Raw genomic sequence first — 48201 nt, 5'->3', positions numbered from 1 at the left:
TGTAGCAGCCCCACCCCCGGCCCCTCCCCCGCGGGGGAGGGGCCGGGGGTGGGGCTGCTACAGCGGTCGGTTGAGCCAGTAGTGAAAGCCCAGGGTACCGAGGCCGTAGGCTAGCACATCGAGCGGGTCGGCCACGGCCTGGGCCGACCACAGCGGCAGCAGGCCCTCAAACCAGCCGGCCACGACTAGCCACGCTACTACCAGCCACGCCCGCGGCAAAGTGCCCACCGGGTTGATGAGCAGCCGGTGCGCCGCCAGCGCCAGGCTTAGCATGAGCGGCAGGCTGAGCAGGTCGCCCAGGTGCGACGTAATGGCCGTAGGCAGGGGCCAGTGCAGCCAGTGCTTATTAGTATATAACCCACTGTATAACAATACTATCGCTCCGAACAATGGGTGGCGCAGCCCCGTGGCCCAGCCCACCGCTAGGCGGCCACGGCTGTGGCTATCCAGACGAGCAGGCCCAGTATCGCCATAAAAAGCAGCTGCCCGCCGCGGCCTATCCACTTGAGGAAGCGCAGCGCCGGGCCGTCTTCGGGGTTTATCCGGATGAGGCGCACCGGCGACTTTTGCTTTTGGTGGGCGGCGGCGGCCTCCTGCTGGGCCTGGTGGTGGGCCGGCGGGTCGAGCAGCTGGCCGCAGTGCGTGCAGCGGTCGCTGGGCTGCAGCTGCCACTCGGACCACTGCTGGCAAGAAGGACATTTCTTAGTGGAAACGAGCGGAGTATCGGCCATTATTCGGTTTACGGGCCGGGTGGGGGCAGCGTTACGACCTGGGCCGGGCCGTATCTTTCGGCACTGCGCCCGCTGCGCCGGGCGCTTTTACCGGTAGTTTCACCCCCTATGCACGCCCCCGTTCTTCATCGCCGCCTGGCCCTTATCGACATGGGTACCAATACCTTCCACTTGCTTATTGTGGAGGACCGGCCCGGCCAGCCGCCGCACGTGCTGGTGCGCACCAAAGTGGGCGTGCGCCTGGGCGAGGGCGGCATCAGCAAAGGCGAGATTGCGACCGAGCCCTACGCCCGCGCCCTGCAAACGGTGCGCGGCTTCAAGGAAGAAATAGAGTTGCACCAGGTAACGGAGGTGCGCGCCACGGCCACCAGCGCCATGCGCGTATCGCGCAACGGCCCCGATTTGGTACGCGATATTCTCACCACCACCGGCATTCAGGTGGAAGTAATTGCCGGCAGCCGCGAGGCCGAGCTCATTGCCAAAGGCATTCGGCAGGCCGTGCCGCTGGGCCAGGCCAAGCACTTGCTCATGGACATCGGTGGCGGCTCAGTCGAGTTTATCATCGCCAACGAGGACACCATTTTCTGGAAGCATAGCTTCGAAATCGGCGCGCAGCGGCTGCTGGACAAGTTTTTCACGGAGCCCAGCGGCGTTTTTCCCCGCGAACAAATGGCGGCCGAGCTGGAATACCTGGCCGACGTCCTAGCCCCGCTCACGAAGGCCGTGGCGGCGCACGCGCCCCTGGCCGGGCTGGTGGGCAGCTCGGGCAGCTTCGACACGCTGGCCGACCTGACCGTGGGCCAGGTGCGCCTGGAGGCCGACCTGCCGCCCAGTACTGCGCTGCCGGTAGCCGACTTTGAGCGGCACTTCGCGCAGCTGTTGCTGCTCGACCACGCCGGGCGCGTGGCCATGCCGGGCATGTTTCCGATGCGGGCCGATATGCTGGTGGTGGCCAGCGTCATCATCAAGTACGTGCTGGCTACCTACGGGTTAACCCAGATTATGACCTCAGCATTCGCGCTGAAGGAGGGACTTTTGGCCGAGCTGCTGGCGCAGTAGCACAAACGCCGGCCGAACGCCAGCTTAGCGCCCGTCCGGCCAGGCGGTGGCAGACTAAGCACGATACTATAGGTAGCTGCTTATCAGATAGCTACTTATTTTTCTTCTTTAAACATCACCGGCACCGTAAAGCTCACGGCCACGGCTTTGCCCGACTGCTGGCCCGGCACAAAGCGCGGCAGCTGCCGGATGGCGGCTACCACGGCTGCGTCGTAGGCCGGCGCGAGGCCTTTTACCACTTTAGTATCGGCCACGCCGCCATCGGCCGCCACGGTGAAGCTGACAAATACTTTCCCATCCTGGTGCGCCCCGGCCGGGTACACCACGTTGCGCTGAATCTGCTCCACAATGGCGCCCATGCCACCACCACCGGGCAGCGCCGGCATTTGCTCCACGTAGGTGTAGATGCGGGTCGCCTCATTTGACTGCGCAGCTAATTCGCTCGTCGTTAGGGGAGTTAGCGGTGGCGGGGCAGTAGGCTGATGCGTAATGGTGACCTTGCCATCTTTGTCCACATTCATATTCAGTACACTGCGCTCGTCGCGCCACCCTTTGCCACCATTAGCTAACGAATCCTGGCGCATAGCTTCCTTCACTTTGGCCATGAAAATACCCTTGCGAACCTCTTTAGCTACCGTGGGCTGCACCGCATCCGGGCTGGTTTTCTGGCAAGCCACTAGCGATAATCCGCCCAGCACGGGCAAGACCAGCCACTGCTTCCAGCGGCGCACGGGGTTTTGGGTCTGCAACATGGCAATGCGGGTTAAGGTGAAGTAAAAGTTAAACGACTGAATTAAAGCTGAATAGCCCAGCCGCGGCGACTGGCCCAGGGCCAGCCGGGCCAGTAGCGTAGCGTAGGGCTGCGCCGCTACCGCCGGGCTGGCGGCCTGGTCAGCCAGTAGCTCGTGGGTGAGGCGCAGGGCCGGCAGCAGCAGGTGGGCAAACGGATTGGGCCACAGCACAAGGCGCCACATTTCGAGCCAGAGCACGTCGTAGCTGTGGCCCTGGCGCACGTGGGCCAGCTCGTGGTCGAGCACCGCCGTAGCCTCGGCGGGCGTGAGGGCCGCGGTTTCATCCCAAAAAACGGTGCGGCCGAAGGAGCTGGTGGGCAGCCGCCCGCCGGTGTAGGCCAGCGCGTAGCCGGGCCGCGCTTCGCGCGGCAGCCGGCGCGTGGCGCGGCGCAGCTGCCAGCCGCGGTAAGCCAGCCGGGCCAGCCCCACCCCTACCCCGGCGGCATAAAGCCAAACCAGCCAACCCCAGCTTACCCCGGTAGCGGCCGGGGCCGGCGCCGCGCTTTGCAGGGCGGGCAGCACCACGGCCAGCACCACGCCGGGCGCGCGGCTGGTGGCCAGCCAGCCGGGCAGCGCCACCTGCGGCAGCAGCGGCAGCCCCGCCGCCAGCACTGGGGCTAGCAGTAGTAGTACACGGTTGTAGCCGAAGCACTGCTCGCCGCGCAGTGCTACCCGAAACAGCAGCCACAGGCCGCCCAGCGGCAGCAGCGTGCCCGCCAGCCAGGGCAAAAGAGAGAACGCATTCATACGCAATCGGCTTGAAGGGTGAAATCAGTAGTGGCTATTTAACTATTTGTCAGTTGTTTACTGCTTTTTAATCGGGTAACGGGTACTTACGTGCTTACCCAGTTCATAAAGCTGCACGCTGTCGAGGGTGCCGGCCGGCGAGTAGTGCTGCCACTCGCCCAGCCAGAAAAAGTGCGCGCCACTGGGCTCGTCTACCACCCGCGCCCGGCCCTGGCGCGCCACTTGCCCGCCGGGGTAGTAGTAGGCAATGTCGCTGAAGCCGTGGCGGCGGTAGCGCTCCTGGCGTTGCAGCTCGCCGGCCAGCGCGTAGTAGCGCCAGCGCCCCACCGGGCGGCCGTGCCGGTAGCGGCCCCGCGTGAGCAGCTGCGTGCGGGCATCGTCGTAGTAGGCCAGGTGGCGACCTTGGCGCTGCCCCTGGCGGTCGAGGCGCTCGGCGGACCGCGCGGCGGCGCAGGCCGCCACGGTTGAAGCTAAAATAATTATTAACAAGGCGTTACGCATACCTCACACGCGGTTACTAAACTGGGGGCTGGCTTTCGTCGGCAGCACTTTCATCGGAGGGCTCCTCGGCCTGGGCGTGGCGCAGCAGGGCATCGAGCTGGGCGGCATCGAGGTTTTCGTCCTGGGCAAAGAAGGAAACCAGTTGGCCAAACGAGCCGCCGAAGTAGCCCCGCAGCAGCTTGCGCAGCGAGAAGCGCCGGTAGTCGTCCTGCGCCACCAGGGCGTGGTACTGGTAGCCGCGGCCCACCGGCTCGTAGCCTACGAAGCCCTTTTGCTCCAGAATGCGCACGATGGTACTCACCGTGGTAAGCGCCGGCAGCGGGGTGGGCAGCGCCTCGCGCAGGTCCTTCACGTAGCTGGGGCCGCGCTGCCACAGCAGCTGCATCAACTGCTCTTCGGCGCGGGTGAGCTCGGGAAATGATGGCTGCATAACTAGCTGGCTGAGTTGATGATGCGAAGTACGCTACTTTTCAACGTAAATCTTAGTTATAAACTAAAATTTACGTTGAAAGTAAGTAAATCATTGGCAATGAGTATTAAAATTTAGTAGTCGAGTGCGAGTAGCGCGAAGCTTCCGCTTCGTGCTACTTGCAGCCGTAGGTTTGTGGCCGAGCCACTCCTCTATCGCCATGACGTTCTCCTACCAACAGCTTTTTGCGTTCGCCGAGCAGGTATTCCTGGCCATCGGCTGCCCGCCCGCCGATGCCGTTCTGGCCACCGAAACCCTACTTTCGGCCGATTTGCGGGGCGTGGATTCGCACGGCGTGGCGCGGCTCTCGGGCTACGTGCGCCTCTGGGAGGCGGGCCGCATCAACGCCCGGCCCCGCGTGGGCGTCACCTACGAAACGCCCAGCACCGCCGTGGTCGATGGCGACGGTGGCCTGGGCCTGGTGGTGGGCCCGCAGGCCATGCGCATTGCCATGCAGAAGGCCGCGCTGGTGGGCACCGGCTGGGTGTCGGTGCGCAACTCCAACCACTTCGGTATTGCCGGCTACCACGCCATGCTGCCCCTGGCTCAGGACATGATTGGCATCGCCATGACCAACGCCTCGCCGCTGGTAGCGCCCACTTTTTCACTCGATAGACTGCTGGGTACCAACCCTATAGCCGTGGCCGTGCCCGCCGGCGAGCAGCCCGATTTTGTACTCGACATGGCCACCACCACGGCCGCCAACGGTAAGCTCGAAATTGCGCAGCGTAAGAACCTGCCCATCCCCGAGGGCTGGGCGCAGGACGCCGAAGGCCACGCCAGCACCGACGCCAACGCCGTAAAAAACGGGGGCGCGTTGCAGCCGCTGGGCGGGGCCACTGGCTCGCACAAGGGCTACGGGCTGGGCGCGGTGGTCGATATCTTTTCGGCCGTGCTCAGCGGGGCCAATTATGGGCCGTGGGTGCCGCCGTTCGTAGCGTTTTTGCAGCCGCCGGCCGACCCGGTGGGCCAGGGCATCGGGCACTTCTTCGGGGCCATGCGCGTAGATGCCTTCCGGCCCGCCGACGAGTTTAAAGCGCACATGGACAACTGGATAACTACCTTTCGCAACGCCAAGGCGGTAGAGGGCAAGCAGGTGCTCATCCCCGGCGACCCCGAGCGCCACATGGCCGCCCACCGCCTCCTCGAAGGCCTACCCCTGCTCGACGCCGTGGTGCAGGACCTTGCAACAACCGGGGCCAAATTCGGCGTGAAGCTCTAGTCGCTGGGCTACTTAGGGGAAGAAGACGGCTGCGCAAACACCAGCCAGTTGGACTGCCGGGCCGTTTCGGTGCGGCGGTGACCCAGCTCGACTACCTGGCCGCCGCGCTTGTACCAGCCGGCGTCCCAGTCGCCCATGTCGAGGTAGAGCGCATTTTTGGCCCCCAGCTCCACCAGGTCGTTGCCAAACTGCTGCATCTCCGTGGTATCCGCCGCGCTCTCCACCACGGCAAAGCGGTGGTCGGCAAAATCGACCAGGGCCCGGCGCTGGAACCGGCTACCACCAGCGGGCTGCTGGTTTTTGCCATCCAACACCAGCAGTTCCTGCAAGAGCAAGGTACCGTGCTGGCTTTGCACGCGCGCCAGCTGCGCGCTAGGAGGCGACTGGCCTTTGGCAATCTTGTTGATGGTGAGCCTGTTATCAATAATAGTCAATACGCCATCCAAGAAGCCTACCGTGGCCTTTGCTTGCCGCAGGCGGCCACTGGCTACCAGCAGGCCGAGCGGCTGGTTGGTTTCCAAATCGGTGTAAGCCGCCGCCACGCTTAGAGCGCACTTTTCGTCCTCAGCGTTGGGGCGAATAGTTACTACTTGAATAGCCAGGTCTTGGGGATAAAAAACCGAATACAGCGCGCCTTTTTGGGTTGTTCGCTCTTCTACCAGAACTTGCTGCGTGGCATTTTGGGTGCAGGCCACCAGGCTCAGCAGCAACCCCAGCAACAGGCTGTTATTCAGAATTTTCATTGAAAACTAAGCTAAGAAGCTAAGGTGTTGGCTTGGGACTGCGGCGAGGTAGAGGCTGCGGCCAGCAGCTGCACCAGCAGCACCCAGCCCACGGCGGCCCCCCAGCCAGCCAGCACATCGGAGGGGTAGTGCACGCCCAGATACAGACGCGCCCAGCCCACGGCCAGCGCGAATAGTGGGGCCAGCGCCCAGGCCCGGCGGTGGCGCGGCAGCACAAAAAACAGCGCCGCCGCCAGCGCCGCCGTGTCCATGGCGTGGCCGCTGGGGAAGCTGAACGTGTGCTCGGGCCGCAGGCTGAGCCACAGGCTGGGCCGGGGCCGGGTCGCGAAAAACTTGATGGCCTGGGTGAGCAGCATCGAGCCCCCGAGGCCGGCTACGAACAGCCGGGAATCGCGGCGGCGGCCCACCCAGCCCAGCGCGGCGGCGGTGAGCACCCCGGCCGTTATCATTGGCCCGGTATTGCCCACGATGGTAAAGAAAATGGCCAGCCCATCGAGCGCCGGGGTGGCGTGGCGGTGCAGGGCCAGCAGCAAGGGGTTGTCGAACGGTGCCCGGCCGGAGCGGGCCACCAGCGCGCCCATGGTACCAAATACGCCCCAGGCCAGCGCGGCCGGCAGCCACAAGCGGCGCACACCAAACGAAACAGCTGTCATAAGCACTAAAAGCAAGATTGCAGGCCCAAATACGGCAAAGCCGGGCGCGGGGTGCCCCGTGCCTAGCTTCGCCCTTCGTAATTCAGCCGTTCCTATGCTCCCTTTTACTACCGACCGCCTACTGCTGCGCCCCCTGCGGGCCGACGACGCGCATGGCTTATTTGAGCTGGATAGCGACTCTGCCGTGCAGCGCTATCTAGGCGGCATTGGCGGCCCGCGCCCGGCTAACCTATCTGACAGTGAGGCGACTATCATGCGAATTGAGGCACACTATGCGGCGGCCGGTGGCCTGGGGCGCTGGGCGGTGGTGCTGCGGGCCACCGGCGAGTTTATGGGCTGGGCTGGGCTGAAGCTGGTAGCCGAGACAATCAACGGCCAGCGCAATTTCTACGACATCGGCTACCGCTTTTTGCCGCGCTACTGGGGGCAGGGCTACGGCTACGAGGCCGCCCAGGCGTGGCTGACTTACGGCTTTGCCACGCTGGGCCTGCCCCGCATCTGCGCCTACGCCGACGTGGAAAATGCGGGCTCGCGCCGTATTCTGGAGAAAATTGGGCTGGTACCGGGGGCCACATTTGAGGAAAACGGCACGGCCTGCGTGTGGTACGAAGTAGCTGCGCCGTAGCTTCTTACCTTGTTTTAGGCGGTAATAAAAAAGGACTGTTTGGCTACCCAAGGGTAGCCAAACAGTCCTTTTTACTGGTCGCGGGCTTTTAGGCCCGTGGCCCTGGCTTGTCAAAGCCTGAAATAAACTACCAGCTTATTGCTGGCAACTTATTACTGACTAGCCTTTTAGCTGGCTAGCGGCCGAGCTAAGCGCCTGGCCAAGCTTCATGAGCTTGTCCTTGCTGTCGGCGGTGGCCGACGAGGCAGCTTTGGTGGTGTGCTCGCCCAGGGTTTGCAGGCTGCTGCTGATGGTGCTAGCGTCGCCGCTGCCGATGGCATCGTTCAGCTTCTTCAGCTCCGAGCTGATGCCGGCCAGCTGCTGGTTTCCCTGCAGCGTCGTAATCCAGCCCTGAATGTTGGAGCCGGCCGCGCCAGCGGCGTTAGTGAGACCGCCCTGCAAAGCCTGGAGGGTAGCGTCGAGTTGACTGGTTGCGTCTGCCATTGTGAGTAAGGAAAAAATGAGGTGAGAATGAGCCTTGATAACCCCCTACCCCAGCGCTTGTTAGCGAATAATAGTGTAAGATTTCGGCTTTATTGCTAAATCGTTTTATAATAGCCGAGCTTACTTTCGTTAAAAACTGCCCCAGCGTGTTCCCACCTGGCAGTAAGGGCCGTGTCGGCAACGCGTTAGCCATAAGACTTGTTCCCGAATAAAAAACGTCTGAAAATCTCAGTTGCTTTCGGGCGCTGGACAACCATTCTTGCCAGATTAAGCTCCTCTCCGTTGATTTTTTGAGAAGCCACTGTTTCTAGCTTCAAATACCGCCTAGAAATCCACTGATTTCTTATTGAGGAACAAGTCTATACTATACCCAGGCTTTCGGCGGGGGTACCCACGGGCCGGCGATGCTAGAGCTGCGCCAGCTCGGTGCGCAGCTGCTCCAGTGTGACGGCGTGGAAACTCAACGCGGGCTGCCCAGCCAGACTCAAGCTTACGCCGCTGGTGGCCAGGTAGGTAACTCCGTTTTCGCGGCGCAGCGCTACCACGGTGGCCGCCTGGCCAGCGGGCACCTGCTCAAAAATGGCGGCGCTGCCCTCGGTGCGCGAGCTGGCCAGAATGCTGCGCTGGCCCTTGAACACCAGCGACACCACCGTGGCCGGGTCGGGCGTGCCCACCGTGTAGAGGATGCGCGGGCCGGGCTTCAGCAGGCGGTCGCAGTTTATCCAACCCAGGCCGCCGGCCACCAGCTCGTAGTAAAGGCCCCCGTCTAGGGTAAGCGGGGTGCTGGCGCGGCCGAACTGCTTGGCAAATACCGCGCGGCGTCGTTGCGCCTCCTGGGCTATTTCTTCCCGCAGCTGCTTGTCCATGAAGTACCAGTTGAAGCCCACCAATTGCTTGCCCGAGCGGGTGTAGAGCACCGAAAACTCACCCTGCGCCTGGCTGGCGGTGCGGTGGCCGTGCGGCAGGGCACTGATAAAGCTGGCCGGCCGCTGGGTGGGCAGCTGCCGCACAAAAGCCAGCACCTTGGCCCCCAGCACCGAGTCTCCCTGCGTCAGGGTTGCCGCTTGCAGCACCCCGGCGCTGTCTACCACCACCTGCACCACCACCGCGTGCCGGATGGCCACGTGGTTGAGGCGACTCAGCTCCTTCAGCTGCTGCTGCTCGTCCTTGTCAACGGTGCGCTTGCGCCGCAGGCGCGCCTGGTCGGCCTTCGTGTTGGGCAGCGCGCGGGCGTACTCTTTGAGCAGCTGCTTGCTTTTCTCGAAGTAGGGCCACCGGGGGCTTTTGGGCGGGTGCAGCTTCACCCACTCGCCGAGGGCCGCGCGGCTGGCGAGGGGGTTGGCCGCCCCAAGCCCACGGCCGCTCGCTCGGGTGCTGGTGTCGGGCAACTGCCACTCGGGGGCGTGGCTGAAATCAATACTTTTGCCTTCGTAGAGCCGCATGCCCGGCAACTGCTGCTGGGTGGGCAGCTGCACCAGTAGCTGCATACCGGGGCGCAGGTGTACCGTCTGCCCCCCGGCCACTGCCGAGAGGTGCAGCATGCCGCCGGTTTCGAGCAAGCCGGTGGCCGTGCGCGTGCCCAAGCCCGCCAGCACAATATCAGCAATGGTATAAAACTCGCGCATCGACAGGGCTACCGGGCCGCTGCCGAGGGGCACGTCGAAGGCATTGGCTGGCACTACCAGCCGAGTACCCTGCTGGCCCAGTAGCACCGTGTCGCGCCCCGGCTGCACCTGAAACACCTCGCTTTGGGGCGCGGCCCGAACGCAAAAAGCGGACAGGTCATTATCGGGCGGCGGCCCCACTTCATCGGGGGGCAGGGGCGGGTATTGGGTGAGCCGGCTAGCCGTTTCGGCCGCACTTTCGGGCAAAGCCGCCCGCAACGCCAGGCTTTTGGCGGCCGGGGCCGGGCGCCTGACCCACTGCGCTGGGTGGGCGGCTGGGGCCGGCCGGGGCGCACGCGCGGCCCGCCAGGCGGCGGCCGGCGGCACTTCGGCAGAATGGGCCGGCGGGGCCGGCGGGGCGGTCGGCGCAGATACCTGGCTATACTGCGCCGGCTGGTCGGTGGAGCAGGCGGCCAGGCCGCCCGCCAGCAGCGCGATGCTAAAAAGGGGGTAAAAAGTAACTTTCATAGAACGGGGTAAAGCGGGAAATCAACCAATCGCTAAGCAGATGCTGGTCCGCATCAAAATGCGCACGAACACCAGCAATCAAGTACTTTATCGGCCCAATATACTGGCCTTTCGCCCTGGTCCGCTCCCTGGCACGGGCGCTAACTTGCGGCATGTTTCTTTTCTTCTGCCAATCGCCCGCGGCCCGGGTTGCGGCCCTGAGCCTGCTCGGGCTGGCCGCCTGCGCTACGCCCGACCAACCCACCCAGCCGGTTGCCATTGCGGCCGCGTGCCGCCCGCCCGCGCCGTTCACCGTGCAGCATCCGGCCTGGGCCACCAACGCCAGCCTCTACCAGGTAAACGTGCGCCAATACACGCCCGAGGGCACCTTCAAGGCATTTGAGAAGCACCTGCCGCGCCTGCAAAAAATGGGCGTGAGCGTGCTGTGGCTGATGCCGGTGCAGCCCATTGGCGTGGCTAAGCGCAAGGGCACGCTGGGCAGCCAGTACTCGGTGCGCGACTACCGCGGCGTGAACGCCGAGTTTGGCTCATTGGCTGATTTGCAGCACCTTATTAATGAGGCGCACCGGCTGGGTATGCACGTTATCCTCGACTGGGTGGCCAACCACACCAGCTGGGACAGCAACCTGAGCAAGCAGCACCCCGACTGGTTTACCAAGAATGCGCAGGGCGGTTTTCAGCCCCCCGTGGCCGATTGGCAGGATGTGATTGACCTCGACTACACCAAGCCCGGCCTGCGCCAGCACATGACCGCGAGCATGGCCTACTGGGTGCAGGAAGTGGGTTTCGACGGCTTCCGCTGCGACGTGGCGGGCCTGGTGCCCACCGATTTCTGGAACGACACGCGGGCCGCGCTGGAGAAAATCAAGCCCGTGTTTATGCTCGCCGAGTGGGACGAGCTGCACCACCCGCCCTTCCTCAAAAAGGGCGAATTCACCCCCAACACCCACCTGCTCGAAAAGGCGTTTGACGCTACCTACGCCCTCAAGCTGCACTACCTCCTTGATAGCGTGGCGCAGGGCAAGCGCCCCGTGGCGGCGCTGCCGGGCTACTTCGCCGCCGAGCGCCGGATGTATCCGGCCGGCGTGTACCTGATGAATTTTACCAGCAGCCACGACGTCAATAGCTGGGACAACCCCGAGGGCGTGCGCCTCGGGGCCAACGCCCAGGCCCTGGCTGTGCTCACGACGCTGCTCCCCGGTATCCCACTGGTTTACAGCGGCCAGGAGGCGGCTTCTACCAAAAAGCTGCGCTTCTTTGACAAGGATACCATTCAGTGGAACGGCTACCCACTGAACGCTTTTTACGCCGCCCTGCTGCACCTCAAGCAGCACAGCCCGGCCCTGCGCAACGGCGATGCCTGCGCCAAATTCAACATTCTGCCCGCACCGGCCGACTGCTTCGTGTTTGAGCGCGCCAGCGGCGACGACAAAGCCAAAACCTGGGTGGCCATCAACCTGGGCACCCGGCCCCAAACCCTGGCCCACCCCCTCGAAACCGTCACTGATGCCTTCGCCGACGTGGGCGCGCCCGTAACCGATACGCTGGTAACCGTGTCCGCCCACGGCTGGCGCGTGCTCAGCACCCAGAAGCCGTAATACCGTATTCCTAGTAGCGTGAAGCTTCCGCTTCGCGCTACATTCTACATTCCCCTATGTCTGACCAGTTTACCGTGCGCCACCCCGAGTGGGCCGCCAACGCCACTATTTACGAGGTAAATGTGCGCAACTACACGCCCGAGGGCACCTTCCGGGCGTTTGAGGCGCACCTGCCGCGCCTGGCCAAAATGGGCGTCGTCATCGTGTGGCTGATGCCCGTGCACCCCATCGGCACGGTGGGCCGCAAGGGCTCGCTAGGCTCGCCCTACGCCGTGCAGGACTACTTCGCGGTGAATGAGGAGTTTGGCACGCTCGACGACCTGCGTCACCTCGTGCAAACCGCCCACGAGCTGGGCCTCAAGGTGTTGCTCGATTGGGTGGCCAACCACACCAGCCGCGACAACGCCCTCATTACCCAGCACCCCGCCTGGTACCAGTACGATGCCCAGGGCCAGCTGGTGCCCCCCGTGGCCGACTGGACCGACGTGGTGGCCCTCGACTACACCAACCCCGAGCTGCGCGCCTACATGCTGGAAGCCCTCCGCTACTGGGTGCGCGAGGCCGACATCGACGGCTACCGCTGCGACGTGGCCGGCCTGGTGCCCACCGACTTCTGGGACGAAGCCCGGCCGGCGCTGGAGGCGATAAAGCCCGTGTTTATGCTGGCCGAATGGGATGAGCTGTACCCCTCGGGCGGCCTCACCTGGGAGGAGTTCAACGCCGACACGCACCTGCTCGAAAAGGCGTTCGACATGAGCTTTGGCCTGCGCCTGCACTACCTGCTCGACCGCATTGCCGAAGGCCAGGCCGCCCTGGCCGACATCGACACCTACCTGGCCGCCGAGCGCGCGAAGTACCCGCCCAGCGTGTACCTCATGCACTTCACCAGCAACCACGACGTGAACAGCTGGGACGGCACCGAAACGGAGCGCCTCGGCCCGCTGACCCAGCCCTTCGCCGTGCTCACGGCCCTGCTGCCGGGCATGCCCATGCTCTACAGCGGCCAGGAAGCCGGCCTCAACCGCCGCCTCGCCTTCTTCGACCGCGACCCGATTGACTGGGCCGCGCTGCCGCTGCAAGACTTCTACACCAAGCTGTTGCAGCTCAAAAAGCGCCACCCCGCGCTGCGCAACGGCGATGCGGCCAGCAACTTCCAGCGCCTCACCACGCCGGATGGCCTCTACGGTTTTGTGCGCGAGAAAAACGGCTCGGCGGTAATCGTGGTGATAAATGCCACCGCCGAGCCGCTGGAGCTGCCAGGGCAAAAAATGCTGGTATCGCCCCAAAAAGGCTTGTTCGACGTGTTCAGCGGCGAGGCCCTGACCCTGGCGCAGGCCAAGGCGCGGCAGGTGCCCGCCCACGGCTGGCGCGTGCTGCGCACCCGCGACTAAGGCGTTGGTAGCGTGGACGCTGCGAGTCTGCGCGTGAGCGTAGCGAGCATCTGGCGCTAGTGGTCGTTGGGCTGTTCCTAAGTTACTTCCTCCAAATTGCTCAAGCACCAGTTGTTCGCTCCGCTCACGCGCGGACTCGCAGCGTCCACGCTACACCCTCCTCCATCCTTATGCCTTATCTATTTCTGTTCCTGGCCATTATCAGTGAGGTAATTGGCACCACGGCGCTCACGGCCTCCAATCAATTTTCTAAGCTGATACCCAGCCTGATAACCGTGGCTGGCTATGGGCTAGCGTTCTACTTTTTCAGCTTCTCGCTCAAGGCCATTCCGGTGGGAGTGGCCTACGCCATTTGGGGCGGCGTGGGCATTGTGCTGGTCACGCTCATCGGCTTTTTCTACTTCAAGCAGCGGCTCGATTTGCCGGCGCTGGCGGGCATCGCCCTCATCGTGCTTGGCGTGCTGGTAATGCAGCTTTTCTCCAAAACCGTGACGCATTGAGTAGCTGCTTGCGGCGGGTGCTTCTTGAAAACTGATGCGCTCCTGACTTCTAACTCCTCCGGCCCGATGCGGGCCAAAACCCAGGGCTGGGCGGGTGGTTTCACTAGCCGGCGGCCGGGCTACGGCAGGCCGCTTTTTGGGAGCAGTAGCAGCCAGGCGGAATTAACCTAACGCCCCATTGCTGATAACTCCTTGTTAATCAAAACGAAAGCTGCTAGCTAAACACTAGCAGCTCACTACTTTAATGGCTGCTGACTTTCTTATTACCCCGCCGGCTACTGCGCCGGTTGTCATTGTGGGGGCGGGCCTATCGGGCCTCGTAGCAGCGCAGGCGCTGCACGCGGCGGGCCGGCCGGTGCTGGTGCTGGAGGCCCGCGACCGCGTGGGTGGCCGCACCCTGGCCGTGCCCGCCCTGCCCGGCAGCCCCGAGGCCGAGTGGCTCGACCTGGGGGCCACCTGGGGCTGGGCCCACCACCCCTACCTCACGCGCCTGCTGGCCCAGCTCAACGTGACACCTTTCACGCAGCCCAGCACCGGGGCCACCGCCTACGAAACGCCGCAGGGCGTGCACCGCCTGCCCCACCCCGCCGGCTCGGCGGGCTACCTGCGGCTGGCCGGCGGAGCCGCTACCCTGTGCCGCACGCTGGCCGCGCAACTGCCCACCGGCAGCCTGCGCCTGAACACCCAGGTAACGCATCTGCGCCAACTACCTGACTTGCAAGGCATTATCCTTACGGTGGAGCAGGCGGGCCAGGCGCACACGCTCGTGGCCCCGGCCGTGGTGCTGGCCCTACCCCCGCGCCTGGTGGCGCACCGCATCGGCTTCGAGCCGACGTTGCCCGCGCCGGTGCGGCAAGCGCAATTAGCCACCCCCACCTGGATGAGCCACGCCATGAAGAGCGTAGTGGTGTACGAAACGCCGTTTTGGCGGGCGCAGGGCTGGTCGGGCTACGCCGTGAGCCAGCTGGGGCCGCTGGGCGAAATCCACGATGCCTCGCCCGCGAGCGGCCGGCCGGGGGCGTTGTTCGGTTTTTTTGCCGCGGACCCACTGCGGGCGGCCGCGCCGGCCGCCCGCCGGGCGGCGGTGCTGGCCCAGCTGGCGCGGCTGTTTGGCCCCGCCGCCCTCACGCCCCTGGCCTACCACGAGCTGGACTGGACGCAGCAGCCCCACACCAGCGCCCCCGGCGACGAGCACCCGCCCCAGCAAGTGCCGCTGCAAGGGCCCACAGTGCTGCGCCAGTCGCTGTGGCACAATACCTTACACTGGGCCGGGGCCGAAACGTCCAGTAGCGAGTGGGGCCGGCTCGATGGGGCCATAGAGGCGGGCCAGCGGGCGGCCGGGCAGGTATTGGAGCGGCAATAGCGCGCAAAAGGTGGGCATCGCACTTATGTGTTCACTGTTGCGGGGGTGCTGGTGAAGCAGCTTTCCTCCGAAACGATAGCTTACTGGGCACAGGGTAGTATCATTGCCGTAAGTAGCCAAGCTACAATCACTTTATAGTTCTTACTATGCTGAAACGAGTATTCGAAATTACTGGCAATAAAATAGCGTCGCTACTCATTGGTGAAACGTCGCTGATGATTTCCAGCCAAGACTTTAGCTCCGCTGAGGAGTTTCAGACTGCCTGGGATAAAAAACTGTCGTTGGCTACTAAAGTAGAAGTCAAATACAGCGCTATCAAGTCAATACGAAAAGACGATGACGACGCAGATATCGTGATTAAACACAAAGCAGCGTTAGGTATTCCAACTTACTGTGAGTTTTCATTTGATGACGCAAGTGCTTACCCCGTATTCTTCTCCTTCTTACAAAAGGAGCAATATTTTACCAGGCAGGAAGTGAAATTAACGCCGTTGAAATCAATTGGTAACTACTTGATTGGCATAGTAGCAACACTTGCGTTTACCGCTTTTTGCTATTTCGAAGCCTTGAAAATTGCGAACGGTACCGTTGCGAGAACTACCAGCGGCAAACAGGAATTATTTAATAGTGCGGTAGGCGCGCTGGGCGATAAAGGAGTGCTGGCCGCTGGGGGCTTAGCTGTTTGCTATTTGCTGTATAAAGCATGGACCAGGTTTTCTAATCCACCGACGCGCCTCCTCTTTTTACCACCAACTACCTAGCAGTCGCGATTATACAACCAAAAGCCAAAAGGGCCCTTCACATTGCTATGAAGGGCCCTTTCGATGTTCACTAGAAGGCAGTTTACCCTACTCCGGCAGCTTCATGGCCCGCCAGGTGTTGTTGGAGCGGTTCACGTCGGGCAAGATGTTGGTGGGGTTCAGCACGACCGTGGTGAGCGGTGAGCTGGTGGCGGCCCGGAACGTCCAGGTGCCGCCGCGCTGCCAGATTTCGACGGGCAGGTGCACGGTAGTTTTCTGGCCGTTGCTTTCCGTGATTTCGGCGGTCACGGGCATGGCGGCCTGGCCCTTGTTTTCGATGGTGATGAGCGCGCCCTTGCTGGCGTCCTGGTTCACGTAGGCCACGCTGTTCACGGCCTGGTCGAGCAGCCAGTTCTCGAAAAACCACTGGTGCCAGAACCACGTCAGGTCTTCGCCGCCCACCTCGTTCATGGTGCGGAAGAAGTCGCGCGGGGTGGGGTGCTTAAAGGCCCAGCGCTTGATGTAGCTGCGGAAAGCGTAGTCGAAGCGCTCGGGGCCCAGAATTTCCTCGCGCAGTAAATACAGGCCGTAGCCGGCTTTAGAATACGCCGCGAAGCCCAGGTTGCGGGCCTGCGTCACGTCGGGCACGGTGTAGAGCACGTCGGCGTTGGGGTCCTGCATGGCCCGCACCACGCCGGGTGCCATGCGGCCCTCCACATCGGCCAGCGCCTTGTACTCCCCATTATTAAAGTCCTTGGTAGCCAGAATATTGATGAAGGTATTGAATCCCTCGTCCATCCACGGGTATTTGCGCTCGTTGGAGCCCACAATCATCGGAAACCAGTTGTGGCCAAACTCGTGGTCGGCCACGCCCCAGAGGCCACCTTTTTTGGCCTTGGCGCCGCAAAACACGATGCCCGGGTACTCCATGCCACCCACTACGCCGGCCACGTTGGTGGCCACCGGGTAGCTGTACTCATACCACTGCTTGGAGTTGAATTCGATGCTCTTTTTCACGTACTCGGTGCTGCGGTTCCAGGCCGTATCCTGGGCCGACTCCGTGGGATAGAGCGACATGGCCAGCGACTTGCGGCCGCTGGGCAGGTTCATCTTGGCGGCGTCCCAGACGAAGGCGGCCGAGGCGGCCCAGGCCACGTCGCGGGCCTGCTGGCACTTGAAGTGCCAGGTGAGGCGGCCGTTGCGGCCGGCCGGGCGCGAGCTGGCCTGCGTCACCTCGGCGGGCGTGCGCACGAGCACGGTTTGGTTGGAGCCGGCGGCCTGCGCCAGGCGCTTTTGCTGGCTGGCCGTGAGCACTTCGGCCCCATTCACCAGCTCGCCCGAGCCACCCACGATGAAGTTGGCAGGCACATTGATGGTGTAGTCGAAGTTGCCGTAGTCGAGGTAAAACTCGGCCGACATGTAGGGCAGCGTGTTCCAGCCCTCCACGTCGTCGTACACGGCCATGCGCGGGTACCACTGCGCCACCTCGAATATTTCGCCGTTCTGGGTTTTGAGGCGGCCCAGGCGGTCGGCCCCGTACTCGGGGATGTTGAAGGCGTAGGCAACGCTGATTTTGAGCTTGTCGCCCTTGGGCTTCATCGGCTCGGGCAGAATAATCTGCATCCGCGTATCGTACACGCGGTAAGCGGCTTTCAGCTTCTTACCGTGCAGCTCAATCGTCACGGTTTGCAGCGAGTCGCCGCCCAGGAAGCCGCGCGCCCCGTTGCCGAAGCGGCTGCCCGCCAGCGGCGTGGCCGCCGCCCCGCGCGAGTCGGCCCGAAACAGGTTTTGGTCGAGCTGCAGCCACACGAAGGGCAGCTCATCGGGGCTGTTGTTGGTGTAAGTTATGGTTACGTTGGACGTTACCCGGGCGGCCTTATCATCGAGCGAGGCGGCAATCTGGTAGTCGGCCGCGTTTTGCCAGTAGGTGGCGCCGGGCTTGCCGCCGGCCGTGCGGGTGGCCGGCCCCACCTGGTTGAGGTAGTCGGGGTTGAACAGGGCCCGGGCGTTGTAGGGCGGCAGGTTGGCCGGGGGCTGCGGGGCGTTGGGCTGGGCCTGGGCGGCGCTGGCCAGCAGCAGGCCCGCACCCGCCAGCAGCGTGGCAAGAGAGAATTTATTCATGAAAAAAGGATGGGCGTTTTCACCAAAAATAGGCAGCTATGCCAAAGGTTGGGTGAATAAATTGCGTTTTGGTGGTTGTAGCGTGGGCGCATGGCCTGTAAAACGGCGTGGCACGCCGTTTTACAGGCCCGGGCACTACTTCCGCGCCCGGGTGCTACCTCCCGCCAAAAAGGCGTGCCACGCCGCTTTACATTCCTTTCCATGCCCCTCGACCCCCAGCAATTCAACGAGCTTATTCGCACCCGCCGCAGCGTGTTTGTGCCGCAGTTTGAGCCCGGCAAAATCATCCCCGACGACATTATCTGGCAGCTGCTTGAAAACGCCAACTGGGCCCCCACCCACAAGCGCACCGAGCCCTGGCGCTTCACGGTGTTTACGGGCGCGGGCCTGCACAAGCTGGCTGATTTTCAAGCTACTCTGTATAAAGAAACCGCCGGCTTCAAGTTCAACGAAAGCAAGTACGAGAAGCTGCGTGCCCTGCCGCCGCAGTGCTCGCACATCATCGCCCTGGGCATGGCGCGCAGCCCCGGCGGCCCGCCCGAAATCGAAGAAGTGGAAGCCGTGGCCTGCGCCGTGCAAAACCTGGCGCTCTCGGCCCACGCCTACGGCCTGGGCGGCTTCTGGAGCAGCGGCGGCGTCACGTACACCGAGGCGGCCAAGGCGTTTTTTGGCCTCGGGCCGGAGGATAAGTTGCTGGGCTTCTTCAACCTGGGCTACGTGCGCACGCCGGGCTCGGCAGGCAAGCGCGGCCCCGTGCAGGCCAAAACCCGCTGGGTAGCCGAGTAACGTAGCGTAAAGCTTGCGCTACATTCGCGTCATGGCTATTTCTCTGCTGGGCGTGCACCACATCGCCATTATCTGTACCGACTACGCCGCCTCGAAGGCGTTTTATACCGAGGTGCTGGGGCTGGAAATCATTCGGGAGGTGCACCGCGCCGAGCGCGCATCCTACAAGCTCGACCTGGCCATTGGCAACCAGTACGTTATCGAGCTATTTTCCTTCCCCAGCCCGCCGCCCCGCGCCAGCCGGCCCGAGGCGGCGGGCCTGCGCCACCTGGCCTTTGCGGTGCCCGACGTGGCGGCGGCCATCCGGCACCTCGAAGCGCAGCGGGTAGCGTGCGAACCCATTCGCACTGACGAGTTTACGGGCCGGCGCTTCACCTTTTTCAGCGACCCCGACGGCCTGCCGCTGGAGCTTTACGAAGGGTAATCTATGCGCAAAGGCTCCGTTGGTTTTTTAGTACTGCTGGCCCTGGCTGGCTGCGCTGGCAGCCGGCCGGCCCCACGCCTGCTGGCGGCGGCCGGCTACTGCGACCCGCCCCTACCCTACCGCTACAACCCGGCCTACACGCCCAAGGCCGACTTTGAGGCGGCCCTCACACCGGCGCTGCTGGCGCGCTACCCGCGCCGCAACCTGCTCACGGCCAACGCGGCCGGCATTTTGCCCGCGCTGCAAACCCTGCTGGCCCTGGAGGCCCAGGCCCGCCAGCAGCCCGGCCCGGGCCCCGAGGTAGCCGTGCTGCGCCAGCGCCAACAACTACTGGCGCAGGTGGCGCTGGTGAGCACCACCGTGGCCAGCGTAGCCGCCGAGCTCGACTGCGAGGGCGAGCGCGCCGACCAGGTGGCGGGCTACCTCAAAGAGCAGGACGACCGCCGCATCCAACAGCTCAACGTACTGTCTATCAGCGTGGGGGCGGCCAGCGGCATCGGCACTACGGTTATCGGCAGTACGCCAGGCCAGTATGCCTTTGGCATCGGGGGCGGGCTGCTGGCGGCGGGGCTGGGCCTGCTCACGCTCACGGGCGGCCACACCGCCGAGTTTGACCATCCGCGCAACCTGCTGGCCGAGGTGTGGGGCGAGCAGCCGACCTCCGCCGTGTTTCCGCCCAGCGTGTGGTACTTGCTCACCGAGCCGGCCTTCAGCAACCAGGGCCAAACGGCGCTGGCCCACAACACGCGCTAGCGCTGGACGCACTACGGCCAACTCGACCAGCCCGATTCTCCCAAGGGTAAAGCGCTGGCCGGCTTGCTGTTTGGCCCCGGCGGCCGGTACTCGGCCAACCAGCTCACGGTGCGCGCCAACATGCTCAACGAGCTGCAATCGGCGGTGCGCCTGCTTAACCAGGAGCTGCAAGGCCTGCTGCTGGTGCTGACGGAGTAGGAACGCGGGTTTTAGGGAAATTGAACATGAAGACCGGGCTTACTTTTAATTCTTCATTTTTAATTCCAACCCGGAAGCCGCCGGCATCTGGCGCAAATGGCGCAGGTAGAGCAGGCCGATGAGCAAGGCCAGCACGCCCTCGGCCAGCACGGTGGCCCGCACGCCGAAGCGCCCGGCGGCCGCCCCCACCACCAGGCTGCCCAGCGGCAGCGCGGTGGTGTACACCAGCACGTAGAGGCTGATGACGCGACCGCGCATGGCCGGCAGCACCGTGGTTTGCAGCAGCGTCACGTTGAGGGTAATCTGGGCCATCATACCAAAGGCGCCCCCCACCAGGAAGGCCAGCGCCAGCCAGTACCACGGCGTGTAGGCAAACAGCAGCAGCCCCGCGCCCAGCACAAATGTGTTGACGGTCATTACCTTATGCAAATCGGCGCTCGGCGGCAGCGACGTCAGGTAGAGCGCCGCCCCCAGGCCGCCCAGCCCAATGGCGCCGTCGAGCACGCCGAAGGTGGTGGCGGTGCCCCGAAAGATATCCTTCGCATACACCGGCATGAGGGCGGTGAAGGGTAGCACCAGCAGCGCCATCAGGCCCAGCGTGCTGATAATGAAGCGGATATCGGGCGTATCGCGCACGTAGCGGAAGCCGTCGGCCAGCTCGGCCAGCAGGGCCTGGGTGCGCGGCTTGGCTACGTAGGCGGGCAGCCGCAGCGCCAGCAGCGACCCGATAACGGCCACGAAGCTAACCGCATTCAGCCCGAAGCAGGCGGCCGCCCCCAGCCGCTCGATGGCCAGGCCCGCCACGGCCGGCCCCAGCAGCTTGCTCAGGTTGAGCATGGTTGAGTTGAGGGCCACCGCGTTGGGCACGTCCTCCTTATCGTCCACCAGGTCGTAGACCAGCGACTGCCGGGCCGGCACGTCGAAGGCGTTGATGATGCCCAGCACCGCGCTCAGGGCAATGATGGCCACCACCCCATCGTGCTGCCACACCACGGCCAGCGTCAGCAGCACGGCCTGCACCATCGAGAGCACCTGCGTGGCCAGCAGCACCCGGTAGCGCGAGTAGCGGTCGGACACGACGCCCCCCAGCAGCGAAAACACGGCCGACGGGAAGAGCGTAGCAAACACGCTCACGCCCAGCATAAACTTGGACTGCGTTTGGGCATAGACCACCCAGCTCACCGCCGTTTTCTGCATCCAGGTGCCCAGCAGCGACAAAGACTGCCCGGCAAAAAACAAGCAGAAATTGCGGCTGCGAAACGCGCGAAAAGCCTCACTCATAGGGCAGTGCAAAAACGATGGCCTGGATGCGGCCGGCCAACCCGTGGCAACGCCGGGCGGGGTAGAACGACGTACCCCGTTAAGAACCATACGTTTTTGCCGCGGCCAGGCACGATAAAAGCGTCAAGTAGCTACTCGCCAGCCCGCGCACCGGCGGGCGGCCACCCGCCCCAGGAGGCAACCCAAACCGCGCCGGGGAGTTATACACTACCGCGGCCGCCGTGCGCGGCGGCCCTTTCCAACTCCTCCTTTTCCATAAGATAATGACTGCTCACCGTGAACTCGGCCACTCGGGCCTGCACATCGCCCCGCTCGTGCTGGGCGGCAACGTATTTGGCTGGACGGCCGACGAAAAGACTTCCTTTGCCGTGCTCGATGCCTTTGTGGCGGGCGGCGGCAACGCCATTGACACCGCCGACGTGTACTCGGCCTGGGTGCCCGGCCACGAAGGCGGCGGGCAGTCGGAAACCGTACTGGGCAAGTGGCTGGCCCAGCGCGGCCGCCGCGACGATGTGCTGATTTTCAGCAAAGTGGGCATGGAACTGGGCCCCGATAAAAAAGGCCTCTCGAAAGCCCGCATCAAGCAGGCTATTGAGGACTCCTTACGCCGCCTCCAAACCGACTATATTGACCTTTACCAGAGCCACCAGGACGACGAAAGCCTGCCCGTAACCGAGCCGCTCGAAGCCTACGCCGAGCTGCTGAAGGAAGGAAAAATCCGGGCCATCGGGGCCAGCAACTTCAAGCCCGCCCGCCTGCAAGCGGCCCTCGACGCGGGCGGCAAAAACGGCCTGCCGCGTTACGAAAGCCTCCAGCCCGAGTATAACCTCTACGCGCACGAAACCTTTGAGCACGACGACCTGCCCATTGTGCAGGCCAGCGGCATTGGCGTAATTCCGTATTTCGGGCTGGCCTCGGGCTTTCTCACCGGCAAGTACCGCAGCGAAGCCGACCTCAAGAAAAGCCAGCGCGGCGACGGCATTGGTAAGAAGTATCTGAACAACAAAGGCTTCCAGATTCTAAAAGCCCTCGACGCCGTGGCCGACCGCCACGGCGTGAACCAGGCGCAGGTAGCGCTGGCCTGGCTCATGCAGGCGCCCGGCATCACGGCCCCCATCGCCAGCGGCACCAGCCCCGAGCAGGTGCAGGAGCTGACCAAGGCCATGGACGTGCGGCTGAGTGCCGCCGACGTGGCCGAGCTGCAAGCGCCCACCAACGCCGCGTAACCGCGCAGCCAGCCCACTACCAAAGAGGCCGCCCCAACCAGGGCGGCCTCTTTCTATGCGTTTGAAACTTATGCAAAAGACCCTTTTTTAGCGGGCGAGCGGGTTAGAGCAGTTTCGGAGTTGGTATACAGCGGCAGAAGTAGCGCGGACTTTCAGTCCGTGAGTAAAATAGCCCGTTTACTCGCGGACTGAAAGTCCGCGCTACTATTCACCAACTCCGAAATCGCCCTAAACCCTCGCGTGGCCGGGCCGGGCCTACTTCGCGGTTACGTCCTCGAAGGTGTAGGTGCGCGCCACTTCCAGCGGCTGGCCGTCGGCCTCGGCGTAGGGATACACGAAGTAGTTGAGGGGCGGGCCGGCCTGCTTGGGCGTGAGGGTGAGGTCGCGGCCGCGGGTGAACTCGACGCGGTTTTCGTCGTGCGCGCCGAAGAAGTAGTTGCGCTTATCGGGGTTTTTGGCGGCCTCGGAGGCATCGACGGGCACCCAGCCGGTTTGCTTGGTGAAGAATTCGGCCCAGCAGTGGTAGCCCTTTATTTCGCCCTTGCCGCGCTCGGTGGGCAGCGGCAGCCCAATGCTGAAGCGCGCCGGAATGCCCAGCGCCCGGCAATAGCCAATCACAATGGCGTGAAAATCAGTGCAGTTACCACGCCGCGCATCGCAGGCGTAGTAGATATCGCCGCGGCCCCAGCCCTGGCCGGTTTTGTCGTAGGTCACGGTGCTCACCACGTGCTCGTAGATGGCACGGGCCTTTTGCAGGTCGGTTTTGGCCCCGGCCTTGTTCACCACTTCCTGGGCCTGGGCCTTTATTTTGAAATCGAGGGGCACGAGGCGGTCGGGGGCCAGCCAGCGGGCCAGGTTGGGGTCGCGGGCTTCGGTTTCGGCGGGGGCGTGGTCGTCGGTGGCGCGTAGGTTGAGGTGCTCGCGGCGCGTGATGCGGGCCGTGAGCGTGACCACCAGCGGCACCGTGGGCACGGCGGCCGGCTTGAGGTGCAGCACCTGGTTGCCGTACTGGTCAGTTTCGACGGTGTAGGGCGCGCCGGCCTCTACGTGGAGGTCGCGCACGTCCTGGCTCTTATCGGAGTGGGGCACGGGCATCCACAGCTCCACCGTTTTGGTGCCGGTGGCGGGCACGGGCACCGTGGCCCGGCACAATAATTGAAACGCGCGGCTACGCGGTGCAACCGGGGCAGTGGCCGGGGTGGCCGCCGTGAGCAGCAGCGCAATAGCGGCGAGCAGCAGGTTTTTCATAAGAAGGGCAAAAGCACTAGGAATCAACTGGCAAAGGTAAGCCGGGGAGAGAGGCCGGATTAGGCAGCAGGAGGCTTTAGCAGCCCGGCGAGCGAATGGCAGCGCTTATTTTTGCTACAGAATTCCTTCATAATGCCCTCAGACCAGCTCCCTGGCCGGCGCGGCCTACGCTATCCTCCCCCCTGTTTACTAGCCCGCTAAACTGGCTTTATGTGCCTCTTACTTGTGCTTATGTTTTTTATTACGCCTTATGCTTTTTTTTCACCGCGCGTTCTACTAGCTGCTTTACTCCTGATTGCTACCCAGGCCGTAGCCCAAACAGCGGCCTCCGCCGACAGCATTACGGTGGCCATTGAGCCCACCTACAATGAGGTATCGAAGGTGCACCGGCGCTTGTTTGGCGAGAGCTACCGGGCGCTGTGGGCGGCCCCGGTCAGGCTGCCGGTGTTTCGCCTGGCCACCGAAAAGGGCGGGCTCACCATTGTGCAGCGCGGCGGCGGCCTGCAAACCAAGTCGCTGCGTATGCAGGATGCCAGCGGCCAGCAGTGGGTGCTGCGCACCATTCAGAAGTACCCCGAGCGGGGCCTGCCGCTTGCCCTGCGGCCCACCATCGCCAAGGATATTTTGCAGGACCAGGTGTCGACCTCGCACCCCTACGCCGCGCTGGCCGTGCCGCCGCTGGCCCAGGCGCTGGGCATTCCGCACGCCAACCCCCAGGTGGTGTACGTGCCCGACGACCCCGCGCTGGGCGAGTACCGCCAGGACTTTGCCAACCAGGTGTTTCTGTTTGAGGAGCGCGAGCCGCTGGACGCCGACAAAACCGACAACACGGAGAAGGCCCAGAACCGGCTCCAGAAGGACAACGACAACCGCGTGAACCAGGCAACCGTGCTGCGCGCCCGCCTGCTCGACATGCTGCTCGGCGACTACGACCGCCACGAGGACCAGTGGCGCTGGGAGCGTACCAAGGGCCCCAAGGGCAGCCTGTATGAGCCCGTGCCGCGCGACCGCGACCACGTGTTTTACAAGCCGTCGGGCCTTTTTCCGTGGGTTTTGTCGCGCCACTTGCTCATGGCCAACGTGCAGGGCTACGGCCCCCGCATCCGGTCCATCAACCGCTGGAACACCAAGGCGCGGTACTTTGACCGCTACTTCCTCAACGAGCTGAGCGAGGCCGACTGGCGCACCCAGATTGCCTACGTGCAGCAGCACCTGCCCGACAGCCTCCTGGCCCGCGCGCTGGCCCGCATGCCGCGCAACATCTACCAGCTTAGCGGCCCCGAGCTGGCCCACAACCTGCGCGCCCGCCGCGATTGCCTGGGCCCGCAGGCCCTGAAATACTACCGCTTTCTGGCCAAAACGGTGGACATCCCGGCCTCCGATAAGCGCGAGGATGTGGCCGTGGTGCACCAGCCCGGGGGGCGCATCGAGGTCACCATCAGCAAGCGCAAAAAGGATGGCAGCGCGGGCGACGTGCGCTACCAGCGCACCTTCGACCCGGCCGACACCGACGAGCTGCGCCTCTACGGGCTGGGTGGGGCCGATAGCTTTACGGTAGCGGGTGCGGCGCGTTCGGCCATTCGGGTGCGCCTGATTGGGGGCGATGGCAACGATACCTTCACCGTAGCCCCCGAGGTGGCGCCGCGCCGCAAGCTCACGGTGTATGACCGCTCGGATGAGCCCAACCAGCTGCCCGCCGCCCGCCAGGCGCGCCTGCGCACCTCCCGCGATACCACCGTTAACCAGCTCAACAAAACCAGCTTCCGCTACAGCTACCTGCAACCGCTGCTGCTGGCCGGCTACAGCCGCGACTATGGCTTTCAGCTCATTGGCAATTTCATCTATGTCAAGCAGGGCTTCCGCAAAGAGCCCTACGCCGCCCGCCAGAGCCTACTGGTGAACTATGGCTTTGGCAACAACTCGCTGCTGCTCAACTACACCGGCGACTTTAAGCGCGCCTTGGCGGGCAATGATTTACTGGTCAATGTATTATCGAAAGGCCCTAACTATAACAACAACTTCTTCGGGGTGGGCAACCAAACCGAGTTTGCCAACTCCGGCGCCCGGCGCATTCGCTACTACCGGGGCGTGTACAACCTGCTGAGCGCCGACGTGCGCCTGGCCCACACCTACCAGCAGTGGCGGGTGAGCGCCGGCGGGGTGGCCCAGTACTACACCGCCTCCGACGAGAAAAACGAGCAGCGCTACCTGGGCCTCTACGCCCAGCAGCACCCCGCGGAGGCCGTATTCAGCCGCCAGGCCTACGCCGGCCTGGTGGCCAGCGCCACCCTCGACACCCGCGACAAGGAGCTGGTATCGCACCGCGGCGTGTACTGGGCCACCACCGTCACCGGCCTCCACCGCCTCGATGCCGACCGCCACACCTTCGGGCAGGCCCTCACCGAATTTACCTTCTACGCCAACCCTCTGCGCGACTCCAGCCTCGTGCTTGCCAACCGCACCGGCGGCGGCACCACGCTGGGCGATGCCACCTACTTTCAGCAGCTCAAGCTGGGCGGGGCCCAAAACCTGCGCGGCTACTACCGCTGGCGCTTCACGGGTAAAAGCATGGCCTTCAACAACTTAGAGCTGCGTCTGAAGCTGCTCGACTTTACGTCCTACCTGCTGCCGGGCACGCTGGGCGTGGTGGCTTTTCACGACATTGGCCGGGTGTGGTCGCCCGAGGAGCAGTCGCAGAAGTGGCACAACGGCTACGGCGGCGGCCTCTACTTTTTGCCCGCCCAGCTGCTGCTGGTGCAGGCCGTGGTGGGCTTTTCGGAGGAAGGCGCGTACCCCTACATCTCGGCCGGTTTCCGGTTTTAGCGGGCGGCTGGGCGGCCAGGTTAGGCGCGGGGTGCGGCCGGCTTTCCTATCAACCTCAACCATTGGCTAATTTATTGACTTACTAGTAGTTAGTTATAGAAACAGTTTCGGCAGCAGCTCCCGTTCTGCCGTACTGAAAGCACGGGGCGCAGCCGGCGGGCCAGGTGGCCCGGGCCGCCCCGTATTCGTAACTGCTCCTTTATGTCAACTTCCCCCTCTGCTGCCAAGCGCGTGCTCGTAACCGGCGGCACCGGCAAGCTGGGCCAGGCCTGCGTGGCCGACCTGCAAGCCCACGGCTACGACGTGTTCGTGGTCGATATCGTGGCCCCCGAAAAAGGCATTCCGCACATCATCGCCGACTTGTCCGACTTTGGCCAGACGCTGGATGCGCTCTCCTCCAAGGGCATTGAGATTCATGCGGGCGTAGGCCCGCAGGCCTTCGATGCCATTGTGCACCTGGCGGCCTTCCCCACCCCGCGCCAGTACCCCGATGCCCATTTGTTTCAAAACAACCTCATGGGCACCTACAACATCTTCGAGGCCGCCCGCCGGCTGGGCATTCACAACGTTGTCTGGGCCAGCAGCGAAACCACGCTGGGCGAGCCCTTTGAGAACGACGCGCCCTACGCGCCCGTGGACGAAGACTACCCGCTGCGCGCCAAAAGCGCCTACGCCCTGGCCAAGGTGCTGATGGAGGACATGGCCCGCCAGTTCTGCTACCAAACCCCGGCCCTCAAGCTCGTGGGCCTGCGCTTCTCGAACGTGATGCAACCCGCCGACTACGCCAAATTCCCGGCCTACAACGACGACCCCGAGGAGCGCAAGTGGAATATGTGGGCCTACATCGACGCCCGCGACGGCGCGCAGGCCATCCGCAAGGCCATCGAGTGGGAGGCCACTGGCATGCACCCCTTCATCATCGCCAACGCCGACACCGTGATGACGACTTCCTCTACTGAGCTGATGGCCAAGACGTTCCCCAGCGTACCGGTGAAAAAAGAGTTGGGCGAGCACGAAACCCTGCTCTCCATCGAAAAGGCGCGTCGCGTGCTGGGCTACGAGCCCGAGTTCAGCTGGCGCGAGGCAAAGTCGCTGTAAGCCGGCCGCGCAGCCGCCAAAAAGCCTTCCGCCCAAAGGGGCTGCTACCAGTTGGTAGCAGCCCTTTTGGGCGGAAGGCTTTTATAAGTATAACTAGCTAACTATAAAATAATTATAACAACTATGCGGCAATGGTCACACTGTCGAGGCCTTTCTGCACGGCATTGTCCTGCACGCCGGGGATGGCCAGGCCTTCGGCCCGCACCACGGTCACGTCGGTCATGCCCAGGAAGCCCAGTACGGCTTTCAGGTAAGGGGCTACGAAGTCGTAGCCGGCCGACGGGCCTTCGGAGTAAATGCCGCCGCTGGCCATAGCCACGTACACTTTTTTGCCGGCAACGAGGCCCTCGGGACCGTTGGCGGTGTACTGGAACGTAATGCCGGCGCGGGCAATGTGGTCAATCCAGGCCTTCAGCGTCGAGGGAATGCCGAAGTTGTAGAGCGGCGCGCCAATCACGATAACGTCGGCATCCATAATCTCCCGGATGGCGTCGTCCGAGTGCTTGGCGGCGGCGTGCTGCTCGGGTGTGCGGGCTTCGGCCGGCGTGAAGAGGGCATTCAGCTTGGCCTCCTCCAGGTGGGGGAAGGGGTTGGTAGCCAGGTCACGCACCACTACGCTGCTGCCGGGGTGGGCCGCTTGCAGCTTGTCGATGATGCCGTCGGCGAGCTTAATGCTGGCCGAAGCCTCCTTGCGGGGGCTCGAAATGATGTTGAGAATGTTCATCGTAAAAATGGGGGTGGCCACGGGGCCGGTGAAATGCAGGTAGTGTTGGAGGGGCTCAGCTACTTACTAGCTGGCGCGCTACAAATGTACATACATTTCATGTACCCACATTGTTTAATTTATTGAAAGTCGTATTTTTACTGTAGTATCAGTGGCGGGACGTATCCGCACCCGTTAACTCTTTTATGATAACCGTAAATTTTGGGGAGCCAGCACGTGGCTGGCTCCCGATTACGTTTCGCGCCGGCACCTTCGAACTAGTACTCGATGCTGCCGATGTACCTGTGAACCCACTGGAATCACTTTGCGAGGCGCTGGCAGTGGTTTCGGCCGAAGGCAACGCGCAGGTTTTTTGGCACTTAGAGCCTGCCGAGTGCCGGTTTGATTTTAAAAATCAAGCCGCAGAAATAACATTGACCCTTGCGGAGCGGCCAACCCGCACTCGCCCGTTCACCCAAATATTTCAAGTAACTGGTACTAGCAAGGAAATGCTTATGCCGTTCTACCGGGCGCTTGCGCAGTTTGCTTCGCACTCCTACAGTGAGGCCCACTGGCCCACGCTCAGTAAGCACAAGCTGGTTCAATTAGGCTCGTCGTTAAAAAAATCGCGCTAGCCAACAAGGTCACTCAAGATACTACCCGCCCCATCTTTGCGCCCATGCCTGACCACGCCGCTCCCCTGCCCTACCTCGTTTTCGACTTCGACTCCACCTTCACGCAGGTCGAAGGCCTCGATGAGCTCGCCGACATTGCCCTGCAAGGCCAGCCCGACCGCGCCGCGCGCGTGGCGGAAATAAAAGCCCTCACCGACCGCGGCATGGCCGGCGAAATCGGCTTCCAGGAGTCATTAAGTAAGCGGCTGGCGCTGCTGGGGGCCAACCGCCGGCACCTGGCCCCGCTGGTGGCCCACCTGCAAACCAAAGTGAGCGCCAGCATCCGGCGCAACGGCGACTTTTTTCGGCAGCACGCCGACCGCATCTACGTGGTCAGCAGCGGCTTCCGCGAGTTTATTGAGCCCGTGGTGGCCGAGTTCGGCATTGCGGCCAGCCACGTGCTGGCCAACACGTTCACCTTCGACGCCGAGGGCAACATTACGGGCTGCGACCCGGCCAACGTGCTGAGCCGCGACGGCGGCAAGATTCAGCAGCTGCGCGACTTGCAGCTCGACGGCCCGGTGTACGTGCTCGGCGATGGCTACACCGACTACCAGATTCGGGAGGCCGGCCTGGCCAAGCGCTTCTACGCCTACACCGAAAACGTGAGCCGCCCCAGCGTGGTGGCCCACGCCGACGAGGTGCTGCCCACTTTCGACGAGTTTTTATACCAATTGAAACTACCCATGACGCTGAGCTACCCCAAAAACCGCATCAAGGTGCTGCTGCTTGAAAACCCCGACGCCCGCGCCGCCGAGCTATTTCGCCACGAGGGCTACCAGGTAGAGGAAGTGAAGGGCGGCCTCGACGAGGACGAGCTCATGGCCCGCATCGAAGGCGTGAGCATCCTGGGCATCCGGTCGAAAACGCAGGTGACCCAGCGCGTGCTCGACGCCGCCAACCGCCTCATCGGCATCGGCGCGTTTTGCATCGGCACCAACCAGATTGACCTGCCGGCGGCCATGCGCAAGGGCGTGGCCGTGTTCAACGCGCCCTTCAGCAACACGCGCTCGGTGGTGGAGCTGGCGCTGGGCGAAATCATTATGCTGGCCCGCCGCATTCCGGAGAAAAACCCCAAGATGCACGCCGGCGAGTGGGATAAATCGGCCGGCGGCTCGTTCGAGATTCGGGGTAAGACGCTGGGTATCATTGGCTACGGCAACATCGGCTCGCAGCTCTCGGTAGTGGCCGAGGCCGTGGGCATGAAGGTGGTGTACTACGACGTGGCCGAAAAGCTGCAACTCGGCAACGCCGTGAAGTGCAAAACGCTGGAGGAAATGCTGCCCCAGGCCGACGTAGTGACGCTGCACATCGACGGCCGCCCCGACAACCAGGATTTCTTTGGCACCAAGGAATTTGCACTCATGAAAAAGGGCGCCCTGTTCCTCAACAACGCCCGCGGCCACGTGGTGGATGTGCCGGCCCTGGCCACCGCCCTGCGCAGCGGCCAGCTCGGCGGCGCGGCCGTGGATGTGTTTCCGCACGAACCTAAAACGAACAGCGAAAGCTTCGAAAACGAGCTGCGCGGCCTGCCCAACGTGCTGCTCACGCCCCACATTGGCGGCAGCACCGCCGAGGCCCAGCGCAACATTGCCGAGTTTGTGCCCGAGCGCATTATGGAGTACATCAACACCGGCAACACCCAGCAGAGCGTCAACTTCCCCAACATTCAGCTGCCGTTGCAGCAGGCGCACCGCCTCATTCACATTCACGCCAACGTGCCCGGCGTGCTGGCCAACATCAACAACGTGCTGGCCCAGCACCACGTCAACATCCTGGGGCAATACCTAAAGACCAATGAGCTAATTGGTTACGTAATCACGGACATCAACCGCGAGTACGACCAGGAAGTGATTCAGGCCCTGCGTGAAGTGGAGCACACGATTAAGTTTCGGGTGCTGTATTAGGCGGTTGGGCAGTTGCGTAGGCAGTGCACCGGGCAGGTGTGCACTGCCTACGCAACTGCTACAAGCACTAAACTACTTCGCAGCCGCTACCGTTATCTTCCCGTTGCCTTTATCTTCCACGCCATGTCTCAGCTCACCATCAACCTCGATGACAACCTCTTGCAAGCCGCGCGGGCGTACGCCCGCCAGCATGGACAGGAGCTGGATGCGCTGGTGGCTGAGTTGCTAAAAGCAGCCGTGCAGCCGGCCGCGGCAACCGCTCTGCCGCCTGCGCGGCCTTTGTCACCGCGCATCCAACGTCTATTTGGGGCGGTGCAGGTACCTGCTGATTTTGACTACCGCAAAGTTTTGGACGAGGCCATGCAGGCGCGCTACGGAGTATGAGCCGCTTCTTCGTGGATACCAATGTGCTGCTAGATTTTATAATGCGGCGCCCGCCTTTCGCTATTTCAGCAGCAGAATTATTTCAGCTAGCCGAAGACCGGAAATTAGTGCTCTACTGTAGCAGTCTGTCCTTTAGCCAAGCCCATTACATACTTCGCAAAGTGGTGGGGTCGGCTAAAGCGCAGGATTTGCTGCTGGATACGGCCGACCTCGTGACTATCGTTGCCGTCGATTCGCGCAGTGTTCATGACGCGCTACGCTCCTCATTCAGCGATTTTGAGGATGCTTTGCAATATTTCGCAGCTACTTCCCAGGTTTCCCCCGCTATCGAAGCCATCGTTACCCGCGACCCGAAAGGGTTTGCGGCCGGCGCGCTGCCCTTCCTCACCCCGCCAGAAGCCCTGGCCCGGCTGGGCAGCTAGCCGGCAGCGCTACTCAGCCGCCGCTGGCTGCTGGGCAGCCGCTAATTCGGGCGATAAAGCCAGGGAATGGGTAAACGGCACCCGCCGCAGCTCGGGCACCGAAACGCTCATTTTCAGCTCGTTCTGCAACTCGCCCAGTAGTTGCAGCGCCTGGGCCATCGAGCACCGAAACTTACGCATGATGTAGCCCGTGCCCAAGCCCGCCCACTGGTCGATGCTGTACTGAATGAATTGCAGCTCGGCATCGGGGGCTTCGCGCAGCTGCGGCTGTTGGGCCAGGCGGTCGGCTTCTTCCAGCTGCAACCGAATGGAGTTCATGGCCAGGTCAAAAAGCGTTTTGTCGCGGCGCAGCTGGCGCGGGCGGGGGGTAGCCATAGAAGCTCGAATAGGTGGTAAAGCCGCTAAGGTAGAAGCTGGGCACGCACAGGGCCCACCCCGGAAACAACGTAGCTTTGAAGCCCTTATGTATCCATTTGAGATTCACCTCACTACGGCCGTGCTCACCCCCGCCGGGCTGACCGGGTTTGTGGCGGCGTGCGGCCAGCTGCAAGCCAAGCCCCTGGTAATTGAGCTGGCGCGCGGGGCCTGCCCCACGCAGCCCATGCTGGGCAAAGTGGTGCAGGCCCCCTGCCTGGCTGCCGCGCTGGCCCTAGCGGCGGCCGATGCCGACTACCTGCGCCGGCAGGGGCTGCCCACCACGCGCACTAAAATCGAAACCGACGCCCGCTACCCGCAGCTGGCCACGCCGGCGGCCGGGCCGGGCTTCGGGCCCTACTTTGAGTGGCACGGCAAGGTGCCCCACCACGCGCCGGCCGCGCTGCGGGCGCTTTGTGAGCAGCACGGGGCGCACCTGTCGGCCAATGCGTTGCGGGGCGAGTCGGCCACCCGGTTTGTCACGCTGCGCGAGTTTGGCCCGGCGGCCACCTTTCGGGCCCGCGTGGCCCAGGTAGTGGCCGCTTTGCAACCCCAATGGCCTTTGCTGAAGCAAGAATCGGAATGCTGCCTCTATGATAGCAACCAGGCCCTGGATGCGGGCTGGCTTTTACCCTGACAACCCATGCTTGACAACCCGCATCTGCGCCGCAACGCATTGGCCTACGAGGCCTTTATTCGCCGGGCCGCCGAGCTCGACCAGCCTTTTATGCTCAAAGGCAGCTACGTAACCCGGCAATATTTTGCGCACCCAACCGACCGCGTTGCCGACGATTTGGACTGGGTTTACCTAGAGCCGGTTGCGGACGTAGCGACTGCCCGCGCCTTATTTGACGAGTGGGTAACCAAAATCACGGAGCTGCGCCTACCCGACGGGGTCGTGTTTCGCAGCTTTCGGGAGAACGCCTTTTGGCGCTCCATCGACTACGCCATGGGCGATGATTTTCCCACCGTGAGCACGGATGTGGAATGCTGGATAGACGGGGAGCATGTCAACGGCCTCTGGCTTGACATCTCATTCAACCTACCCATCGACCTCCCCAGCCAACTGCTGGAATACCGCCCGCTGCAAGGCGACACCTTTTTGATAGCCCACACCACGCCGCTGGCCCTGCAAGTAGCCTGGAAGCTGCACCAAACGCTGGTGCGCCCCCGCTTCAAAGACCTTTTCGACCTGCTGCACCTGTTGCGGCACCCCGACTTCACCCCCACCGCCCAGCAACAGGCCCTGCAAGCACTGCGCCAAGAATGCCGCGCCGATGGCACCGACCCGAGCCGCCTGCGCTGGCTGCTGGCCGGTGACCTGGCCCCCTTATTTGGCAAAGAAGATGTGGCTGCCGTGTGGCAGTGGTGGCGGTACGGCCCACCCACCGACCGCGGCTACCTGCTAGGCACTACCGACGATGCGGCCCACATCACGGATGCCACACAGCTGCCCACCACCCTGAACGAGTTTCAGGAGCTGCTCCGGGCGGCGTTTCAGCAGAGCGGCTTAGCGGCGGCCAGCAGTTGGTTGCTAACTACCACTGGGCCGCCCACCACACGCAAGGAGCCTTCGGCCGAGAAGCGCGGCTTCCTGGATGGCTTGCGGGAGCTTTTCAACTGAGCAGGCTACTTGCCTAATAGCCAGGCCGGCACGCCAAGCAGGCTTTCCGTTTATTTATAACAAACGGATTATCAATAATTTATAACCTATCCCGCACTTCGCTCAATATCCACTGCATGCTGTTACGGGTGCGCTGGTCGTCGCCCGGAATGCCGTTGTTGAAAAACGTAACGGCCACCAGCCGGCCGCTTTTGCAGCGCACGTAGCCCGCCAGGTTGCAGGTGTGCGTGAGCGTGCCGGTTTTGCCCCAAAACCACGTCACCTTGGGCGGGCCGGGCTCGAAGTAGCGCTTGCGCAGCGTGCCCTGGCCCCCGCCGGCCGCCAGCAAACTCAGCAGGCGCGCCTCGGGCACCTGCTGGTGCAGGCGCACCAGCAGCGCCGTGAGGGTGCGCGGCGTGAGCAGGTTGAGGCGCGACAGGCCCGAGCCATCGACCCAGTCGGGGCGGTCGGGCAGGCCTTTCAGCTGGTTCTTAAGTAGGTAGCGAATAGCGCGGCCGCTGCTCAGCGAGTCGCGGTAGCCCACGCGGCTGCTGGCCATGAGCAGCAGCTGCTCGGCCAGGAAGTTATCGCTCATGCGCAGCATGCGGCGGTAGAGCGAGTCGGCGCGCAGCCCGCGCAGGGTGCGAATGCTATCCTGGGCCGGGCGCGGGTGCCAGGCGGTGCCCACAATGGCGCGGCGCAGCGTGTCGCCGAGCAGGCGCAGCAGCAGCGGGCGGCTGGTGCGGTAAGGCACCTCGTCAATCCACTTTTTGGGGCCGGGCACGTAGGTAAAGCGGTTGTCGAGCGGGGCGCGGTACACGTGCATCTCGTCGTCCTGGTCGGGCGAGAGCTTGAAATCGGCCGCGGCCCGCTCGGTGAGCGGCGCAAACTGGCGCGGAAACACCCGCACCCGCTGCGGCAGCACCCGCACCGCCGCGCCCGCGCCACCGCGCAGCACCAGCGGCGCGGCCGCATAAAAGCGCACCGTGTTGCCATACACCGGAAACGCCGTGCGCTCGGGCTGAAAGTAGTAGCCAAAATCGTCCCACGACCAACTCGGCCCGTAGGCCGGCACGCTGGCTATCTCGCAGTAGGCCAGCACTTTCTCGGGCCGGGTGGCCAAAAAGGCGTAGGCCCGCCGCGAGGGCACGTCGCCGTGCAAAAAGGTGGGGTCGCCGGTGCCCTGAAAGAACAGCGTATCGCCCCGCGAGAAGTAGCGCAGGCTGGGCAGCGAGTCGCCGAGCAGGGCCAGGCCGCCGGCCAGGCTCAGCAGCTTCATGGTGCTGGCGGGGGTAAAGTACCGCGCCTCGTTGTAGCCAAACAGCGGCTCGCCGGTAACGGCATCGGCCAGAGCCACGCCCACCTGCTGGCGGCGCAGGGCGGCGCTGCTGTCGAGGCGCTGGCGCAGCCAGGGCATGTCGATTTTGCCGGTGGCCGAATCTACCACAATGGCTGGGGGCGCGGGCGGCGTGGTGGTGGTTTGCCCGCAGGCGGTGGTAAGCGAGAGCAGGGCCAGCGAGAGCAAAGCCGCATAGCGCCGCGCCCGGCAATGAATAGCAGAAACAGGTAACGTAGGCACAGACGCAACTTAAGCACAAATGCCGCAGTCGTTGGCGCATTCGAGGGCTCAGCCGCATTTTTTACTTTTACTATTGCTGCTGGTCAGCACCTTTTAGCGCAAGCGACCATTTGGCAAATTCATCAACTCATTCATCTTGAACATCCTCCGCATGCATCGCAATTGGCTTCGATTAGGTCTGGGATTCTTCTTGCTTGTGGTAGTTGGTGTTGCGGGCATAGCCACCGCGCAGCTAATCAGTTGGCGTCGTTTTATGGAGAAACCCGCCCCCAGTTCCACAGCGGCCTACCAGGGCGGCACGCAGTTGGTGGTACTTGGCACCACGCACGCACCGCACGCCAACCTGAAACCCGATAGCTTGTACGCGGCGCTGGAAATCCTAAAGCCAGATGTCATTCTCTTTGAGAGAGATAGCGCCTATATACCGCAGCTGCGTCGCTCGCCAGGCTTGCCGCAAGCTTTGCAAGTGGCCCTGGGTGGCTCGGCCCCTGAAAACGAGGGCCAGGCAATACGAAAATATGTGCGCTGGCACCCAGCTACGGTATGGCAGCCCTTTGAGTGGAACCGCCGCAATGCTTACCACCGGCAATACGGCATCCTGACTAAGCCCGATGAGGTCATGCAACGGCTACGCCAATTACGCGCTACCCAGCAACTGGCCCCCTGGCAGCTTCGCAGCCTGCATACGTATGATAGCCTGAGTACCCACCTGAATATGCTGGCTCAACTACCGCTCGACTCGCTCAATACCACCGCTGCCGACTCGCTGGCGGCCCATCGGCAGCACGCTCAATACCAGCTACTTGGCAAAATAGTGGCGGCTCACCCCGCGCTTTCGGAGTTTCGGGCTTTTTACCAGATAAATGAAGCTTACTGGGGCATCCGCAACCGGGCAATGGCGCGCAATATTGCCGCCTGGCTGGTTCGCTATCCTCACAAGCGGCTGGTGGTACTCACGGGATTCAACCACCGCTACTACCTGTTGCATGAGCTACGTCCCAGGCAGAAAGCTCTGCATTTTACGCTGGTAGAATACGCTACGCTAAAGCCTTTGCCAGCTCATTAACTAGTTCATTTTTAACATTTTCAGCTTTCGGCGTTATCTGTGGCTCAAGAGGCGGCACCGGGCCACCTGGCCCATGCGCCAGTTGCTCGCTGCGCTCGCGCACGAAGCAGAGCTTCGCGCTACTGGCTACTTCATGCCCAGAAACTTCTGCTGCATTACGTCCTGCACCGAGCGGCCCGAAATTTTGCTTTCGAGCCACGAGATGATGTCGAAATATAGGAAAGGCCGGCGCTCGAAGGGTTGCACGGCAATCTCTTCCAGCTTGATTTTCAGGCTGATAAACTCTTCGCGGAGCTGGCTGGGCTCGATGTGGCCCACGCGCCTGAGAAACCGGAACACTGCCACTTGCATGGGCTGCTGGTCGTTCATTTTGCCCAAAAACTGGTACACCGAGCGCACCTGGTACTCCAGCTCGGCATCCTGGCCGGCCTCGAAGTGCGCCACCAGGTTGAGAATGCGCGCAAAGCACTGCAAGTCTTCGCGCAGGCTCAATTCCTTGTGGTCGATGATGCGGTTTAAGTACTTGATAGCCTGCTTATACTGCCCGCTGCCGAAGTAGAGGCAGGCGATTTTGTAGTAGAATACCAGCGTGCGGTGCAGGTCAAGCTGCGCCTTGTACTGGCCCAGCTGCTCCAACAATTCGGGGATGATTTCGACGCCCTCGGTGAAGCGCGCCTCTAGAAAGCAGGCGTTAATGCGGTTGGTCCAGATGTACTGAAACAGCAGCATCTCGGTGTTGGGCGTGGCGCGGCGCGTTTGGTTGGCCCCAAAGTCTTCCAGCTTGCGCAGCACCTCGCTGAACTTGCTGTAATACTGCATATTAAAGAGCGCCGCCAGCAAGTTGTGCAGGCCCTTGATGTAGAGCATCGTCTGGCTTTCCTGCAAATCGGGCTGGTTCTCAAACAGCTCGACCCACTTTTGCGCATAGCGGTAGCACGACTTAAAATCTTGGTTGATAGTATGATACCACACATTGGCCTGGTAAAAATACAGCTTCTCCCAAAACCCGCTGCCCCGCCCGATGCTGGCCGGCACATGCGCTCGGAAATAGGCCGTAAACTGCTCGTGGTCAGCCTGGTTGCGGGCGTGCCCGGCTTGCAGATACAGCCCATACAGCCGCAGCGAGGCATTGGACAAAGCGTGCTGCTGGCTGAGGTGCGCGGCCGTGGCCGTGGCCTCGGCTGCCAAAGATTCGGCCCGGCCCTGCAAGCTGCGCGTGATGTACTGCGACTCGATAAGCTTCTCAAAATCAATGGTTAGCAGGGCCACGTGCGGCAGCTCGGCCTGTTGGGCAGCCAGCTTCACCTTGGCCAGCATGCGCAGGGCCTGCTGGTAGAAGCCCTTGTTGTAGAGCACGCGGGCGTAGTCGAGCTGCTCGTGCAGCTGAATGTCCAGGTTTTGGCCGGCGTGGTAGAGGCGCAGGCTAGCCAGTAACTGCTTGTACAAGTTGGCCTTGAGGTTGGCCAGCTGGGCGCGCTTAAGGGTGGGCACCTGGGTCAGCACGCGCTCCTCGTCGGGCTGGTCCTGGGCGTCGAATGCGTCGAACAGTTGCAGAAATTTCAGGCCCTCGGTGGAGCCCTGCCGGTTGGTGAAAAGGCGAAAATGCCGCTTTTCGGACTGCGTCAGCGACTTTAAGAGCTGAAAAACAGGGTCGCTGAGCTTATTAGGCATTGTAGATTATTGGGCTATAACTTATTGATTAGTAAGTTTTTACGTAAAATTATAGTTAACCTGGAAATAATAGAAAACACCAAAGAATGTTTTACATCCTTCGCAGCGCGCTGGTACTTGCGAGCCATTAATAAAGCTGGCCCCGCACCGACGAGTTTTCTACTTCTTATGGCGACGCAAAAAATTCAGATTTTCGATACCACGCTCCGCGACGGCGAACAGGTGCCGGGCTGCAAGCTAAACCAGCAGGAGAAGCTAATCATTGCGCGGCAGCTCGAAGCCCTGGGCGTCGACGTGATTGAGGCCGGCTTCCCGGTGTCGAGCCCCGGCGACTTTGCCGCCGTGGCCGCCATTGCCGCCCAAACCCGCGAGGCCACCGTGTGCGGCCTCACCCGCGCCGTCGAAAACGATATTCGGGTGGCCGCCGAGGCCCTGCGCGGGGCGCGCCGGCCGCGCATCCACACCGGCATCGGCACCTCCGATTTGCACGTGCAGCAGAAGCTGCGCACCACCCGCGAAGACGTGGTGCAGCGCGCCATTGCCGCCGTGAAGCTCGCCAAGAGCTTCGTGGAGGACGTGGAATTTTACGCCGAAGATGCCGGCCGCACCGATAATGAGTTTCTGGCGCGGGTGTGTGAGGCGGCCATCGCGGCCGGGGCCACGGTGCTCAACATCCCCGACACCACCGGCTACTGCCTGCCCCACGAGTACGGCGCCAAGATTAAGTACCTCTACGAGAACGTGAAAGGCATTCACCGCGCCATTCTCTCGACGCACTGCCACAACGACCTGGGCCTGGCCACCGCCAACTCCATCGCGGGCGTGAGCAACGGCGCCCGCCAGATTGAGTGCACCATCAACGGCGTGGGCGAGCGCGCCGGCAACACGGCCCTGGAGGAAGTGGTGATGATACTGCGCCAACACGCTGACCTCAACCTCACTACGGGCATCAACACGCGCCTGCTGGCCGAAACCTCAGCCATGGTATCGCACCTCATGAGCATGCCCGTGCAGGCCAACAAAGCCATTGTGGGGGCCAACGCCTTTGCGCACAGCAGCGGCATCCACCAGGATGGCGTAATCAAGTGCCGCGAAACCTACGAAATCATTGACCCTAAGGAAGTTGGCGTCGCCGATTCGAGCATCGTGCTCACCGCCCGCTCGGGCCGCGCCGCCCTCGCCTACCGCCTCCAGAAGCTGGGGTACGACCTGGAGCGCCCGGCGCTCAACACAGCCTACGCCAGCTTCCTGCAAATGGCCGATAGCCAGCGCGAAGTATTTGATAATGACTTACATATCCTAATCGAACAAGAAAAATTAGTAGTCGTCGGCTAAAGGGCTAAGGAAGCGGGGCGGCAGGCGCTGCCAGTGGGTGGGAGCAGGGAGGTCAGGGGGTCGGGTTAAGCCCCCATAAACGCCATTCTTTCACACTATTAACCCGACCAAAACTTCCCCCTGCTGCTTCACTTCCTTAGCCTTTTGGCTGATTGCTACTAAAAATTTATTAACTGAAAAAGCAAAAAATAACGTCATGCTGAGCTTGCCGAAGCATCTCTACCGCTGCACTAACTCAATCGTTAAATAAGGCGACCAAGATGCTTCACTGCGTTCAGCATAACGTTCTTATTCATTCAGTTACGCTATTCTATCCCTACCATACCCCATGTCCCGCACGCTATTCGATAAAATCTGGGATGCCCACACCGTTCGCTCTGTTGAGGGACTGGACGTGGTGTACATCGACCGGCACCTAATTCACGAAGTCACTAGCCCCCAGGCGTTTGACGAGCTGGCGGCGCGCAACCTGCCGCTGTTTCGCCCGAGCCAGATACTAGCCACGGCCGACCACAACGTACCCACCCTGCACCAGGACCAGCCCATCCGGGAGCCGCTTTCGCGCTTGCAGGTGGAGAAACTGACGGAGAACTGCGAGAAATACGGGATTGAATTGTACGGCCTGGGCCACGCGCGCCAGGGCATCGTGCACGTTATCGGGCCGGAGCTGGGCCTGACCCAGCCGGGCATGACCATCGTGTGCGGCGACAGCCACACCAGCACCCACGGCGCGTTTGGCGCGGTGGCGTTCGGCATCGGCACTAGCCAGGTGGCGCAGGTGATGGCCTCGCAGTGCCTGCTGCTGAGCCGCCCCCAGCGCATGCGCATTTCGGTAGAAGGCGAGCTGCGGCCGGGCGTCACGGCTAAGGACCTGATTCTCTACGTTATCGCGCAGCTCGGCACGGGCGGGGCCACCGGCCACTTCGTGGAATACGCGGGCAGCGCCGTGCGCAGCCTCAGCATGGAAGGCCGCATGACCATCTGCAACATGAGCATCGAGATGGGCGCCCGCGGTGGCCTCATCGCCCCCGATGCCACCACGTTTGCCTACGTCGAGGGCCGGCCGTTTGCCCCCAAAGGCGCGGCCTGGCACGACGCCGTAGCCTACTGGGAAACGCTGTATTCGGATGCCGACGCCACGTTTGAAACCGAGTACACCTACCAGGCGGCCGACATCACGCCGATGATTACTTACGGCACCAACCCCGGCATGGGCATCCCGCTCACCGGCCACGTGCCCAGCGAAGTACCCGCTAACGAGGCCGAGAGCTTCGATAAGTCGCTGAAATACATGGGTTTCGAGCGCGGCGAGTCGCTGCTCGGCAAGCAGATTGACTACGTATTCATCGGCAGCTGCACCAACTCGCGCATCGAAGACCTGCGCGCCGTGGCCGCCTACGTGCAAGGCAAGCAGAAGGCCGGGCACGTAGAAGCCATCATCGTGCCCGGCTCCAAACAGGTTGAGCAGCAGGCTATTGCCGAGGGCATCGACAAGATTTTTGCCGCCGCCGGCTTCGAGCTACGCGAGCCCGGTTGCAGCGCTTGCCTCGCCATGAACGAGGACAAGATTCCGGCCGGCGCGTATTGCGTGGCTACCTCCAACCGCAACTTTGAGGGGCGGCAGGGGCCCGGCTCGCGCACGCTGCTGGCCTCGCCGCTGGTGGCGGCCATCACGGCCGTGCAGGGCCGCATCGTGGACATTACGCAGTATTTGAATTAGCAGCCCCACCCCCAGCCCCTCCCCTGCGGGGGAGGGGAGCCAGTCGTCAGCCAACTATCTCGATAAGTGACTCATTCATAAGTACCACCCCTTGTTATCGTCCGGCTCCCCCTCCCCCGCAGGGGAGGGGGCCGGGGGGTGGGGCTGCACCAATGGAGAAATTTCAAACCCTGCGCACCACCGGCCGCCCGCTGCCGCTGGAAAACATTGATACCGACCAGATTATCCCGGCCCGGTTTCTGAAGGCGACCACGCGCGAAGGCTTCGGCGAAAACCTGTTTTGCGACTGGCGCTACAACGCCGACGGCTCGCCCAAGCCCGAGTTCGTGCTTAATGACCCGCGCTACACCGGCTCCGTGCTGGTGGCGGGTAAAAACTTTGGGTGCGGCAGCAGCCGCGAGCACGCCGCCTGGGCGCTGTACGACGCTGGTTTTCGGGCGGTTATCTCCAGCTACTTCGCCGATATTTTTCGGGGCAACGCGCTGAATACCGGCCTGTTACCCCTGCAAGTGAGCGACGAGGTGCTGGCCCGCCTGCTGGCCGCCATCGAAGCCGACCCGCAGTTGGAATTAGCCGTCGATTTGCCTTCCCAGACGCTGGCCGTGCCGGCCTGGAGCGAAACGTTCAGCTTCGCCATCGACGGCTACAAAAAGGAGTGCCTGATTAACGGCTACGACGATATTGACTTTTTAGTAAATCAAAAATCGGCCATTGAGGCCTTTGAAAAACAACGCGCATGGACCTGGTAACCAAGAAAATAGCTTTACTGCCCGGCGATGGCATCGGGCCGGAAGTCTGTCGGCAGGCCGTGAAAGTGCTCGACGCCGTAGCCGAGCGCTTCGGCCACCGCTTTGAGTTTACCTCGCACCTCGTGGGCGCCTGCGCCATCGACGCCACCGGCAACCCGCTGCCCGACGAAACCCTGGCCGCCTGCCGCGCCGCCGACGCGGTGCTGTTCGGGGCCATCGGCGACCCCAAGTACGACAACGACCCCACCGCCAAAGTGCGCCCCGAGCAGGGCCTGCTGCGCATGCGCAGGGAACTGGGCTTGTTTGCCAATATTCGGCCAGTCACGGCCTACAACGCGCTGCTGAAGCATTCGCCCCTGAAATCGGACCGCATCGAGGGCACCGACCTGGTGATTTTTCGGGAGCTGACGGGCGGCATCTACTTCGGCGAGAAGGGCCGTACGGCCGACGGCGCGGCCTACGATAACTGCACCTACTCGCGCCCCGAGATTGAGCGCATCGCGCACCTGGCGTTTCAGTCGGCCACCGGCCGCCGCCAGCACCTCACGCTGGTTGATAAAGCTAACGTATTGGAAACCTCGCGCTTGTGGCGCGAAGTAGTACGCGAAATCGCCCACCAATACCCGGAGGTGACGGTCGATTACCTGTTCGTGGACAATGCCGCGATGCAGATTATCACCAACCCCCGGCAGTTCGACGTGATACTCACCGAGAACATGTTCGGCGACATTATTTCGGACGAAGCCTCGGTTATTGCCGGCTCGATGGGCCTGCTGCCTTCGGCCTCGGTGGGCGCGGCGGTAGCGGTGTTCGAGCCCATTCACGGCTCCTACCCGCAGGCCAAGGGCAAGGGCATTGCTAATCCGCTAGCCGCCATTCTATCGGCCGCGATGCTGCTTGAGCACCTGGGCCTCCCGGCCGAAGCCGACTTGGTGCGCGAAGCCGTGGATGAAGCGTTGACTAACAACATCTTGACGCCGGAGCTGAACCCTACCGCGCCCTATACCACTGAGCAGGTAGGTAGCTACGTGGCGTTCTGGATTACCGACTCGAACGAGCAGCAGTGGAACGCGCATAACATTGCGGTGGGCGTGAGCACGATTATTTAAGTGTAGCGCGGACTTTTAGTCCGCGAATATCAAGCGTCACCACTCGCGGACTAAAAGTCCGCGCTACTGCCCGCCATGCCCCTGCTACCCGTCATTTCCGTGGTCATTATTCCTACCCTCGCGGGCTAGCAGGTACTTCTTACCCCAAAGAAAACCTTCCTGGCCCGCGGCTCAGGAAGGTTTTTTTAGGGCCAAACTGAATTTCTTTGCCGAATTAACTCCATGATACTCAATAAATTCAGCCGCATCTACACCCAGGACGACAGCTTGCCCGCCTCGCAGGCCATGCTCATCGGCGCGGGCCTGTCGGATGCGGATTTGCGCAAGCCGTTCGTGGGCATCTGCTCCACGGGCTTCGAGGGCAACACCTGCAACATGCACCTCAACGGCCTGGCCGACGAGGTGAAGCGCGGCGTGGCCGCCCAGGGCTTAGTGGGGCTGCGCTTCAACACCATCGGCGTGAGCGACGGCATCACCAACGGCAACGCGGGCATGCGCTACTCACTGGTGTCGAGGGAGATAATCGCCGACTCGATTGAGGCAATGGCGGGCGCGCACTACTACGACGCCATTGCCACGGTGGTGGGCTGCGACAAGAACATGCCGGGCGCGCTCATCGCCATGGCGCGGCTCAACCGGCCCTCGCTGATGGTGTATGGCGGCACCATCAAGGGCGGCGAGTTTAAGGGGCAGCAGCTCAACATTGTGTCATGCTTTGAGGCTTACGGTAAGAAAGTTAACGGCGATATTTCGGAGGAAGACTACCAGGGCATTATCCACAACGCCTGCCCTGGCCCCGGCGCGTGCGGCGGCATGTACACGGCCAATACCATGGCCGCGGCCATCGAAACGCTGGGCATGAGCGTGCCCGCCTCGTCGTCGCTACCCGCCGAAAGCGCCGCCAAGGTGCAGGAGTGCCTCGATGCCGGCAGCTACCTGCGCAATTTGCTGGAGCTCGACCTTAAGCCGCGCGATATCCTTACCCGTGAGGCGTTTGAGAACGCCATGGTGATGATAACCGTGCTCGGTGGCTCCACCAATGCCGTGCTGCACCTCATCGCCATTGCCCACGCGGCCGGCGTGAAGCTGACGATGGAGGACTTCCAGGCCGTGAGCAACCGCACGCCGGTGCTGGCCGACCTCAAGCCCAGCGGCCGCTACCTCATGGAAGATTTGTCGAAAATCGGCGGCGTGCCCGCCGTGCAGCGCACGTTGCTCGACCTAGGCATGCTCAACGGCGACCTCCTGACCGTGACCGGCCGCACGCTGGCCGAGAACCTGGCCGACGTGCAACCCCTTGGCCCTGAGCAGGATTTGCTGCGCCCGCTTAGTAACCCCATCAAGGCCGACGGGCACATTCAGATGCTGTACGGCAACCTCGCCACCAGGGGCAGCGTGGCCAAAATCAGCGGCAAGGAAGGGCTGCGGTTTGAGGGCCCGGCGATAGTATTCAACTCGGAAGAAGAACTGAACCAGGGCATTATCGACCACAAAATCGAGGCCGGGCAGGTAGTCGTGATTCGCTACGTGGGGCCGAAAGGCGGGCCGGGCATGCCCGAAATGCTCAAGCCCACCTCGGCCATTATGGGTGCCGGGCTGGGCGATAAAGTGGCCCTGATAACCGACGGCCGCTTTTCGGGCGGCACGCACGGCTTCGTTATCGGCCACATCTGCCCCGAGGCGTTCGACGGCGGCGGCCTGGCCCTGGTGCAGAACGGCGACTGGATTATCCTGGATGCCAGCGCCAACACCATCGACGTGCAGCTCAGCGACGAGGAGCTGACCGACCGCCGCGCCACCTGGCAGCGCCCGCCGCTGCCCGCCACGCAGGGCGTGTTGCTCAAGTACATCCGAACCGTGAGCGACGCCAGCCACGGGTGCATAACTGACTTATTAGAAGAAGATTATGTCGCCGCAAACCTTAGCCCCGCCCGCCGCTAGCGCGGCCCCCGCCCTCGCCACCACGCCCATCACGGGCGCGGTAGCCACGCTGCAAGCCCTGGTGGCCGAGGGCGTGGACACGATTTTTGGCTACCCCGGCGGGGCCATCATCCCGATTTACGATGCGCTCTACGACTTCAAGGAGCAGCTCAACCACGTGCTGGTGCGCCACGAGCAGGGCGGCATTCACGCGGCGCAGGGCTATGCGCGCAGTTCGGGCCGGGTGGGAGTGGCGCTGGCCACCAGCGGGCCGGGCGCGACCAACCTCGTAACCGGGCTGGCCGATGCGCTCATTGACAGCACGCCGCTGGTTTGCATTACGGGGCAGGTGTTCGCGCATTTGCTGGGCACCGATGCGTTTCAGGAAACGGACATCATCAACATCACGACGCCCGTTACGAAGTGGAACTACCAGGTAACCAGGGCCGAAGAAATACCGGAGGCGCTGGCCAGGGCCTTCTACATTGCGCGTAGCGGCCGCCCGGGCCCCGTGCTGGTCGACATCACCAAGAACGCGCAGATGCAGCTGTTCGACGCGCCGGCCTACGCGCCGTGCACGCACATCCGCAGCTACCGGCCCGCGCCGGTGGTGCGCAACGAGTACATTGAGCAGGCGGCGGCGCTCATTAACAGCGCCAAACAGCCGTTTATCCTCTGGGGCCAGGGCGTGGTGCTGGGCCGGGCCGAGCGCGAATTCCAGGAATTTGTGGAGAAATCGGGTATCCCGGCGGCCTGGACCATTCTGGGCGTGGGCGTGCTGGCCACTGGCCACCCGCTCAACGTGGGGATGCTGGGCATGCACGGCAATTACGGCCCCAACGTGCTCACCAACGAGTGCGACGTGCTGATTGCCATTGGCATGCGCTTCGACGACCGCGTAACCGGCCGCCTCGATAAGTACGCCAGGCAGGCCCAAATCGTCCACCTCGACATCGACCCTACCGAAATCGGCAAAAACGTGCCCACCGCCGTGCCTGTCTGGGGCGATTGCAAGGAAACCCTGCCCCTGCTCACGGCGCTGGTCGAGCGCAAGGAGCACGCCGCCTGGCTGGCCCGCTTCAACGGCTACGCGGCGCAGGAAGTGGACGCCGTGATTCGGGAGGAATTGTTTCCATCCTCGGAAGAATTGACGATGGGCGAGGTGATGCAGCAGCTCAATGAAATAACTGGGGGTGAGGCCGTTATCGTGTCCGATGTGGGGCAGCACCAGATGGTGGCCTGCCGCTACGCGCGGCAAAACCAGTCGCGCAGCCACGTCACGAGCGGCGGCCTGGGCACCATGGGCTTCGCGCTGCCGGCAGCCATTGGGGCCAAGTTTGGGGCCCCGCACCGGCCGGTAGTGGCCGTCATTGGCGACGGTGGTTTTCAGATGACCATTCAGGAGATGGGCACCATTATGCAGACGGGCGTGGACGTGAAAATCATCATCCTCAACAACCAGTTTTTGGGCATGGTGCGGCAGTGGCAGGAGCTATTTCACCAGCGCCGCTACTCGTTCGTGGATATCCAAAGCCCTGATTTTGTGGCCGTAGCGGCCGGCTACCGCATCGCCGGCCAGCGCGTAGATGCCCGCGCCGACCTGCGCCCGGCGCTGGAGCGGATGCTGGCGCACCCAGGGTCGTTTTTACTGGAAGTGATGGTGACGAAGGAGAACAACATCTTCCCGATGGTGCCGCAGGGGTGCAGCGTGGCGGAAATCCGGCTGCGCTAGGCTGTGCGGTAAGCTTTAGCTTGCCGTAACTCCTTTCAAATTAATTACTTACGGCAAGCTAAAGCTTACCGCACACGCTATGGACCGCCAGGAATACAACATCACCGCGTACACCGAAAACCAGGTGGGCCTGCTCAACCGCATTGCCATCATCTTTTCGCGCCGCAAAATCAATATCGAGAGCCTCAACGTGTCGCCTTCCGAGATTGAGGGCATCCACCGCTTCAACATCGTGATTGTGGAAACGGAGGAGGTGGTGGAGAAGCTCGCCAAGCAAATCGAGAAGCAGGTGGAGGTACTCAAAGTGTACTTCAACACCAACGCCGACGTGATTTGGCAGGAGATGGCGCTGTATAAAGTGCCCACCGACATCATTGCCGAGAAAGTGCTCGTAGAGCGCCTGCTGCGCGAAAACGGGGCCCGCGCCGTGGTCATTCGCAAGGACTACACGGTGTTTGAAACCACCGGCCACCGCGAGGAAACCGACAATTTGATTAAGGCTTTGCAACCCTACGGGCTGATTGAGTTTGTGCGCTCGGCGCGTATTGCCATTATCAAGGCCAGTGATGGCTTTCACCACAAGCTCAAGGAGTTCGAGCGCCGCGAGCCGGGCGAGGAAGTGGCCGAGAACGAGTTTTTGAACGACCGCGAGCAGGTCTTTACCATGTAGCGCGGACTTTCAGTCCGCGAACCAGACGATTTTAATACGACACCTTTCTCAACCAACTCGCGGACTGAAAGTCCGCGCTACATCCCTACCCCCATGGCTACTATCAACTTCGGCGGCGTACCCGAAACCGTGATTACCCGCGACGAATTTCCGCTCGCCAAGGCCCTCGACTTCCTGAAAGACGACACCATTGCCATAATCGGCTACGGCGTGCAGGGGCCCGGCCAGGCGCTGAACATGCGCGACAACGGCTTCCATGTCATTGTGGGTCAGCGCGAAGGCACGCCTTCGTGGGAGCGCGCCCTCAAGGATGGCTGGGTGCCGGGCGAGTCGCTGTTTTCGATTGAGGAAGCCGCCGACAAGGGCACCATCATCTGCAACCTGCTGAGCGATGCGGGGCAGATTGCCCTGTGGCCCACGCTTGAGAAGTACCTCACGCCGGGCAAAACGCTGTACTTTTCGCACGGCTTCGGCATCACGTTTAATGAGCAGACCCACATCATCCCGGCCAAGGATATCGACGTGATTCTGGTGGCGCCTAAAGGCAGCGGCACCAGCCTGCGCCGCTTGTTTGTGGCCGGCGGCGGGTTGAACTCGTCGTTCGCGGTGTTCCAGGATGCGACGGGTAAGGCTTGGGAGAAGGCCATTGCCATGGGCATCGGCGTGGGCTCGGGCTACTTGTTCGAAACCGACTTCAAAAAGGAAGTATACTCCGACCTCACCGGCGAGCGCGGCGTGCTGATGGGCGCCCTGGCCGGCATCATCGAAGCCCAGTACCAGGTGCTGCGCCAGCGCGGCCACTCGCCCTCCGAGGCCTTTAACGAAACCGTGGAGGAA

46 protein-coding genes (1 of these 46 running past the window's edge) are annotated in these 48201 nt (G+C 62.7%); 30 read left to right on the top strand and 16 right to left on the bottom strand.

Annotated features, from left to right (window positions below):
• Positions 1–57 precede the first annotated feature (57 nt).
• Complete coding sequence (locus tag QMK33_RS14850) at positions 58–372, bottom strand: hypothetical protein (RefSeq protein WP_283565389.1); 315 nt, start codon at positions 370–372, stop codon at positions 58–60.
• A gap of 50 nt (positions 373–422) precedes the next feature.
• The gene (locus tag QMK33_RS14845) at positions 423–731 is read right to left on the bottom strand and encodes a hypothetical protein (protein WP_283565388.1); all 309 of its coding nucleotides are present in this window, start codon (positions 729–731) and stop codon (positions 423–425) included.
• A 108-nt stretch (positions 732–839) separates the two neighbouring features.
• Between QMK33_RS14845 and QMK33_RS14840 the strand changes: the two genes are divergently transcribed.
• Positions 840–1790 (top strand): Ppx/GppA phosphatase family protein, encoded by a 951-nt coding sequence (locus QMK33_RS14840; RefSeq protein WP_283565387.1) that lies wholly within the window; start codon positions 840–842, stop codon positions 1788–1790.
• 95 nt (positions 1791–1885) lie between these two features.
• On the opposite strand, the gene QMK33_RS14835 is transcribed toward QMK33_RS14840, so the two are convergent.
• From QMK33_RS14835 to QMK33_RS14825, 3 genes are read right to left on the bottom strand one after another with little or no spacing between them, the layout of a single operon-like run.
• Positions 1886–3328, bottom strand: a complete 1443-nt coding sequence (locus QMK33_RS14835; RefSeq protein ID WP_283565386.1) for a TonB family protein — start codon at positions 3326–3328, stop codon at positions 1886–1888.
• Positions 3329–3385: 57 nt separating this feature from the next.
• A complete protein-coding gene (locus QMK33_RS14830) occupies positions 3386–3829 on the bottom strand; it encodes a toxin-antitoxin system YwqK family antitoxin (RefSeq protein WP_283565385.1) in 444 nt (147 codons plus the stop codon).
• 16 nt (positions 3830–3845) lie between these two features.
• The gene (locus QMK33_RS14825; protein ID WP_283565384.1) at positions 3846–4259 is read right to left on the bottom strand and encodes a BlaI/MecI/CopY family transcriptional regulator; all 414 of its coding nucleotides are present in this window, start codon (positions 4257–4259) and stop codon (positions 3846–3848) included.
• A 199-nt stretch (positions 4260–4458) separates the two neighbouring features.
• On the opposite strand from QMK33_RS14825, the gene QMK33_RS14820 reads away from it, so the two are divergent.
• Entirely contained in the window at positions 4459–5520 is a 1062-nt protein-coding gene (locus QMK33_RS14820) for an Ldh family oxidoreductase (protein ID WP_283565383.1), read from the top strand.
• An 8-nt stretch (positions 5521–5528) separates the two neighbouring features.
• On the opposite strand, the gene QMK33_RS14815 is transcribed toward QMK33_RS14820, so the two are convergent.
• Together QMK33_RS14815 and QMK33_RS14810 are read right to left on the bottom strand one after the other, a co-directional pair.
• Positions 5529–6263 carry a hypothetical protein gene (locus QMK33_RS14815; RefSeq protein WP_283565382.1) on the bottom strand — a complete coding sequence of 245 codons (735 nt, stop codon included), beginning with the start codon at positions 6261–6263 and terminating at the stop codon, positions 5529–5531.
• 11 nt (positions 6264–6274) lie between these two features.
• Positions 6275–6916: a phosphatase PAP2 family protein gene (locus QMK33_RS14810; RefSeq protein ID WP_283565381.1), complete on the bottom strand. Its 642-nt coding sequence runs from the start codon at positions 6914–6916 to the stop codon at positions 6275–6277.
• 94 nt (positions 6917–7010) lie between these two features.
• Here QMK33_RS14810 and QMK33_RS14805 point away from each other — a divergent pair, with 94 nt between their 5' ends.
• The gene (locus QMK33_RS14805) at positions 7011–7541 is read left to right on the top strand and encodes a GNAT family N-acetyltransferase (protein ID WP_283565380.1); all 531 of its coding nucleotides are present in this window, start codon (positions 7011–7013) and stop codon (positions 7539–7541) included.
• A gap of 159 nt (positions 7542–7700) precedes the next feature.
• On the opposite strand, the gene QMK33_RS14800 is transcribed toward QMK33_RS14805, so the two are convergent.
• A complete protein-coding gene (locus QMK33_RS14800; RefSeq protein ID WP_283565379.1) occupies positions 7701–8024 on the bottom strand; it encodes a hypothetical protein in 324 nt (107 codons plus the stop codon).
• A gap of 407 nt (positions 8025–8431) precedes the next feature.
• A complete protein-coding gene (locus tag QMK33_RS14795; RefSeq protein WP_283565378.1) occupies positions 8432–10156 on the bottom strand; it encodes a ribosome biogenesis regulatory protein in 1725 nt (574 codons plus the stop codon).
• A 152-nt stretch (positions 10157–10308) separates the two neighbouring features.
• Here QMK33_RS14795 and QMK33_RS14790 point away from each other — a divergent pair, with 152 nt between their 5' ends.
• The 5 genes from QMK33_RS14790 to QMK33_RS14770 all read left to right on the top strand — a co-directional run bounded on the left by QMK33_RS14790 (position 10309) and on the right by QMK33_RS14770 (position 15769).
• A complete protein-coding gene (locus QMK33_RS14790) occupies positions 10309–11754 on the top strand; it encodes an alpha-amylase family glycosyl hydrolase (protein ID WP_283565377.1) in 1446 nt (481 codons plus the stop codon).
• A gap of 56 nt (positions 11755–11810) precedes the next feature.
• The gene (locus tag QMK33_RS14785) at positions 11811–13145 is read left to right on the top strand and encodes an alpha-amylase family glycosyl hydrolase (RefSeq protein WP_283565376.1); all 1335 of its coding nucleotides are present in this window, start codon (positions 11811–11813) and stop codon (positions 13143–13145) included.
• A 170-nt stretch (positions 13146–13315) separates the two neighbouring features.
• The gene (locus tag QMK33_RS14780; RefSeq protein ID WP_283565375.1) at positions 13316–13645 is read left to right on the top strand and encodes a DMT family transporter; all 330 of its coding nucleotides are present in this window, start codon (positions 13316–13318) and stop codon (positions 13643–13645) included.
• Between the two features lie 244 nt (positions 13646–13889).
• Entirely contained in the window at positions 13890–15008 is a 1119-nt protein-coding gene (locus QMK33_RS14775) for a flavin monoamine oxidase family protein (protein ID WP_283565374.1), read from the top strand.
• A gap of 146 nt (positions 15009–15154) precedes the next feature.
• Positions 15155–15769 (top strand): hypothetical protein, encoded by a 615-nt coding sequence (locus QMK33_RS14770; RefSeq protein WP_283565373.1) that lies wholly within the window; start codon positions 15155–15157, stop codon positions 15767–15769.
• Between the two features lie 87 nt (positions 15770–15856).
• Here QMK33_RS14770 and QMK33_RS14765 read toward each other — a convergent pair whose 3' ends face one another.
• Complete coding sequence (locus QMK33_RS14765; RefSeq protein ID WP_283565372.1) at positions 15857–17869, bottom strand: M1 family metallopeptidase; 2013 nt, start codon at positions 17867–17869, stop codon at positions 15857–15859.
• A gap of 201 nt (positions 17870–18070) precedes the next feature.
• On the opposite strand from QMK33_RS14765, the gene QMK33_RS14760 reads away from it, so the two are divergent.
• The 4 genes from QMK33_RS14760 to QMK33_RS14745 all read left to right on the top strand — a co-directional run bounded on the left by QMK33_RS14760 (position 18071) and on the right by QMK33_RS14745 (position 20030).
• Positions 18071–18655: a nitroreductase family protein gene (locus tag QMK33_RS14760; RefSeq protein ID WP_283565371.1), complete on the top strand. Its 585-nt coding sequence runs from the start codon at positions 18071–18073 to the stop codon at positions 18653–18655.
• A gap of 31 nt (positions 18656–18686) precedes the next feature.
• The gene (gene gloA2, locus QMK33_RS14755) at positions 18687–19079 is read left to right on the top strand and encodes an SMU1112c/YaeR family gloxylase I-like metalloprotein (protein ID WP_283565370.1); all 393 of its coding nucleotides are present in this window, start codon (positions 18687–18689) and stop codon (positions 19077–19079) included.
• 3 nt (positions 19080–19082) lie between these two features.
• The gene (locus QMK33_RS14750) at positions 19083–19832 is read left to right on the top strand and encodes a hypothetical protein (RefSeq protein WP_283565369.1); all 750 of its coding nucleotides are present in this window, start codon (positions 19083–19085) and stop codon (positions 19830–19832) included.
• Between the two features lie 63 nt (positions 19833–19895).
• The gene (locus tag QMK33_RS14745) at positions 19896–20030 is read left to right on the top strand and encodes a hypothetical protein (RefSeq protein WP_283565368.1); all 135 of its coding nucleotides are present in this window, start codon (positions 19896–19898) and stop codon (positions 20028–20030) included.
• Between the two features lie 45 nt (positions 20031–20075).
• On the opposite strand, the gene QMK33_RS14740 is transcribed toward QMK33_RS14745, so the two are convergent.
• Positions 20076–21311 (bottom strand): MFS transporter, encoded by a 1236-nt coding sequence (locus tag QMK33_RS14740; RefSeq protein ID WP_283565367.1) that lies wholly within the window; start codon positions 21309–21311, stop codon positions 20076–20078.
• 263 nt (positions 21312–21574) lie between these two features.
• On the opposite strand from QMK33_RS14740, the gene QMK33_RS14735 reads away from it, so the two are divergent.
• Positions 21575–22537, top strand: coding sequence for an aldo/keto reductase (locus QMK33_RS14735; protein WP_283565366.1), 963 nt, complete (start codon positions 21575–21577; stop codon positions 22535–22537).
• 255 nt (positions 22538–22792) lie between these two features.
• Here QMK33_RS14735 and QMK33_RS14730 read toward each other — a convergent pair whose 3' ends face one another.
• Positions 22793–23785, bottom strand: coding sequence for a transglutaminase-like domain-containing protein (locus QMK33_RS14730; protein WP_283565365.1), 993 nt, complete (start codon positions 23783–23785; stop codon positions 22793–22795).
• A gap of 231 nt (positions 23786–24016) precedes the next feature.
• Between QMK33_RS14730 and QMK33_RS14725 the strand changes: the two genes are divergently transcribed.
• The gene (locus QMK33_RS14725; RefSeq protein WP_283565364.1) at positions 24017–26608 is read left to right on the top strand and encodes a BamA/TamA family outer membrane protein; all 2592 of its coding nucleotides are present in this window, start codon (positions 24017–24019) and stop codon (positions 26606–26608) included.
• A gap of 201 nt (positions 26609–26809) precedes the next feature.
• Positions 26810–27706, top strand: a complete 897-nt coding sequence (locus QMK33_RS14720; RefSeq protein WP_283565363.1) for an NAD-dependent epimerase/dehydratase family protein — start codon at positions 26810–26812, stop codon at positions 27704–27706.
• Positions 27707–27827: 121 nt separating this feature from the next.
• On the opposite strand, the gene QMK33_RS14715 is transcribed toward QMK33_RS14720, so the two are convergent.
• Entirely contained in the window at positions 27828–28451 is a 624-nt protein-coding gene (locus QMK33_RS14715; protein WP_283565362.1) for an FMN-dependent NADH-azoreductase, read from the bottom strand.
• 164 nt (positions 28452–28615) lie between these two features.
• On the opposite strand from QMK33_RS14715, the gene QMK33_RS14710 reads away from it, so the two are divergent.
• The 4 genes from QMK33_RS14710 to QMK33_RS14695 all read left to right on the top strand — a co-directional run bounded on the left by QMK33_RS14710 (position 28616) and on the right by QMK33_RS14695 (position 31796).
• Positions 28616–29044, top strand: a complete 429-nt coding sequence (locus QMK33_RS14710) for a hypothetical protein (protein ID WP_283565361.1) — start codon at positions 28616–28618, stop codon at positions 29042–29044.
• A 44-nt stretch (positions 29045–29088) separates the two neighbouring features.
• A complete protein-coding gene (serA, locus tag QMK33_RS14705; RefSeq protein ID WP_283565360.1) occupies positions 29089–30990 on the top strand; it encodes a phosphoglycerate dehydrogenase in 1902 nt (633 codons plus the stop codon).
• A 123-nt stretch (positions 30991–31113) separates the two neighbouring features.
• Complete coding sequence (locus QMK33_RS14700) at positions 31114–31374, top strand: DUF6364 family protein (protein ID WP_283565359.1); 261 nt, start codon at positions 31114–31116, stop codon at positions 31372–31374.
• The gene (locus tag QMK33_RS14695; RefSeq protein ID WP_283565358.1) at positions 31371–31796 is read left to right on the top strand and encodes a type II toxin-antitoxin system VapC family toxin; all 426 of its coding nucleotides are present in this window, start codon (positions 31371–31373) and stop codon (positions 31794–31796) included. Before QMK33_RS14700 ends, QMK33_RS14695 begins: the two co-directional genes overlap by 4 nt.
• A gap of 9 nt (positions 31797–31805) precedes the next feature.
• Here the strand turns inward: QMK33_RS14695 and QMK33_RS14690 are convergent, their stop codons facing one another.
• The gene (locus tag QMK33_RS14690) at positions 31806–32171 is read right to left on the bottom strand and encodes a hypothetical protein (RefSeq protein WP_283565357.1); all 366 of its coding nucleotides are present in this window, start codon (positions 32169–32171) and stop codon (positions 31806–31808) included.
• Positions 32172–32259: 88 nt separating this feature from the next.
• Here QMK33_RS14690 and QMK33_RS14685 point away from each other — a divergent pair, with 88 nt between their 5' ends.
• Complete coding sequence (locus QMK33_RS14685; protein ID WP_283565356.1) at positions 32260–32847, top strand: hypothetical protein; 588 nt, start codon at positions 32260–32262, stop codon at positions 32845–32847.
• 6 nt (positions 32848–32853) lie between these two features.
• On the top strand, positions 32854–33834 hold the full coding sequence (locus QMK33_RS14680; RefSeq protein ID WP_283565355.1) for a nucleotidyl transferase AbiEii/AbiGii toxin family protein: 981 nt from the start codon (positions 32854–32856) through the stop codon (positions 33832–33834).
• A gap of 79 nt (positions 33835–33913) precedes the next feature.
• On the opposite strand, the gene QMK33_RS14675 is transcribed toward QMK33_RS14680, so the two are convergent.
• A complete protein-coding gene (locus QMK33_RS14675; protein ID WP_283565354.1) occupies positions 33914–35392 on the bottom strand; it encodes a D-alanyl-D-alanine carboxypeptidase in 1479 nt (492 codons plus the stop codon).
• A gap of 253 nt (positions 35393–35645) precedes the next feature.
• Between QMK33_RS14675 and QMK33_RS14670 the strand changes: the two genes are divergently transcribed.
• Positions 35646–36458: a TraB/GumN family protein gene (locus tag QMK33_RS14670; protein WP_283565353.1), complete on the top strand. Its 813-nt coding sequence runs from the start codon at positions 35646–35648 to the stop codon at positions 36456–36458.
• 126 nt (positions 36459–36584) lie between these two features.
• Here QMK33_RS14670 and QMK33_RS14665 read toward each other — a convergent pair whose 3' ends face one another.
• Entirely contained in the window at positions 36585–38129 is a 1545-nt protein-coding gene (locus QMK33_RS14665) for a hypothetical protein (RefSeq protein ID WP_283565352.1), read from the bottom strand.
• 168 nt (positions 38130–38297) lie between these two features.
• On the opposite strand from QMK33_RS14665, the gene QMK33_RS14660 reads away from it, so the two are divergent.
• The 8 genes from QMK33_RS14660 to ilvC all read left to right on the top strand — a co-directional run.
• Complete coding sequence (locus QMK33_RS14660; RefSeq protein WP_283565351.1) at positions 38298–39464, top strand: 2-isopropylmalate synthase; 1167 nt, start codon at positions 38298–38300, stop codon at positions 39462–39464.
• Positions 39465–39792: 328 nt separating this feature from the next.
• Complete coding sequence (gene leuC, locus QMK33_RS14655; protein WP_283565350.1) at positions 39793–41184, top strand: 3-isopropylmalate dehydratase large subunit; 1392 nt, start codon at positions 39793–39795, stop codon at positions 41182–41184.
• Between the two features lie 152 nt (positions 41185–41336).
• Positions 41337–41933: a 3-isopropylmalate dehydratase small subunit gene (gene leuD, locus QMK33_RS14650; protein WP_283565349.1), complete on the top strand. Its 597-nt coding sequence runs from the start codon at positions 41337–41339 to the stop codon at positions 41931–41933.
• Complete coding sequence (leuB, locus tag QMK33_RS14645; protein ID WP_283565348.1) at positions 41921–43042, top strand: 3-isopropylmalate dehydrogenase; 1122 nt, start codon at positions 41921–41923, stop codon at positions 43040–43042. The genes leuD and leuB overlap by 13 nt, the downstream gene beginning before the upstream one ends.
• A gap of 222 nt (positions 43043–43264) precedes the next feature.
• Positions 43265–44983, top strand: a complete 1719-nt coding sequence (gene ilvD / locus QMK33_RS14640) for a dihydroxy-acid dehydratase (protein WP_283565347.1) — start codon at positions 43265–43267, stop codon at positions 44981–44983.
• Complete coding sequence (ilvB, locus tag QMK33_RS14635) at positions 44949–46694, top strand: biosynthetic-type acetolactate synthase large subunit (RefSeq protein ID WP_283565346.1); 1746 nt, start codon at positions 44949–44951, stop codon at positions 46692–46694. Before ilvD ends, ilvB begins: the two co-directional genes overlap by 35 nt.
• A gap of 79 nt (positions 46695–46773) precedes the next feature.
• Positions 46774–47364: an acetolactate synthase small subunit gene (gene ilvN, locus QMK33_RS14630; protein ID WP_283565345.1), complete on the top strand. Its 591-nt coding sequence runs from the start codon at positions 46774–46776 to the stop codon at positions 47362–47364.
• Positions 47365–47457: 93 nt separating this feature from the next.
• On the top strand, positions 47458–48201 hold the 5' portion of the coding sequence (gene ilvC / locus QMK33_RS14625; protein ID WP_283565344.1) for a ketol-acid reductoisomerase. Its footprint extends 318 nt past the window's final position; the window shows 744 of its 1062 coding nt (coding positions 1–744); it begins with the start codon at positions 47458–47460; its stop codon lies off the right edge, out of view.

It is taken from the genome of Hymenobacter sp. H14-R3 (genome assembly GCF_030063445.1).
GTDB lineage: Bacteria > Bacteroidota > Bacteroidia > Cytophagales > Hymenobacteraceae > Hymenobacter.
The sequence above is the reverse complement of the archived record's forward strand: the minus strand, read 5'-3'. Positions and strand labels throughout refer to the sequence as shown.

Coding starts and splice junctions, on each gene's coding strand:
- QMK33_RS14845 (WP_283565388.1), bottom strand. CDS start 731: ATGGCCGATACTCCGCTCGTTTCCACTAAGAAATGTCCTTCTTGCCAG.
- QMK33_RS14840 (WP_283565387.1), top strand. CDS start 840: ATGCACGCCCCCGTTCTTCATCGCCGCCTGGCCCTTATCGACATGGGT.
- QMK33_RS14835 (WP_283565386.1), bottom strand. CDS start 3,328: ATGAATGCGTTCTCTCTTTTGCCCTGGCTGGCGGGCACGCTGCTGCCG.
- QMK33_RS14830 (WP_283565385.1), bottom strand. CDS start 3,829: ATGCGTAACGCCTTGTTAATAATTATTTTAGCTTCAACCGTGGCGGCC.
- QMK33_RS14825 (WP_283565384.1), bottom strand. CDS start 4,259: ATGCAGCCATCATTTCCCGAGCTCACCCGCGCCGAAGAGCAGTTGATG.
- QMK33_RS14820 (WP_283565383.1), top strand. CDS start 4,459: ATGACGTTCTCCTACCAACAGCTTTTTGCGTTCGCCGAGCAGGTATTC.
- QMK33_RS14815 (WP_283565382.1), bottom strand. CDS start 6,263: ATGAAAATTCTGAATAACAGCCTGTTGCTGGGGTTGCTGCTGAGCCTG.
- QMK33_RS14810 (WP_283565381.1), bottom strand. CDS start 6,916: ATGACAGCTGTTTCGTTTGGTGTGCGCCGCTTGTGGCTGCCGGCCGCG.
- QMK33_RS14805 (WP_283565380.1), top strand. CDS start 7,011: ATGCTCCCTTTTACTACCGACCGCCTACTGCTGCGCCCCCTGCGGGCC.
- QMK33_RS14800 (WP_283565379.1), bottom strand. CDS start 8,024: ATGGCAGACGCAACCAGTCAACTCGACGCTACCCTCCAGGCTTTGCAG.
- QMK33_RS14795 (WP_283565378.1), bottom strand. CDS start 10,156: ATGAAAGTTACTTTTTACCCCCTTTTTAGCATCGCGCTGCTGGCGGGC.
- QMK33_RS14790 (WP_283565377.1), top strand. CDS start 10,309: ATGTTTCTTTTCTTCTGCCAATCGCCCGCGGCCCGGGTTGCGGCCCTG.
- QMK33_RS14785 (WP_283565376.1), top strand. CDS start 11,811: ATGTCTGACCAGTTTACCGTGCGCCACCCCGAGTGGGCCGCCAACGCC.
- QMK33_RS14780 (WP_283565375.1), top strand. CDS start 13,316: ATGCCTTATCTATTTCTGTTCCTGGCCATTATCAGTGAGGTAATTGGC.
- QMK33_RS14775 (WP_283565374.1), top strand. CDS start 13,890: ATGGCTGCTGACTTTCTTATTACCCCGCCGGCTACTGCGCCGGTTGTC.
- QMK33_RS14770 (WP_283565373.1), top strand. CDS start 15,155: ATGCTGAAACGAGTATTCGAAATTACTGGCAATAAAATAGCGTCGCTA.
- QMK33_RS14765 (WP_283565372.1), bottom strand. CDS start 17,869: ATGAATAAATTCTCTCTTGCCACGCTGCTGGCGGGTGCGGGCCTGCTG.
- QMK33_RS14760 (WP_283565371.1), top strand. CDS start 18,071: ATGCCCCTCGACCCCCAGCAATTCAACGAGCTTATTCGCACCCGCCGC.
- gloA2 (WP_283565370.1), top strand. CDS start 18,687: ATGGCTATTTCTCTGCTGGGCGTGCACCACATCGCCATTATCTGTACC.
- QMK33_RS14750 (WP_283565369.1), top strand. CDS start 19,083: ATGCGCAAAGGCTCCGTTGGTTTTTTAGTACTGCTGGCCCTGGCTGGC.
- QMK33_RS14740 (WP_283565367.1), bottom strand. CDS start 21,311: ATGAGTGAGGCTTTTCGCGCGTTTCGCAGCCGCAATTTCTGCTTGTTT.
- QMK33_RS14735 (WP_283565366.1), top strand. CDS start 21,575: ATGACTGCTCACCGTGAACTCGGCCACTCGGGCCTGCACATCGCCCCG.
- QMK33_RS14730 (WP_283565365.1), bottom strand. CDS start 23,785: ATGAAAAACCTGCTGCTCGCCGCTATTGCGCTGCTGCTCACGGCGGCC.
- QMK33_RS14725 (WP_283565364.1), top strand. CDS start 24,017: ATGTTTTTTATTACGCCTTATGCTTTTTTTTCACCGCGCGTTCTACTA.
- QMK33_RS14720 (WP_283565363.1), top strand. CDS start 26,810: ATGTCAACTTCCCCCTCTGCTGCCAAGCGCGTGCTCGTAACCGGCGGC.
- QMK33_RS14710 (WP_283565361.1), top strand. CDS start 28,616: ATGATAACCGTAAATTTTGGGGAGCCAGCACGTGGCTGGCTCCCGATT.
- serA (WP_283565360.1), top strand. CDS start 29,089: ATGCCTGACCACGCCGCTCCCCTGCCCTACCTCGTTTTCGACTTCGAC.
- QMK33_RS14700 (WP_283565359.1), top strand. CDS start 31,114: ATGTCTCAGCTCACCATCAACCTCGATGACAACCTCTTGCAAGCCGCG.
- QMK33_RS14695 (WP_283565358.1), top strand. CDS start 31,371: ATGAGCCGCTTCTTCGTGGATACCAATGTGCTGCTAGATTTTATAATG.
- QMK33_RS14690 (WP_283565357.1), bottom strand. CDS start 32,171: ATGGCTACCCCCCGCCCGCGCCAGCTGCGCCGCGACAAAACGCTTTTT.
- QMK33_RS14685 (WP_283565356.1), top strand. CDS start 32,260: ATGTATCCATTTGAGATTCACCTCACTACGGCCGTGCTCACCCCCGCC.
- QMK33_RS14680 (WP_283565355.1), top strand. CDS start 32,854: ATGCTTGACAACCCGCATCTGCGCCGCAACGCATTGGCCTACGAGGCC.
- QMK33_RS14670 (WP_283565353.1), top strand. CDS start 35,646: ATGGAGAAACCCGCCCCCAGTTCCACAGCGGCCTACCAGGGCGGCACG.
- QMK33_RS14665 (WP_283565352.1), bottom strand. CDS start 38,129: ATGCCTAATAAGCTCAGCGACCCTGTTTTTCAGCTCTTAAAGTCGCTG.
- QMK33_RS14660 (WP_283565351.1), top strand. CDS start 38,298: ATGGCGACGCAAAAAATTCAGATTTTCGATACCACGCTCCGCGACGGC.
- leuC (WP_283565350.1), top strand. CDS start 39,793: ATGTCCCGCACGCTATTCGATAAAATCTGGGATGCCCACACCGTTCGC.
- leuD (WP_283565349.1), top strand. CDS start 41,337: ATGGAGAAATTTCAAACCCTGCGCACCACCGGCCGCCCGCTGCCGCTG.
- leuB (WP_283565348.1), top strand. CDS start 41,921: ATGGACCTGGTAACCAAGAAAATAGCTTTACTGCCCGGCGATGGCATC.
- ilvD (WP_283565347.1), top strand. CDS start 43,265: ATGATACTCAATAAATTCAGCCGCATCTACACCCAGGACGACAGCTTG.
- ilvB (WP_283565346.1), top strand. CDS start 44,949: ATGTCGCCGCAAACCTTAGCCCCGCCCGCCGCTAGCGCGGCCCCCGCC.
- ilvN (WP_283565345.1), top strand. CDS start 46,774: ATGGACCGCCAGGAATACAACATCACCGCGTACACCGAAAACCAGGTG.